The organism is Methylobacterium sp. Leaf104, from assembly GCF_001422885.1.
Classification (GTDB): domain Bacteria; phylum Pseudomonadota; class Alphaproteobacteria; order Rhizobiales; family Beijerinckiaceae; genus Methylobacterium.
On record NZ_LMMZ01000023.1, the window covers coordinates 225,211 to 282,881 of the forward strand.

General features: G+C 70.3%; 44 protein-coding genes (2 of these 44 only partly in view). 22 read left to right on the forward strand and 22 right to left on the reverse strand.

Annotation, left to right across the window (positions count from 1 at the left end; all coding sequences use genetic code 11):
- From ASF49_RS13620 to ASF49_RS13645, 6 genes are all read left to right on the forward strand, one after another.
- Positions 1–20, forward strand: partial view of an alpha/beta fold hydrolase gene (locus tag ASF49_RS13620; RefSeq protein WP_082511257.1) — the end only. It extends 769 nt beyond the left edge of the window; the window shows 20 of its 789 coding nt (coding positions 770–789); its start codon lies off the left edge, out of view; it ends in the stop codon at positions 18–20.
- A 191-nt stretch (positions 21–211) separates the two neighbouring features.
- On the forward strand, positions 212–1,054 hold the full coding sequence (locus ASF49_RS13625; RefSeq protein ID WP_056473617.1) for a DeoR/GlpR family DNA-binding transcription regulator: 843 nt from the start codon (positions 212–214) through the stop codon (positions 1,052–1,054).
- A gap of 104 nt (positions 1,055–1,158) precedes the next feature.
- A complete protein-coding gene (gene glpD / locus ASF49_RS13630) occupies positions 1,159–2,664 on the forward strand; it encodes a glycerol-3-phosphate dehydrogenase (protein WP_156653043.1) in 1,506 nt (501 codons plus the stop codon).
- A gap of 82 nt (positions 2,665–2,746) precedes the next feature.
- Entirely contained in the window at positions 2,747–4,252 is a 1,506-nt protein-coding gene (glpK, locus tag ASF49_RS13635; RefSeq protein ID WP_056473621.1) for a glycerol kinase GlpK, read from the forward strand.
- Between the two features lie 56 nt (positions 4,253–4,308).
- Positions 4,309–5,040 (forward strand): MIP/aquaporin family protein, encoded by a 732-nt coding sequence (locus ASF49_RS13640; protein WP_056473624.1) that lies wholly within the window; start codon positions 4,309–4,311, stop codon positions 5,038–5,040.
- Positions 5,041–5,160: 120 nt separating this feature from the next.
- Positions 5,161–6,060 carry an NmrA family NAD(P)-binding protein gene (locus ASF49_RS13645; protein ID WP_056473626.1) on the forward strand — a complete coding sequence of 300 codons (900 nt, stop codon included), beginning with the start codon at positions 5,161–5,163 and terminating at the stop codon, positions 6,058–6,060.
- 21 nt (positions 6,061–6,081) lie between these two features.
- Here ASF49_RS13645 and ASF49_RS13650 read toward each other — a convergent pair whose 3' ends face one another.
- From ASF49_RS13650 to ASF49_RS13660, 3 genes are read right to left on the reverse strand one after another with little or no spacing between them, the layout of a single operon-like run.
- Positions 6,082–7,860, reverse strand: a complete 1,779-nt coding sequence (locus tag ASF49_RS13650; RefSeq protein ID WP_431739887.1) for a response regulator — start codon at positions 7,858–7,860, stop codon at positions 6,082–6,084.
- Positions 7,842–8,306, reverse strand: a complete 465-nt coding sequence (locus tag ASF49_RS13655; protein ID WP_056473629.1) for a response regulator — start codon at positions 8,304–8,306, stop codon at positions 7,842–7,844. The genes ASF49_RS13650 and ASF49_RS13655 overlap by 19 nt, the downstream gene beginning before the upstream one ends.
- Before the next feature lie 4 nt (positions 8,307–8,310).
- A complete protein-coding gene (locus ASF49_RS13660; RefSeq protein WP_082511261.1) occupies positions 8,311–10,650 on the reverse strand; it encodes an ATP-binding protein in 2,340 nt (779 codons plus the stop codon).
- Positions 10,651–10,929: 279 nt separating this feature from the next.
- On the opposite strand from ASF49_RS13660, the gene ASF49_RS13665 reads away from it, so the two are divergent.
- Complete coding sequence (locus tag ASF49_RS13665; protein ID WP_431739886.1) at positions 10,930–12,138, forward strand: acyl-CoA dehydrogenase family protein; 1,209 nt, start codon at positions 10,930–10,932, stop codon at positions 12,136–12,138.
- Between the two features lie 16 nt (positions 12,139–12,154).
- Here the strand turns inward: ASF49_RS13665 and ASF49_RS13670 are convergent, their stop codons facing one another.
- The 5 genes from ASF49_RS13670 to ASF49_RS13690 form a co-directional block, all read right to left on the reverse strand.
- Complete coding sequence (locus ASF49_RS13670; protein WP_056473633.1) at positions 12,155–14,581, reverse strand: MASE4 domain-containing protein; 2,427 nt, start codon at positions 14,579–14,581, stop codon at positions 12,155–12,157.
- A 267-nt stretch (positions 14,582–14,848) separates the two neighbouring features.
- Positions 14,849–16,144 carry an MFS transporter gene (locus tag ASF49_RS13675; RefSeq protein WP_082511263.1) on the reverse strand — a complete coding sequence of 432 codons (1,296 nt, stop codon included), beginning with the start codon at positions 16,142–16,144 and terminating at the stop codon, positions 14,849–14,851.
- 108 nt (positions 16,145–16,252) lie between these two features.
- Complete coding sequence (locus ASF49_RS13680) at positions 16,253–17,131, reverse strand: SMP-30/gluconolactonase/LRE family protein (protein WP_056473636.1); 879 nt, start codon at positions 17,129–17,131, stop codon at positions 16,253–16,255.
- Between the two features lie 103 nt (positions 17,132–17,234).
- Positions 17,235–18,509 carry an MFS transporter gene (locus tag ASF49_RS13685; protein ID WP_082511265.1) on the reverse strand — a complete coding sequence of 425 codons (1,275 nt, stop codon included), beginning with the start codon at positions 18,507–18,509 and terminating at the stop codon, positions 17,235–17,237.
- Positions 18,510–18,639: 130 nt separating this feature from the next.
- Positions 18,640–19,797, reverse strand: coding sequence for a Gfo/Idh/MocA family protein (locus tag ASF49_RS13690; protein ID WP_056473637.1), 1,158 nt, complete (start codon positions 19,795–19,797; stop codon positions 18,640–18,642).
- Positions 19,798–19,934: 137 nt separating this feature from the next.
- Between ASF49_RS13690 and ASF49_RS13695 the strand changes: the two genes are divergently transcribed.
- Positions 19,935–20,987 (forward strand): LacI family DNA-binding transcriptional regulator, encoded by a 1,053-nt coding sequence (locus ASF49_RS13695; RefSeq protein WP_279292519.1) that lies wholly within the window; start codon positions 19,935–19,937, stop codon positions 20,985–20,987.
- A gap of 293 nt (positions 20,988–21,280) precedes the next feature.
- Here the strand turns inward: ASF49_RS13695 and ASF49_RS13700 are convergent, their stop codons facing one another.
- A complete protein-coding gene (locus ASF49_RS13700; RefSeq protein WP_056473641.1) occupies positions 21,281–25,027 on the reverse strand; it encodes a vitamin B12-dependent ribonucleotide reductase in 3,747 nt (1,248 codons plus the stop codon).
- A gap of 495 nt (positions 25,028–25,522) precedes the next feature.
- On the opposite strand from ASF49_RS13700, the gene ASF49_RS13705 reads away from it, so the two are divergent.
- Both ASF49_RS13705 and ASF49_RS13710 read left to right on the forward strand, forming a co-directional pair.
- A complete protein-coding gene (locus tag ASF49_RS13705; protein ID WP_082511312.1) occupies positions 25,523–25,939 on the forward strand; it encodes an NADH:ubiquinone oxidoreductase subunit NDUFA12 in 417 nt (138 codons plus the stop codon).
- 140 nt (positions 25,940–26,079) lie between these two features.
- Positions 26,080–26,724 carry a DUF2155 domain-containing protein gene (locus tag ASF49_RS13710; protein ID WP_200930049.1) on the forward strand — a complete coding sequence of 215 codons (645 nt, stop codon included), beginning with the start codon at positions 26,080–26,082 and terminating at the stop codon, positions 26,722–26,724.
- A gap of 19 nt (positions 26,725–26,743) precedes the next feature.
- Here ASF49_RS13710 and aat read toward each other — a convergent pair whose 3' ends face one another.
- The 6 genes from aat to ASF49_RS13740 form a co-directional block, all read right to left on the reverse strand.
- Complete coding sequence (aat, locus tag ASF49_RS13715; protein ID WP_056473647.1) at positions 26,744–27,412, reverse strand: leucyl/phenylalanyl-tRNA--protein transferase; 669 nt, start codon at positions 27,410–27,412, stop codon at positions 26,744–26,746.
- A gap of 139 nt (positions 27,413–27,551) precedes the next feature.
- Complete coding sequence (locus tag ASF49_RS13720) at positions 27,552–27,884, reverse strand: hypothetical protein (protein ID WP_056473651.1); 333 nt, start codon at positions 27,882–27,884, stop codon at positions 27,552–27,554.
- Positions 27,885–28,319: 435 nt separating this feature from the next.
- The gene (locus ASF49_RS13725; protein ID WP_056473652.1) at positions 28,320–28,628 is read right to left on the reverse strand and encodes a hypothetical protein; all 309 of its coding nucleotides are present in this window, start codon (positions 28,626–28,628) and stop codon (positions 28,320–28,322) included.
- A gap of 107 nt (positions 28,629–28,735) precedes the next feature.
- Positions 28,736–30,091, reverse strand: coding sequence for an acetyl-CoA carboxylase biotin carboxylase subunit (gene accC / locus ASF49_RS13730; RefSeq protein ID WP_056473657.1), 1,356 nt, complete (start codon positions 30,089–30,091; stop codon positions 28,736–28,738).
- Positions 30,092–30,105: 14 nt separating this feature from the next.
- Positions 30,106–30,585: an acetyl-CoA carboxylase biotin carboxyl carrier protein gene (accB, locus tag ASF49_RS13735; protein WP_056474388.1), complete on the reverse strand. Its 480-nt coding sequence runs from the start codon at positions 30,583–30,585 to the stop codon at positions 30,106–30,108.
- A gap of 129 nt (positions 30,586–30,714) precedes the next feature.
- Complete coding sequence (locus ASF49_RS13740; protein WP_056473659.1) at positions 30,715–31,518, reverse strand: DsbA family protein; 804 nt, start codon at positions 31,516–31,518, stop codon at positions 30,715–30,717.
- A 162-nt stretch (positions 31,519–31,680) separates the two neighbouring features.
- On the opposite strand from ASF49_RS13740, the gene ASF49_RS13745 reads away from it, so the two are divergent.
- Complete coding sequence (locus ASF49_RS13745; protein WP_056474390.1) at positions 31,681–32,859, forward strand: pyridoxal phosphate-dependent aminotransferase; 1,179 nt, start codon at positions 31,681–31,683, stop codon at positions 32,857–32,859.
- 60 nt (positions 32,860–32,919) lie between these two features.
- Here ASF49_RS13745 and ASF49_RS13750 read toward each other — a convergent pair whose 3' ends face one another.
- Complete coding sequence (locus tag ASF49_RS13750) at positions 32,920–35,970, reverse strand: ribonuclease E/G (RefSeq protein ID WP_056473662.1); 3,051 nt, start codon at positions 35,968–35,970, stop codon at positions 32,920–32,922.
- Between the two features lie 783 nt (positions 35,971–36,753).
- On the opposite strand from ASF49_RS13750, the gene ASF49_RS13755 reads away from it, so the two are divergent.
- Complete coding sequence (locus ASF49_RS13755; RefSeq protein ID WP_056474394.1) at positions 36,754–38,037, forward strand: N-acetylmuramoyl-L-alanine amidase; 1,284 nt, start codon at positions 36,754–36,756, stop codon at positions 38,035–38,037.
- Positions 38,038–38,272: 235 nt separating this feature from the next.
- The gene (locus ASF49_RS13760) at positions 38,273–40,705 is read left to right on the forward strand and encodes a penicillin-binding protein 1A (protein ID WP_056473664.1); all 2,433 of its coding nucleotides are present in this window, start codon (positions 38,273–38,275) and stop codon (positions 40,703–40,705) included.
- A 55-nt stretch (positions 40,706–40,760) separates the two neighbouring features.
- Here ASF49_RS13760 and ASF49_RS13765 read toward each other — a convergent pair whose 3' ends face one another.
- The 4 genes from ASF49_RS13765 to ASF49_RS13780 form a co-directional block, all read right to left on the reverse strand.
- Positions 40,761–41,741, reverse strand: coding sequence for an alginate O-acetyltransferase AlgX-related protein (locus ASF49_RS13765; RefSeq protein ID WP_056473667.1), 981 nt, complete (start codon positions 41,739–41,741; stop codon positions 40,761–40,763).
- A 62-nt stretch (positions 41,742–41,803) separates the two neighbouring features.
- Positions 41,804–43,930: a TonB-dependent receptor family protein gene (locus ASF49_RS13770; protein WP_056473668.1), complete on the reverse strand. Its 2,127-nt coding sequence runs from the start codon at positions 43,928–43,930 to the stop codon at positions 41,804–41,806.
- A 273-nt stretch (positions 43,931–44,203) separates the two neighbouring features.
- On the reverse strand, positions 44,204–45,193 hold the full coding sequence (locus ASF49_RS13775; RefSeq protein WP_056473671.1) for a DUF1775 domain-containing protein: 990 nt from the start codon (positions 45,191–45,193) through the stop codon (positions 44,204–44,206).
- Between the two features lie 43 nt (positions 45,194–45,236).
- Complete coding sequence (locus tag ASF49_RS13780) at positions 45,237–45,560, reverse strand: hypothetical protein (protein ID WP_243214451.1); 324 nt, start codon at positions 45,558–45,560, stop codon at positions 45,237–45,239.
- 332 nt (positions 45,561–45,892) lie between these two features.
- Between ASF49_RS13780 and ASF49_RS13785 the strand changes: the two genes are divergently transcribed.
- From ASF49_RS13785 to ASF49_RS13825, 9 genes are all read left to right on the forward strand, one after another.
- On the forward strand, positions 45,893–47,191 hold the full coding sequence (locus ASF49_RS13785) for a L,D-transpeptidase family protein (RefSeq protein ID WP_056473675.1): 1,299 nt from the start codon (positions 45,893–45,895) through the stop codon (positions 47,189–47,191).
- A 272-nt stretch (positions 47,192–47,463) separates the two neighbouring features.
- Complete coding sequence (glyA, locus tag ASF49_RS13790; protein WP_056473678.1) at positions 47,464–48,768, forward strand: serine hydroxymethyltransferase; 1,305 nt, start codon at positions 47,464–47,466, stop codon at positions 48,766–48,768.
- A 123-nt stretch (positions 48,769–48,891) separates the two neighbouring features.
- The gene (gene nrdR / locus ASF49_RS13795) at positions 48,892–49,473 is read left to right on the forward strand and encodes a transcriptional regulator NrdR (RefSeq protein WP_082511269.1); all 582 of its coding nucleotides are present in this window, start codon (positions 48,892–48,894) and stop codon (positions 49,471–49,473) included.
- A 26-nt stretch (positions 49,474–49,499) separates the two neighbouring features.
- Entirely contained in the window at positions 49,500–50,642 is a 1,143-nt protein-coding gene (gene ribD / locus ASF49_RS13800; RefSeq protein WP_243214450.1) for a bifunctional diaminohydroxyphosphoribosylaminopyrimidine deaminase/5-amino-6-(5-phosphoribosylamino)uracil reductase RibD, read from the forward strand.
- A gap of 1 nt (position 50,643) precedes the next feature.
- Positions 50,644–51,288, forward strand: a complete 645-nt coding sequence (locus ASF49_RS13805; RefSeq protein ID WP_056473684.1) for a riboflavin synthase — start codon at positions 50,644–50,646, stop codon at positions 51,286–51,288.
- Between the two features lie 208 nt (positions 51,289–51,496).
- Positions 51,497–52,003 (forward strand): 6,7-dimethyl-8-ribityllumazine synthase, encoded by a 507-nt coding sequence (gene ribH / locus ASF49_RS13810; RefSeq protein WP_056474398.1) that lies wholly within the window; start codon positions 51,497–51,499, stop codon positions 52,001–52,003.
- A 23-nt stretch (positions 52,004–52,026) separates the two neighbouring features.
- Positions 52,027–52,503 (forward strand): transcription antitermination factor NusB, encoded by a 477-nt coding sequence (gene nusB / locus ASF49_RS13815; protein ID WP_056474401.1) that lies wholly within the window; start codon positions 52,027–52,029, stop codon positions 52,501–52,503.
- A gap of 5 nt (positions 52,504–52,508) precedes the next feature.
- Positions 52,509–53,498 (forward strand): thiamine-phosphate kinase, encoded by a 990-nt coding sequence (gene thiL, locus ASF49_RS13820; RefSeq protein WP_056473686.1) that lies wholly within the window; start codon positions 52,509–52,511, stop codon positions 53,496–53,498.
- 355 nt (positions 53,499–53,853) lie between these two features.
- Positions 53,854–56,001, forward strand: coding sequence for a sodium-translocating pyrophosphatase (locus ASF49_RS13825; RefSeq protein ID WP_056473688.1), 2,148 nt, complete (start codon positions 53,854–53,856; stop codon positions 55,999–56,001).
- 481 nt (positions 56,002–56,482) lie between these two features.
- Here the strand turns inward: ASF49_RS13825 and ASF49_RS13830 are convergent, their stop codons facing one another.
- Together ASF49_RS13830 and wrbA are read right to left on the reverse strand one after the other, a co-directional pair.
- The gene (locus tag ASF49_RS13830; protein WP_082511271.1) at positions 56,483–57,415 is read right to left on the reverse strand and encodes a VOC family protein; all 933 of its coding nucleotides are present in this window, start codon (positions 57,413–57,415) and stop codon (positions 56,483–56,485) included.
- Between the two features lie 12 nt (positions 57,416–57,427).
- Positions 57,428–57,671, reverse strand: the 3' end of a protein-coding gene (wrbA, locus tag ASF49_RS13835; protein WP_056473694.1) for an NAD(P)H:quinone oxidoreductase. The gene runs 356 nt beyond the window's last position; the window shows 244 of its 600 coding nt (coding positions 357–600); the start codon falls outside the window, past its right edge; its stop codon occupies positions 57,428–57,430.

The following is a 57,671-nucleotide window of genomic DNA, read 5'->3' on the forward strand; positions in this document are numbered from 1 at the left end:
CCTGGCTCCGCGAACCGTGAGCGGTCCCGTGCTGCGCCGCCCAGTCCACGCGCCGGGTTCGGACCGGTTCGCGACAGGTGGGGATGGGTCTCGATGCCCGACCTTTCCGTATTTCATTTCCGAAAATAGCGCTGTACGCTCGAACATGATTTGAACGGTGCGGCGCGACAGGGCGAGGCGCCGATCGCGCAGGATTCCGGCAGGATCTGGCATGACGCGTCTGCCCGAACGGGGTGGCTTCGAGCGAAAGGCGACGGAGCGCGCCGAAGCCTCCGCGGTGGAGTCGCGCCGCCTCGCCATCGTCGCGGCGGTGCGCCAGCGCGGCTTCATGACGATCGAGGCGCTGGCGAGTCAGTTCGGCGTGACCGTCCAGACGATCCGGCGCGACCTCAACGAACTCAGTGCGGAAGGACGTCTGGAGCGCTACCGCGGCGGCGGCGGCCTTCCATCCAGCGTCGAGAACATCGACTATGCCGACCGGCGGGCCACCCTACTGCCCGAGAAGACGCAGATCGGGCGCCTGGCCGCGAGCCGCATCCCCTCGCATTGCTCAGTGTTCCTCAACATCGGCACGACCACGGAGGCGGTGGCGCGCGAACTCGTGCACCACGACGACCTCAGCATCATCACCAACAACCTCAACGTCGCCATCGGCCTGGCGGCGACGACCGCCTTCCGCATCGTGGTGGCGGGCGGCACCATGCGCAATCGCGACGGCGCCGTGCTGGGCCAGCTCACCTGCGACACCCTCAGCCAGTTCCGGGTCGACGTCGCGGTCATCGGGATCAGCGGGATCGACGCCGACGGCGCGCTGCTCGACTACGACTACGAGGAGGTGCGCGCGACCCAGACCATCCTCCAGCACGCCCGCCGAACCTTCCTGGTGGCCGACCATACCAAATTCACCCGCCGCCCGATGGTCGAGGTGGGGCGTCTCGAGCAGATCGACACGGTCTTCACCGATCGGATGCCGCCGCCAGAGATCGTCGCCCTGATGGAACGCCACGGCGTCAGCCTCGCGGTGACGGATCAGGACAATCCAAAACGAACCTGAAAATTTTCGCTTGCGAACATCTTAACATGAGGCAATATTCTGCCTGACCGGCCCTCGGCCGGAGCGGGAGGCGAATCATGACGACAGTATCGACCCTGCGGGCGGTGGACGCCCCCTACGATCTGCTCGTCATCGGCGGCGGCATCAACGGCACGGGCATCGCCCGCGACGCGGCCGGGCGCGGCCTGTCGGTGCTGCTCTGCGAACGCGGGGATCTGGCGGAGTTCACCTCGTCCTCCAGTACCAAGCTCATCCACGGCGGCCTGCGCTACCTGGAATACTACGAGTTCCGCCTCGTGCGCGAGGCCTTGGCCGAGCGGGAGCGCCTGCTGCGCCTGGCTCCGCACATCATCTGGCCACTGCGCTTCGTGCTGCCCCATGACGAGGGCCTACGGCCGGCCTGGATGCTTCGGATCGGCCTGTTCCTGTACGACCACCTGGCGCGTCTGCGCACGCTGCCCGGCTCGAAAATGGTTCGCTTGCGAACATCCCCGATGGGTGCCCCCCTGCAGGATCGTCTCAGCAGGGGCTTCGTCTATTCGGATTGCTGGGTCGAGGACAGCCGTCTCGTCGTCCTGAACGCCATGGACGCGCGGGCGCGCGGTGCCGAGATCCGAACGCGCACCGGCGTGGACACGGCACGCCGCATCGACGGGACCTGGACGGCGACGCTCCGCGACGGCACGACGGGTCGGACCGAGACCGTTCGGGCGAGGGCGGTCGTGAACGCGGCCGGCCCCTGGGTCAGCGAGACCCTGGGAACGACGCTCGGCGTCAACAGCCGCGCGGCCGTGCGCCTGATCAAGGGCAGCCACATCGTCGTCCGCAAGCTCTACGACGGCGACCAAGCCTACATCCTGCAGCAGCCCGACAAGCGCATCATCTTCGCGATCCCCTACGAGCACGATTTCACCCTGATCGGCACCACCGACGTGCCGTATGAGAACGCGCCCGGCCCGGTAACGATCTCCGAGGAGGAGACGCGCTACCTGTGCGACTGCATCAACCGCTCGTTCGCGAAGTCGATCGGGCCGAAGGACGTGGTCTGGAGCTACTCGGGCGTGCGACCGCTCTACGACGACGCGGCGGCCAATGCCTCGGCGGTCACGCGCGATTACGTACTCGACCTCGACGAGGCCGGCGGAGAGGCCCCGGCGCTCTCGGTCTTCGGCGGCAAGATCACGACCTACCGGCGTCTCGCCGAACACGCGATCGAGAAGATCGCGCCGCATTTCCCCGGGCTGAAGAAAGCCTGGACCGGCTATGCGGTCCTGCCGGGCGGTGCCATGCCGGATGCGGATTTCGAGACCTTCCTGGCGCAGTTCTCCCGGGACGCCCCCTTCCTCCCCGCAGAGACCGCGCGACGGCTCGCACGGGCCTACGGCACCGAGGCGCGGACCATCGTCGGCGGTGCCCGCCGCCTCGCGGATCTCGGTGAGGCCTTCGACGGCGGTCTGACGGCGGCCGAGGTCGATTATCTCGTTCGGGCCGAATGGGTGCGGACCGCCGAGGACATCCTGTGGCGCAGATCCAAGCTCGGCCTGCGCACGAGCCCGGAGAGCGCCGCGCGCCTCGCCGCCTACGTGACCCGCAAGGCCGACGCCGCCTGAATCCGACGACCCCGAGATAGGCCGGAGCCGGCGCGAAGACCGGCCCGGAGACCTTCGAACCTTCCAAGGGAGGAAGCCAGCCATGACCCAGTTCGTCGGCGCCATTGACCAGGGCACTACCAGCAGCCGCTTCATCGTCTTCGATCGCGAAGGGCACATCATCTCCTGCAAGCAGCGGGAGCACGCGCAGGTCTATCCGCGTCCCGGCCATGTCGAGCACGATCCGATGGAGATCTGGCGCAACACCCAGGCCGTCATGCAGGATGCCCTGGAGGCCGCCGGCCTGACGCCGAAGGACCTGCTCTCGATCGGCATCACCAACCAGCGCGAGACCACGCTGATATGGGACCGGCGCACCGGCACCCCGCTCCACAACGCCCTCGTCTGGCAGGACACCCGCAACGACCGCCTCGTCACCGAATTCGCGCGGGACGGTGGACGCGACCGCTTCCGGGCACTGACCGGCCTGCCGCTCGCGAGCTACTTCTCGGGTCTGAAGCTGCGCTGGCTCCTCGACCATGTGGAGGGTGCGCGGGAGAAGGCGGAAGCCGGCGACGTCCTGTTCGGCAACATCGATACCTGGCTGGTCTGGAACCTCACCGGCGGCCCGGACGGCGGGCTCCACCTCACCGACGTGACCAATGCGAGCCGCACGCAACTCATGTCCCTCGAGACCCTGGCCTGGGACGACGGCATGCTCGCCACGTTCGGCATCCCGCGCGCGATGCTGCCGGAGATCGTCTCGTCCTCCCAGGTCTACGGTGAGACCCGGGTGCCCTTCGCCGGCGTGCCGATCGCCGGGATCCTGGGAGACCAGCAGGCGGCCCTGTTCGGACAGACCTGCTTCCAGCCCGGCGAAGCGAAGAACACCTACGGCACCGGCTGCTTCGCGCTGATGAACACCGGCGAGGCGCCCGTGCCCTCGACCTGCGGCCTCGTGACGACGCTGGCCTACAAGCTCGACGGACAGCCGGCGGTCTACGCCCTCGAAGGCTCGATCGCCATCACGGGCGCCCTGGTTCAGTGGCTGCGGGACAACCTGCACATGATCCAGGACAGCGCCGAGGTCGAGCGCCTCGCCACGACGGTGGAGGACAATGGCGGCGTCTACTTCGTGCCCGCCTTCTCGGGCCTCTACGCGCCCCATTGGAACGAGGGCGCCCGCGGCCTGATCATCGGCCTCACCCGCTACGCCAATCGCGGCCACATCGCCCGGGCCTGCCTGGAAGCGACGGCCTTCCAGACCCACGAGGTGCTGGAAGCGATGGAGAAGGATTCCGGCATCCCCGTGCGCGAGCTGCGCTCGGATGGCGGCATGGTGGCCAACGTGACCCTGATGCAGTTCCAGGCCGATATCCTGGACGTGCCGGTGGTGCGCCCGAAGGTGACGGAGACCACGGCGCTCGGGGCCGCCTACGCCGCCGGCCTCGCGACCGGCTACTGGCAGAGCACGGACGACCTCGTGCGCAACTGGGGCGTCGACCGCCGCTGGGAGCCGAACATGGATGCGACCCAGCGCCAGCGCATCACCGCGGCCTGGGGCCGGGCGGTCACGCGCTCCTTCGACTGGGACATGCAGGACGACTGACGCCCGCGCGGGCATCGATCGATCCAGAAACGCGAAAAGACTGCGGAGGACATGCCATGACGTCGCCGTTCCTGGGCGAGCTTCTGGGCACGATGGTGCTGATCATCCTCGGAAACGGCGTCGTCGCCGGGACATTGTTGCGCGGATCGAAGGCGGAGGGGGCGGGCTGGATCGCGATCACCGCCGGCTGGGCCTTCGCCGTGCTGGCCGGGATCTTCGTCGCGACCGCGGCGGGCAGCCCCGACGCGCACATCAACCCTGCGGTGACGATCGCGGCGGCGATCACCTCCGGCAGCATGGCCAAGCTCGTCGTCTACGTGCCGGCGCAGATGATCGGCGCCTTCCTGGGGGCGACCGTGGTCTGGCTGCACTACCTGCCGCACTGGGCGGTCACCGAGGACGAGGGGGCGAAGCGAGCCTGCTTCTGCACCGATCCAGCGATCCGGCAGTCCGGCGCGAACTGGCTGAGCGAGATCGTCGGCACGTTCCTGCTGATCCTCATCGTCAGCGCGCTGCTGTCGCGGACCGTGGGGGCGGCCGGCACCATCCCCACCGGACTCGCGCCCTACCTCGTCGGCATGGTGGTCTGGAGCATCGGGCTGTCGCTGGGTGGCACCACGGGCTACGCGATCAATCCGGCCCGCGACCTCGGACCCCGCCTCGCCCACGCGGTCCTGCCCATCGCTGGCAAGGGCGATTCGGACTGGGGATACGCCGTGATCCCGGTCGCGGGTCCGGCCATCGGCGCGGTGCTGGCCGCGCTCGCCATCCTGGCAATCGGCTTCTGAGGGCCGCGCCCGATCGCGTGCCGAGGCCTGGACTTTTGGGCGTCGGCCCTACCTTAAGGGCAACGCGGCATCGCGGGCGTTCCCTGTCAGGGACGGGCGCGAGGAGCACCACGGCCGCCCATGGATCCGACCCGTCCCTCCGCTGAAACCATCGCGCTCTCCGGCATCGGAGGCGATCTCGGCGGCCGCATCGCGACGGCTCTGGTCGCGCAGGGCGCTGAGGTCAGGGCCCTGGTCCGTGCCGGCGCAGCGGATCGGAGCCACCCGCCCGGCGTGATCCCGGTCGCCGTCGACTACGCAGATCCGGGCGCGCTCGGGCGCGCATGCGAGGGAGCCGCCTGCGTGGTCTCGGCCCTGAACGGGTTGGAGCCGGTCATCCTGGAGGCACAGGGCCGGCTGCTCGACGCGGCGGTCGCGGCCGGCGTCCCGCGCTTCATTCCGTCGGATTTCTCCCTCGACTTCACGCGCACGCGCCTGGGCGACAACCGAAACCTGGACCTGCGGCGCAGCTTCATGGCCCGGGTCGACCGGACGCCGATCCGCGCCACCTCGATCCTCAACGGCGCCTTCGCCGACCTGCTCACCGGGCAGGCGCCGATCGTCTTGCGGACGCCGCGGCGCATCCTCTACTGGGGCGATGCCGACCAGCCCCTCGACTTCACCGCCAAGGACGACGTCGCGCGCTACACCGCGGCGGCGGCCCTCGATCCCGAGGCGCCGCGCATTCTGCGGATCGCCGGCGACTCCGTGACGCCGCGCGCCCTGGCGGCGATCATGACGGACCTGACCGGACGGCCCTACGGCCTGTGGCGCGCCGGTGGCCTCGGACGGCTCGGGCTGCTGATCCGGGTCGCACGGGCGGTGACGCCGGCGAGCGATGCCGTGTTTCCGGCCTGGCAGGGCATGCAGTACCTGCGCGACATGTCGAGCGGCCGGGGTCAACTCGCCCCCCTCGACAACGACCGCTACGGGCGCATGCCGTGGCGCGACGCCCGGGCGGTTCTCGGCTCCGCCCCCTGAGCGCGCATCGCGTTCCGCCGATCAGGCGGAATTGCGCTGCCCGACCACGAGACGAAGCCCACCTCGGTCGGCGGGCGCGCCGGCCAGGATCGCCGCAGCCTTGCGCTCCAGTTCGCCGCCCTGGAACGGCTTCTGGACGATGCGCTCTGCGCCGACCTCGCCCGCCTGCATCAGCGCGGCGGTGTCGGCGTAGCCGGTGACGAACATCACCGGCAGGTGCGGCCAGCGCCGCCGGATCTCGCAGGCCACCTCGGCGCCGTTCATGCCCGGCATGGCGAAATCCAGGACGATCAGGTCGACGCAGGCATCGCCCTCCAGGGCGGTGAGGGCAGCGAGGCCGGAGCCCGCCTCGCGGATGCGGTAGCCGGTCTCGGACAGGATCGTCGTGGTGATCTCGCGTACCGCGCTGTCGTCGTCCACCACGAGGACCACGGGCCGGTCTCCCGCGTGCCGGAGGGCGGCGCCGTCGATCACGGGCCGTGGAGCCTCACCGGAGGGGGAAGCGAGCTCCGCCCGCGGCAGGTAGATCCGCACGGAGGTGCCTTCGCCGACCCTGGTGTCGATGCGGACGCCGCCGCCCGACTGCTTCACGAAGCCGTAGACCTGGGCCAGCCCGAGACCGGAGCCCTTGTCGACGGCCTTGGTGGTGAAGAAGGGCTCGAACACCCGGGTCAGCACCTCGGGCGCGATGCCGCTGCCGGTATCGCTCACCGCCAGCATCACGTACTCGCCGGGCGCCGGCTCCTCCGGGCGGGCGGGCGCCTGGGCCAGGGCCACGTTGGCGGTCTCGATCGTGAGGCAGCCGCCCACCGCCATCGCATCGCGGGCATTGATCGCGAGATTCAGGATCACGAGCTCGATCTGGGTGGCGTCGACGAGGGCCGACCACAGGTCGGGCTGCAGCGTCATCTCGATGCGCACCGCGCCGCCGATCGAACTCTGGAGCAGGTCGCGCATGGAGGCGACGGTCTGATTCAGCTCCACCGGCGTCGGCTCGAGGCGCTGGCGGCGCGAGAAGGCGAGGAGCTGAGCCGTGAGGCGGGCGCCCCGGTCGGCGGCCCCGCGCATCATCTGGAGGCGGCGCTTCGAGCGCTCGTCCGGGACGGCGCGCTCCAGGAACTCGATGTTGCCGGAGATCACCGTCAGCAGGTTGTTGAAATCATGGGCGACGCCGCTGGTGAGCTGGCCCACGGCCTCCAGGCGTTGGGCCTGGCGCAGGGCCTCCTCGACGCGCTCGCGCTCGGCGATCTGGCGGTGCAGTTCCGCATTGGCGGCGGCCAGGTCGCTCGTTCGCGCCTCGACCCGCGCCTCGAGGGTCGCGTTGAGGTCACGCAGATCCTGGAGCGCACGCTCGCGTTCGGCATGGGCGCGCGTCTCGGCCAGCGCACGCATGATGGTCCGGGGCAGGCGATCGAGGCGCTGCTTGGTGACGTAGTCGGTGGCCCCCCGCTTCAGGGCCTCGACCGCGACGTCCTCGCCGAGGGTGCCCGAGACGAAGACGAACGGGATGCCCGGGCATTGGGCGCGGGCGATCGCCAGGGCGCTCAGGCCGTCGAAGGTCGGCAGCACGTAGTCGGCGAGGATGAGGTGATGCGCGCAGGAGGCGGCCGCGGCGGTGAAGTCCGGCGCAGTCATCACGCGGTCGATCGTATAGCGGTGCCCGAGGTCGTCGAGCACCGCGCCGAGGAGTTCCGTGTCGAGGTCGCTGTCTTCGAGGAGGAGGATCTTCAGCAGGGCGGAGCCGATTCCGTCCTGCAATCCCTGATCGGGCTCGGGCTGCGTCACGTGTTCGATGGCCAACCTCCTCCCCGGTGCGGCGGCGGCTCGTTGAGCACCGCCCAGAACACGCCGAGATCCTGGATCGCCTCGAAGAATTCCGTGAACCCAACGGGCTTGACCACGAAAGCGTTCACGCCGAGATCGTAGGAGCGCACGAGATCGGTCTCCTCCCGCGACGAGGTCAGCATCACCACGGGGATCGCCCGGGTGCGCAGGTTTCCCTTGACCTGAGCCAGCACCTCGAGGCCGTCCACCTTGGGCAGCTTGAGGTCGAGGAGCACGACCGCCGGATCGCGGGCGTCGCGGTCCTTGAAGAGGCCACGCCGATGCAGGAAATCCAGGGCCTCGGCGCCGTCGCGGCAGATCACGATCTCATTGGCGAGCTGGCTCTTCTCCAAGGCCGCGAGGGTGAGCTCGATGTCGTTCGGGTTGTCCTCGACGAGGAGGATGGGCTTCAGGTCCGGCATGGGTTCAGCGCGCGTCCCTCGGGTTTCGCGGCGACCGGGTCCGGGTCGCGGCATTCGGGTTGGGCACCGCCGTCGGGGTCGGCAGCGTGAAGTAGAAGGTCGCCCCGGCCCCGATCGCACCCTCGGCCCAGGTTCGGCCGCCATGGCGCTCGACGATGCGGCGGACATTCGCAAGGCCGATGCCGGTGCCCTCGAACTCCTCGACCCGGTGCAGGCGCTGAAACACGCCGAACAGCTTGTCGACATAGGCCATGTCGAAGCCGACCCCGTTGTCGCGCACGAAGAACACGGCCTGCTCGGCCCCATCGCCGTCCGGGGCCTGGCCGGGGCTGCGCCCGTCGAGACGGCCAACCTCGATCACCGCTTCCGCGCGGTCACGGCTGTACTTGACCGCGTTCGACAGCAGGTTCTCGATCACGAGCCGGAGCATCACCGGGTCGGCATTCACCTTTCCGAGCGACCCGATGGTCCAGCGGATCGTCCGCTCGGGCGGGACCTCGCGCATCACCGAGCGGCGGACCTCCTCCACCAGGGCGTTGAGGTCACCGGCGACGGGATTCAGGGCATTGCGGCCCATCTGCGAGAATCGCAGCAGGTTGTCGACGAGCGTGCCCGCCGAGAAGGCCGCCTCGACGATCGTGTTGATGTAGTGCCGGCCCTTGTCGGAGAGGCGGCTGCCTTCGCGTGAGCGCAGCAGCTCCGCGTAGCCGACGATATGCCGGAAGGGCGCGCGAAGGTCGTGGCTCACCGAGTAGGAGAACGCCTCCAGCTCCTTGTTGGAGCGTTGCAGCTCCTCGCTCAGAGAGGCGAGCTCCTCGGCCCGCCGCAGCACGATGCCGAGCACGGAGGCGCGCAAATCCTTCACCGACTCGATCTCGGCCCGCGACCACGGCAGGGAGCGGTTCTGCAGCGTCTCCTTCCAGATCTCGAAGGATTGCCGGGGGTGCAGCCGCTCGGGGCCGCCGGCCGGATCGGGGGTCGCCGCCTTGGTCGGGTCGCCCCCCCACTTCACCGTGCGGACCACCTCGGGTCGGAACCAGAGCACGTAGCTGGCATATTTCTGCGAGATCGAGATCGCCAGGAGGCCGCTCGCCTGCTCGGCGAAGGCGCGGGCCGGCGGATAGACTTCGCTGAGCGCGTCGGTGGCGACGAGGTCGGCGCCGCCGGGCCCGGAGGAGAGCCACTGGTAGATCCCCCGCACCTCCACGTCCCGAGGGGTCGTGCCGAGGAGCCGGCAGGTGTCGGAGGTGATCACCGCCGCGCCGGAAGCGCCGGCGAGGGCCAGGACGTCGTCGGAATGCTTCAGCAGGCCGTCGAGGAAGTTCTCCTCCTCCGCCATGAAGCCGAGGAGCCGGGCCTGGATCGCCCCGAGGCGCAGGCGCTGCTCCGCCTCGGCGCCGCGTTCCTTGGCGGCGAGCTGGAGTGCGAAGATCCGGGTGAGGAAGTCGCAGGCGTTGCGGGCCTGGAGCGGCACGCGGCGCGGCGCGGCGTTGTGGCAGGAGATCAGGCCCCACAGGGCGCCGTCGACGAGGATCGAGACCGACATCGACGCCATCGTGCCCATGTTGCGCATGTACTCGACATGGACCGGCGAGACGCTGCGCAGGATCGACTGGCTGAGGTCGAGGGGCTCCGCGTCCTCGCCCGGTTCCCGCAGGATCGGGACCGGCCGGTACCCGGCATCCGGGATGATCCGCAGGCGGTTCCGGCGGTAGAGCTCGCGGGCCTGGGCCGGAATGTCGGTCGCGGGGAAGCGGAGGTCGAGGTAGGAGGGCAGGGCGCCGTTGCCGTCCTCGGCAATGACGGTGCCGTGCCAGTCCCGGTCGAAGCGGTAGACCAGGGTCCGGTCGAAGCCGGTGATGTGGCGGATGTCGACGGCTACGAGGTGGCACAGCTCGGCGACGGAAGCGGCTTCGTGCAGGCCCTCCACGAAGCGGCTCAGGCGGGGATAGAGCGCGTCGAGGCTATGGTTGGAGGCGAAGACGCTCGCCACCGCCTCGAATTCCAGGATCGTGAGAGCGCCCGAGCGATGGATCGCGAGGTCGTAGGCGAGGGGACCCTCCGGTGTGCTCAGCGAGACCGTGCGCAGGTACTGCGCGCCGTCGCGCTCGGGCTCGGCCGAGTCGGCCGGGAAGAGGCCTTCGAGGTCCGGAAACGCCACGTCGCAGGGTCGGCCGAGACAGGCCTCGATGCCGCCCGGCACGTTCGCGCTGGCCTGCACGATCCGGCCGTCCGGGTCCCGGAGCGCGAGGAGGAAGCCGTGCGGCTGAAGCGTCCCGAGGCGATGGATCGGCTCCCGGTCGCAGACGGTCAGCACTTCGGCGGGCGCCGAGCCCGTGTCCAACCCCCGCGAGTCCGCCTCCAAAACGTCTCCTCCCCTGGCCGTCCCCGCTCCGCGCGTCACCGCGAGGTTGGTTACGCGGATCGGACGGAGGGCGCAACGCGACCCGGGGGGCGCAGTCCACAACAGACCGCGAGAACTCCCGTACCGCGCCGCGCGGGGCGCCGGCGCAATCTCCGGTCGACATCGCCGGCGTTCGCCCTAGCTTGCCGCACAGGCACGATCCGGTCCGGCGAGGCCGGACCGGCGACAAGGGGGGACGACATGGCCGGGCGCGAGCGCATGGAACCCATTCCGCCGGAGCTGCTGAGCCCCTGGCGCACGGAGGCGCGGGCGAAGCTCCAGGCCGAAGCGCGGGAGTTCGCCCGGGACGTCGTGATGCCGCTGGCGGACGAACTCGATCCGCAGAAGGCGGAGATGCCCCGGAGCCTCATCGACCAGATGGCCGCCAAGGGCTGGTTCGGCATCACCATCCCGGCCGAGCAGGGCGGCCTCGGCCTCGGCGTGTTCGAATATTGCCTCGTCTCGGAGGAGCTCGCCCGGGCCTGGCTCTCGGTGGGCAGCATCCTGGCGCGGGGTCAGGGTCTCGGCACCCAGACCCTCGACCCGGAGCGTCGGCAGGCTCTGCTGGAGAGGTCGGCGAAGGGGCAATGGATCGGCGGCATCGCCCTCTCGGAGCCGACCGCCGGCTCCGACCTCGCAGGCGTGCAGACCCGGGCGGAGCGCGAGGGCGACACCTGGGTGCTGACCGGGACCAAGCGCTGGGCGGGCTTCGCCAAGGCCGCCGACTTCGTCGAGGTCCTGGCCCGGACCCGCGATCCGGAACCCGGCGAGCCGCGCTCGGCCGGGCTCGAACCCTTCCTCGTGGTCAAGGAACCGGGCACCTTTCCGCCCGGCATGACCGGCCGGGTGATCGACAAGATCGGCTATCACGGCTTCCTCACCTTCGAGCTCGACCTCGACGGGGTGCGGGTGCCGGAGAGCGATCGCCTGACCGGCCTCTACGGCGACCAGGGCGCCGACGCGGATTCCGGCGGCTTCGCCTCGGTCCAGCGCGGGCTCAACATCGCGCGGGTCCACACGGCGGCCCGGGCGGTCGGGGTCGCCCGCGCGGCCCTCGAGGATTGCCAGGCCTACCTGCAGGAGCGCGAGCAGTTCGGCCACCCGATCGGCGACTTCCAGGCCCTGCGCTTCGCGCTCGCCGACATGGCGGCCGACGTCGCGCAGGCCCGCGCCTTCTGGAACCAGGTGGCGCACCTGCTCGATGCCGGCGAACCGGCCGAGAGCGAGTCGGCCATGGTCAAGCTCGTCGCCACCGAGATGGCGGTGCGGGTGACGAACCAGGCGATGCAGCTGCATGGCGGCAACGGCTACACCACCGAGCGGCGGGTGGAGCGCTACTGGCGCGACGCGCGCCTGACCACGATCTTCGAGGGGACGAGCGAGATCCAGCGCCGGATCATCAGCGACCGGATGCTGCCGAAGCCCTGACCTGCGGGAACGGGCGTCAGCGCCCGCCCATCACCAGCCGCAGCTTGTCGGCGAGATCCTCGCGCCGGTAGGGCTTGCTGAGGAGCGGCAGATCGACGGGCACGCCCTGCTCGCCGAGGGCGGAACCGGTATAGCCCGAGGCGAGCAGCACCCGCAGCCCGGTGCGCAGGGCGCGGGCGTGGGTCGCGAGTTCGACCCCGTTCATGCCCCCGGGCATGACCACGTCGGAGAACATGATGTCGATGCGCTCCGGTCCTTTCAGGCGCTCGAGCGCCTCGGCCGCGTGGGTGGCGGTCAAGGTGCGGTAGCCGAGCTCCGACAGGCTCTCGACGGCCATCTCCAGCACCGCCGCCTCGTCCTCGACGACGAGGACGACCTCGCCCTCCGCGGCCCGGCGCAAGGGGATAAGCGCGTCCGCCCGCGGCGCCTCGGCCACCGGCTGGGACGAGCGCGGCAGGTCGATGGTGATCGTGGTGCCCTGGGCCGGCACGCTCGCGACCCGGACCTGCCCCCCGCCCTGGCGGGCAAAGCCGTAGACCTGGCTCAGGCCGAGGCCGGTGCCCTTGCCGACATCCTTGGTGGTGAAGAACGGCTCGAACGCCCGGGCCGCGGTGGCCGCATCCATGCCGAGGCCGGTATCGCCGACGGAGACGCGGACGTAGTCGCCGGGCGTCAGGTCCGGCCAGGCCGCCCGGCGCTCGGGGGTGACGGCGAGGTTTTCGGTCCGGATCGTCAGGGTGCCGCCGCCCGGCATGGCGTCGCGGGCATTGACCGCGAGGTTGAGGATGGCGCTCTCGAACTGACCGGGGTCGAGGCGCACGGGATCGAGGGCCGCGTCGAGGTCGAGGACGAGGCCGACCGTCTCGCCGACGGCCCGCTGCAGCAGGCCCTGGAAGTCCTTGAGCAGATGGTTGGGATTCACCGTCTCGGGCCGCAGCACCTGCCGGCGCGAGAACGACAGCAGCTTCTCGGTGACCTCGGCTCCACGACGGGCCGCCGTCATCGCCGAGGTCGCCAGCCGCTCGACCCGCTGGGCGTTGTCGGGCCGGCGCACGATCATGTCGAGGTTGCCAACGATGACCGTGAGGAGGTTGTTGAAGTCATGGGCGACGCCGCCGGTCAGTTGGCCGATCGCCTCCATCTTCTGCGCCTGGCTCAGGCGCTGCTCGGCCTCGCGCCGGTCGGTGATATCGATCACCACGCCCGCCATGGTGGCGGGCGTGCCGTCCGCGTCGCGGCGGAGCCGCCCGCGGACGTCGATCCAGCGCTCGGCGCCGTCGCCCGCCCGGGTGATGCGGCACTGGAAGCAGAGGGTGGTCTCCGCCTGCGCCCGCGTCAGCGCGGCCTCGGCGGCGCAACGGTCCTCGGCGACGACGTGGGCGAGGAATTCGGCGAGGCCCCAACGCGGCAGCAGGCTGTCGTAGCCGAAGATCCGGTCGTGACGCGGGGTGCGCACCGACTCGCCCGTCTTCAGGTCGAGGGTCCAGTTGCCCATGTCGGCCGCCTCGAGGGCGACCGTGACGTTGTCGCGGGCGATCTCCAGCTCCGCGCGCTGGCGTTCGCTCTGGACCGCGGCGGCCTCGGCGGCGCCGTAGAGCACGTCGACCTCACGCAGGTAGACGGCCAGGACGACGATGCCGGCCGCGAGGGCTTCCAGCCGCCCGGCGAACCAGCCGACCGTGCCGCGTGCGGCGCCCGGCAGGGTGATGACATTGTCGAAGATCAGCAGGAGGAGCGAGACCGCGAGCCAGAGCTGCAGCACGCTGCGCAGGCGCGTGCGCCAGCACAGCGTGGCGAGGGCCGTCACCGTGAGGAGCACCACGGTCGGACCGACCCCGGAGGTGGTCAGCAGCCAGTAATTGTCTCCCTCCACGCTACGCGGCAGGTACGCGACATACGCGGTGACGAGCCAGGTCAACGCGACGACACCGACGGTGACTGCCAGAGCCGTCAGGATCCCGACGCGACCGACACGGGGATGCGGCACGAGACGGGGACGCCGGTCGCCTTCCATGATCGCGTAGGGCAGGGCGAAGAGCGGCGGTCCGATGTGCCACAAGGTCCAGAGCCAGGTGGTGGTGTCAGGCCCGGCGCCGACGAGGCGCCCCGGACCGAACATGCCGGGAAAGCTCAGGAGCTGTATCGCGACGATCTGGGTCGTGTAGAGGCTGCCGGCGGCCAGGACCAGGAGCGGAACCGAGCGCGTGCGCCGGTATTGCGCGAAGAACAGGTAGGTGGTGACGGCATAGACCGTGATCAGCGCGGCCTGATAACTCGGAACGAAGCCCGGCATCGCCCCGACCGGCTCGGCCACGATGGGCAGGAGCGCGAGCGTCAGCAGCCCGAAGGCCGCCGCGACGGCGACCGCGAATCGCCTCTGCGGCGCGGTGGTGCCGGCGTCCGCGAAAGTGGAAAGGCCTGGACCGCCAGCGAAATCCGGCACGATGGGGCTCCTGGCCGCGCGTCGTGGGCGGATCGCCCGGCCGACAGGACCGCCTCCGGTCTAGCATCATCCTTCCTGTCGCGACACGGTGCGCCCCAGTCCGGAGGACATGGCGGCCGCGGAAAGCCGCGTTCCGTTGCCCCGGCGTGACAGGAGATCCTCCGCGCGAAAGCGGTGGCGTCGGCATGATCGCTCCGCCCGGTACACCATCGTACCGACGACCCCGGCCGAAGGCGCATCGAACCGGCGGACCTGTCCCTAGCGCGATCAGCCCGGCCGGTCGGATCCGGCGGGTGTGGCGGCGCCCGGCGCACGTACGACGCGGGCGCAAACCAGGAACAGCGCCGCGACGCCGAGGGCGACGCTGGTCGGGGACACCGCCGCCGCGAGGCCGCCCGCGAGGGCCGAGCCGGCGACGTCGCCGAGGTTCATCGCCGCCATGTAGATCTGGAACTGCGTGGCGGAGGCGCGTCCCGCGCGGCTCGCCAGGAGCACGGTCGGCAGCAGGGCGACGTAGAGGAGGGCCGGCACGACGCTGGCCAGGCCGAGGATGACGGGACCGGTCGCGGCCTCGAGCCCGGCGCCGATCAACCCGGCCGCGGCCGCGAACGCCAGCGCGCAGGCGAGGAGGAGCGCGCGGAAGACCGGCCCCGGTCCGACGCGATCGACGGCGGTGCCGACGCCCGCCGCGCCGAGGGTTCCGGCGAGGAGCGCCAGCAGCGCCTGCAGCCGCGAGAGGGCGCCCGCATCCCAGCCATGGACCTGCACCAGCGCGACCCCGAAGGGCACCTGGAACAGCGCGAGGGCGAAGTCGACGGCGAAGCACAGCGCCAGCAGGATCGCCGCGTCCCGGCTCCGGAAGGCGGCGACGAGCCGGCGCACGAAGGAGACCGTCTCGTCCGTCCGCGACGCGCCAGCCGGGCGCCTTGGACCGCGCCACTCCAGCGCGAAGACCCGGTCGTCGGGCGCCTCGCGCACGAGGAGAGCCGTGAGCGCCGGCGGCGTGGTCAGGCAGACGAGGGCGACGGTCGCCGCGAAGAAACCGCCGGCGTCGAGGATCCAGGCGAAGATCGCGGTTCCGGCGGCGCTCCCGATGACGAAGCCTGCCCGCGTCCCGGCGCTGGTGCGGCCCAGCTCGCCGGGCGGGACGCTTCCCGCGATCATCCGGTCGGTGGCGGTGTCGGCGAGGGAGGCGGCCAGGCTGTGCAGCAGCAGCACGAGGCTGACGGCCGTCAGGCCTGGGCTGGCCCCGAGGAGGAGCAGGCCGGCGAGGCTCGCCTGCGCGCAGGCCAGGGCGAGGACGAGCCATCGGCGATACGGCCCCATGCGATAGGGCGTCTGGCGATCGATCAGCGGCCCCCAGAGCAGCGGCTGCAGCACCCAGGGCAGGCCGACGATCGCGAGGTGGCGGCCCACCTCGGTCGCGGAAGCACCGGCGGCGGCGAAGTGGTTGGCGAGCGCCGTGAGGGCGAAGCCGGCGACGATGCCCTGGTAGAGGTAGAGCAGCGTGAAGAAGATGAGCCGCCAGCGCGTATCCCGCAGGCTCGGCCGCCACGGGGTCATCGGCTCGATCCTCGTGTGCCCCTGACGCGTGTCGGTTCCCTTATCCGAAGCACCCGGCGCGCGTCACCCCGCCGGACCGGTACCTGCGAGGCGCCGGGACCGCTGGTCTCAGGCGGAGAGCCGGAAAGCGGGCTCCAGGAGGCCACGCACGCCCACGGGTACCAGCAGGGTGCGCCCGTGCTCCGGATCGGCTTCGCGCTCCTCCGGCGTCATGCCCTCATAGGCGCTGGTGACGAGGAGGTGGTCGAGGCCGGGGCCGGCGAAGGTCGGGCAGGACGGACGCGTCACCGGCAGGGGGATCGTCTTAAGCCGCGCGCCCTCCGGGCTGTAGGCGTCGAGGCAGGACGCCCCCCAGCGGGCGCACCAGATCCGGCCCTCGGCGTCGATCGCCGCCCCGTCGAGCCCTCCCGCGCCGCCGCGATGATCGTAGAGCGTCGCGGGCTCGCCCGCCGGCAGGCCCGTACGGGGATCGAGGGCGACGCGCTGAAGCAGCCCCGCCGCGGTGTCGGCGAAGTAGGCGGTCGCTCCGTCGGGCGAGAAGCAGATGGCGTTGGGGATCGTGAGGCCGCCGTAGAGGCGGGTCACGCGCGTCCCGGCCACGTGGTAGATCGTGCCACGCCCCGACTCGGCGTCGCGCCCCATGGTGCTGATCCAGAGGGCGCCGCAGGGATGGACCCGGCCGTCGTTGGACCGGGTGCCGGCCTCCTCGACCTCCAGCGGGCAGAAGAGGGTCAGCGCGCCGTCCTCGAGCGTGCGGAGATGGAGACCGTCCTCGGCCGCCAGGAGCTGGCGGCGCTCGTCGACGGCCGCGACCGCGCTCGCCATGACGGGCAACGCGTAGGACCGGGCGGTCCCCCCGGCGAGGGGCGCCGCGAACAGGCGCCGCTCCAGGATGTCGACCCACCAGGCGGTGTCGGTGCGCGGATCGTAGCAGGGACCCTCGCCGAGGTGACAGCGGGGCGCATCCAGGATCATGATGCCGACCATATCGGTTCCTCTGCGATGCGCTGCCCCGGGACGCCGAGGCGTCGGCCGCTTCGCCGCCGTGGTAACCCGGCGGCGCCTGGTCGGCCACACGGCACTTCCCCGCTCACGGCCCTGCCGGGGCCGCCCGGTCGCCACCGCGGGGTCCGGCGAGGACCGACGCGGCCCAGGTGGCCAAGCCCCCGAGAGCCAGGGCGACGCCGACCCAGCCGGTCGCGGGCAGGCCGAACCCGGCCGTGAGGGCGAGGCCGGCGAGCCACGGCCCGAGGGCATTGGCGACGTTGAAGGCGGAGTGGTTGAGGGCGGCGGCCAGGGTCTGTGCATCCTCGGCGACATCCATCAGGCGGGTCTGCAGGATGGTGGCGAGGCCGCCCCCGCAGCCGATCAGGAAGACGACCGGTCCGAGGGTCCAGAGGCTTCCGGTGGCGAACGGATACAGGGCGAGCGCGCAGGCGCTCCAGACCAGGGTAGCCCCGGCCGCCGGCATCAGTGCGCGGTCGGCGGCCCAGGCGCAGACGAGGTTGCCGACGGTGAGGCCGAGGCCGAACAGGGCGAGCACCGGCGGGATCGCGCCCGGCGACGCGTGCGTGACCTCCAGCATCGTCGAGGCGAGATAGGTGTAGACCGAGAACAGGCCGCCGAAGCCGATGGCGCCGGTGGCCAGCGTCAGCCAGACCTGGCCGCGCCGAAGGGCGCCGAGCTCCCGCAGGGCGCTGGCACCCCGTGCCGGCTCACCCAGCGGCGCCTGGATCCGCACCAGGATCGCGGTGCCCGAGGCGAGGAGGGCGACGAGACCGAAGCTCCAGCGCCAGCCGACGAGTTGGCCGATGCCGTTGGCCAGCGGCACGCCGACCACCGTCGCGACGGTCAGGCCCGCGATCACGCGCGAGACCGCCTGCGAGCGACGCTCGCGCGGCACGAGGGAGGCGGCGACCAGGGCCGCGACCCCGAAATAGGCCCCGTGCGGAAGGCCCGCGAGGAAGCGGAAGGCCAGCAGCCACGGGTAGCTCGGCGCCAGCGCCGAGAGTCCGTTGCCGAGGGCGAACAGCACCATCAGGGTGACGAGGAGGGTGCGCCGCGCGATCCGGGCCGCCAGCACCGCGATGACGGGTGCGCCCACCACCACCCCGAGGGCGTAGGCGCTGATGACGTGGCCCGCCGTGGCGGCATCGATCCCGAGATCGGGCGCGAAGGCCGGCAGCAGGCTCATCGCGGCAAATTCGGTGGTTCCGATGGCGAATCCCCCCGTGGCCAGCGCGACGAGGACGAGGGTCGGGTTCGGCCCGGGCGCCGGCGTGACCGGTGCGCCCTCCGCGGCGCCCCCGGCATCGAGCGGGGCGGTCCCGGGGAGATCGACCCTGGGGAACTCTACGAGGCTCATCGGCCGGCCCCGGCGAAGCGCAATGGATCGGGCTGGGCGCAGCCCTGCGACAGGCCCCGCTCGGGCCTCGGATAGGCGATCATGTCTCGTCGGATCCTTCGGGGGAGGCGGGTTCGAGGTCGGGCCGCGGTCAGTTCTTCGGCACCTTGCCCCTGCCCCTGCCCGGATTCGAGGTGTTCACGAGCTCGGGCGATGCCTGTGCCCGCAGGGTCTCGCGCTGGGCCTCGGTGTCGATCCGTCTGGTCCGCGTGAACGGCGCCAGTGTGATGGGTCCGCCGGTCTTCAGGGCCTCGACGATGCCCTCCAGAACCCGCACGTCCGCGTAGCCCTCCTCGCCGTCCGGCTCGGGATCCCGGCCGTTCAGGATACAGTCCGAGAAATACTTCAGTTCCCCACCGAAATGGTCGGTGTTCTTGAAGCTCTCATGCGTCTTGCTTTCGCCGAGGGTGACGGTGTGCTCCAGCGGCTTGCCGTACATGTAGCCCGGATTCACCTCGACGCTGCCCTTCGTGCCCACCACCGCATAGGTGTCGAGGGTGTTGCCGACGTAGGAGAGAGCGAACTGCGCGAGGCGGTTGCCGGGGAAGCGCAGCGTCACCGCGACCGTGTCGTCGAAGTCGCCGAGGCCCGCCTCCGGGTGGCGCACACCGACGGCCGAGACCACCTCGGTCGGCTCGTCGCCAAAGACGTAGCGGGCGGCGTTGACCGGATAAGGGCCCATGTCGAAGACCGGTCCGGCCTCGACGCTGCTCTTCGCGCGATGGTTCTCGGGCGAGACCATCTGGGTGAAGGTCGAGGTGAAGGTCAGCAGCTCGCCGAGTTTCCCTGAGCGGATCAGGTCGATGGTCGCGAGGGTCGCGGGCTCGAAGTGCAGCCGGTAAGCGACCATCAGCTTCGCCGCGGACGCATTCGCGGCGTCGAGGATCTCTCGGCATCGCGCGGTCGTGACCTCCAGGGGCTTCTCGACCAGCACGTGAATGCCCGCCTTCAGGGCGGGGATCGCGAACTCCGCGTGGCGCCAGTTCGGCGTGGCGAGGTAGATCGCGTCGATCGTGCCCGAGGCCAACAGGTCGCCGAACTGGTCGTAGGTGTAGGACTGGTCGACGCCGTACTGCTCGCCGACGCCGCGCGCCTTCTCGGGATCGCCGGTGACGAAGGCGACCACCTCGGAATTGCCGGTTTGCGCCACCCCCGGCAGCATGGCCTCCTGGGTGATGTCGCCGAGGGCCACGAAGGCGTAGCGGACCTTCCTGCCGGAGGTCAGGCCGAGGGCGGATGCGAGGCTCATGGGGTCTCCGGGCGTGCGGCGGGCGAGCGGATCGAGCCGGAAACGCCTCGCCGTGACCAGACCGCTGAAGGGATGCGTGTCCCGTCAACTGTGCCCCGCTGCGAATGTTGCATAGGGATGCAGTCCAGCGCACATGGATGCCCTGCGCCGCATGCAGGACGCGCCGGAGAACGCGACAGGTGACCAGGCAGCGTCCGCCCTCATCGATCGCCGTCGCCCGGCTGGCGGGGGTCTCACAATCGGCCGTGTCGCGGACGTTCACGCCGGGCGGCATCGTCTCACCGGCGACGCGCGCCAGGGTTCTGGCGGCCGCCGAGGCGCTGGGCTACCGGCCGAACCTCCTGTCGCGCTCCCTCACCACCGGACGCTCCGGGATCGTCGCCGTGGCGGTGGGTGGCCTCTCCAACCCCTTCCACGCCATGGCCCTGGAGAGCTTCGCGTCCGGCCTCCAGCGGATGGGACGGCAGGTCATGCTGGTCGTCGTCGCTGACGAATGGGCCCTCGGCTCGGCCGTGGAACTGTTGTCCGGGTATCAGGTCGATGCGGTGCTCAGCTCGCTCTCGGTGAACGCGGCCGACGTCGCGGACGCCCTGACGCGCTTCGCCGTGCCGATCGTGACGATGAACTCCTCGGTGACGACCCGCTTCGTCCGCACGGTGGCGGCCGACGATCACGGGGCGGGGATCGCGGTCGCGAAGCACCTGCACGCGCAGGGCGCACGCCGCTTCGGCTACATCGCGGGCCGAGCGGGCACGCTCGCCCAGGAGCGCCGCGAAGCCGGCTTCCGGCAGGGCCTGGCGGAATTGGGCATCACGCAATGCGCACGGGCGCAGGGCGACCACCACCATGGCGGCGGCTGCGCGGCGGTGCGCGCGATGTACGGCGCGGCCCGGAAAACGGGCTCGGCGACGGGACTGGACGGCCTGTTCTGTCTCAACGACCTGACGGCGATGGGCGCTATCGACACCCTCCGGGACGCGTTCGGCCTGCGCTGCCCGGAGGACGTACTGGTCGCCGGCTACGACAACGTCGCGGCCTCGGCTTGGCCGCCCTATCGCCTGACCACCGTCGATGTCGGGCTCGACCGGATCGCGGAGCAGGCCTTCGCCCTGATGGAGGCGGCGGAGGGCGAACCGTCCGAAGTGCTGGTGACGCCGCAACTGGTCCTGCGGGCGAGCACCCGGCGCTGACGGAGCGCGGCGTATCTCGACAACCAGCCGACGCTTATCCGGGATCGCTGGCCATCGCGAAGGTTCTGCGCCCGAGCCCGAGATCCGAACGGCGGCGCGCTCCGGGTCTCGAGAGCCGCTCCGTCACGAACCGGGACCCCTGCCTCCGGAGCACGCGGTTCGCCTTGGGGTGGGGGCTGCGGGACCTCGATCCCGCATCCTGTGGCCCGGGCGGCCAAACCTTTGGCCGCCCGGATCGTCTCAGATCGCTTCCGACCGCGTTGCCTCGGCCCACGGCATCGGGCGGATGCCTGCTACGAGCAGCCGGTCGTCGAGCCGCAGGTGTCGCACTTCAGGCAGGTGCCGTTGCGGACGAGCGTGAAGTTCGCGCATTCCGGACAGGCCTCGCCGACATAGCCCTTCATCTTCGCCTCGGCACGGCGGTCGGAGACCGTCCGCTCGGGCTTGATCGGATCGGGCTTGGCGAAGGGGAGGGCATTGACCAGTGCCTCGGCCTGACCGGCCTGCATCGGCTCGGCCTTCAGCGCCGTGGCACCGCGCAGGGCGTGGACCACCCCGCCGGCCGGGGCGGTCTGGCCGGAGGTCGCCGCACCGACCCCGACGGTGCCGCCGGCCGGGCCGCCCTGGATCAGGGTGAGGCGGTCGGCCGAGCCGCGGAGGAGACCGCGGGAGACGACGCTGGCCGCCGTGGTCTCGGACTTGCCGGGCTCCCGGGTGGTGTCGGTCTCGCCGCCGCCGATCACGGTGCCGCCGATCTCGGACGGGTTGACGTGGGCGAGGTCGGCACGGCCGAGGTAGGACACGGCCAGCTCGCGGAACACGTAGTCGAGGAGCGAGGTCGCGTTCTTGATCGCGTCGTTGCCCTGCACGAAGCCCGCCGGCTCGAAGCGGGTGAAGGTGAAGGCCTCGACGTATTCCTCCAGCGGCACGCCGTACTGGAGTCCCAGCGAGATCGCGATGGCGAAGTTGTTCATCAGGCTGCGGAAGGTGGCGCCCTCCTTGTGCATGTCGATGAAGATCTCGCCCAGGCGCCCGTCATCGTACTCGCCGGTGCGCAGGTAGACCTTGTGACCGCCGACGACGGCCTTCTGGGTGTAGCCCTTCCGGCGATGGGGCATCTTCTCGCGGGAGCGGATGCGTTCGACGCGCTCGATCACCCGCTCGACGATCTTCTCCGCGACCTGCGCGGCCTTGGCGGCGGCAGGCGCCGCGATCAGCGCCTCGACCATCTCCTCGGCATCGTCGTCCTCGTCGGCGATCAGGGCCGAGTTCAGGGGCTGCGACAGCTTCGAGCCGTCGCGGTAGAGGGCGTTGGCCTTAAGCGCCAGGGTCCAGGACAGCTTGTAGGCGTTCTTGCAATCCTCGACGGTGGCGTCGTTGGGCATGTTGATGGTCTTGGAAATCGCCCCCGAGATGAAGGGCTGCGCCGCCGCCATCATGCGGATGTGGCTCTCCACCGAGAGGTAGCGCTTGCCGATGCGGCCGCACGGGTTGGCGCAGTCGAACACCGCGTAGTGCTCCGGCTTGAGGAAAGGAGCTCCCTCAAGGGTCATGGCACCGCAGATATGGGTGTTGGCCGCCTCGATGTCCTTCTTCGAATAGCCGAGGAAGGGCAGGATCTCGAAGGTCGGGTCGGCGAGCTTCTCGGCCGGGACTTTGAGAACGTCCTTGAGGAAGTCGTCGCCCAGGGTCCAACGATTGAAGACGAACTTGATGTCGAAGGCCGACTTCAGGCCCGCCTCGATCACCGCGAGCTTGTCGTCGGTGAAACCCTTGGCGCGGAGCGACCCGGGATTGATCGCCGGGGCCTGGCCCATCGAGCCGTGGCCGACCGCGTAGGCCTCGATCTCGGCGATCTCGGATTCGCGGTAGCCGAGGGTGCGCAGGGCGTCCGGCACCGCGCGGTTGATGATCTTGAAGTAGCCGCCGCCGGCCAGCTTCTTGAACTTCACCAGGGCGAAGTCGGGCTCGATGCCGGTGGTGTCGCAATCCATCACGAGGCCGATCGTGCCGGTCGGCGCGATCACAGTGGCCTGCGCGTTGCGGTAGCCGTGCTCTTCGCCGAGCTGCAGGGCGCGGTCCCAGGCGAGCTTCGCCCGCTCGGCGATGTCGGCCTGGGGCACGTTGGCGAGGTCGAGCGGCACCGGAGCGATGGAGAGGAACTCGTAGCCCTCCGCCTCGCCGTAGGCGGCGCGGCGGTGGTTGCGGATCACCTTGAGCATGGCGTCCGCGTTCTCCTCATAGGCTGGGAAGGCCCCGAGTTCGCCGGCCATCTCGGCGGAGGTGGCATAGGCCACGCCGGTCATGATCGCGGTCAGCGCACCGGCCAGCGCCCGGCCCTTGTCCGAGTCGTAGGGCAGGCCCATGCTCATCAGGAGGCCGCCGATATTGGCGTAGCCGAGGCCCAGCGTGCGGTAGCGGTACGAGAGCTCGGCGATCTCCTTCGAGGGGAACTGCGCCATCATCACCGAGATCTCGAGCACGACCGTCCAGAGACGGTTGAGATGCTCGAAGGCGGCCACGTCGAAGTGGTTCGAGGCGCGGTCGTACATCGTCAGCAGGTTGGCCGAGGCCAGGTTGCAGGCGGTGTCGTCGAGGAACATGTACTCGGAACACGGGTTCGAGGCCCGGATCCGCCCGCCCGCCGGACAGGTGTGCCAGTCGTTCATCGTGGTGTTGAAGTGCAGGCCCGGATCCGCCGAGGCCCAGGCGGCCTCGCCGATCTTCTCCCAGAGTTCGCGCGCCGGCAGGGTCTTCGTGGTCTTGCCGGTGGTGCGGGCCTTCAGCTCCCAGGACGCATCGTTCTCGACGGCGCGCAGGAAGTCGTCGGTCAGGGAGACCGAGTTGTTCGAGTTCTGGCCGGCCACCGTGAGGTAGGCCTCGGAATCCCAGTCGGTGTCGTAGACGGGGAAGTCGATCTTGGTGAAGCCCTGGCGGGCGAACTGAATCACGCGCTTCGTGTAGGAATCCGGCACCGCATCCTTGCGGGCGGCCTTGACGGCCTTCTTCAAGACGGGGTTGCGCTCGGGGTCGAAGCAGGCGTCGCCCTCGGCCTCGCACTGGGTGCAGGCCTTCATCACGGCGGTGAGGTGCTTGGAGACGATCTTGGAGCCGGTGACGAGGGCGGCGACCTTCTGCTCCTCCTTCACCTTCCAGTCGATGTACTGCTCGATATCCGGGTGATCGATGTCGACGATGACCATCTTGGCCGCGCGCCGGGTGGTGCCGCCCGACTTGATCGCGCCGGCCGCCCGGTCGCCGATCTTGAGGAAGGACATCAGGCCGGAGGACTTGCCGCCGCCGCCGAGCTTCTCGTTCTCGCCGCGCAGCAGGGAGAAGTTCGATCCGGTGCCCGAGCCGTACTTGAACAGGCGCGCCTCGCGGACCCACAGGTCCATGATGCCGCCCTCGTTGACGAGGTCGTCCTGCACGCCCTGGATGAAGCAGGCATGCGGCTGCGGATGCTCGTAGGACGAGGCGGACTTCGTCAGCTCACCGGTGCGGTAATCGACGTAATAGTGGCCCTGCGCCGGGCCATCGATGCCGTAGGCCCAGTGCAGGCCGGTGTTGAACCATTGCGGCGAGTTCGGCGCCACCATCTGCCGGGCGAGCATGAAGCGCAGCTCGTCGAGGAACGCCGAGGCGTCCTCCTCGGAGGTGAAGTAGCCGCCCTTCCAGCCCCAGTAGGTCCAGCAGCCGGCGAGGCGGTCGAAGACCTGCGTCGAGGAGATCTCGGAGACGTAGCGCTCGGCCTCGGGCAGTTCGGCCAGCGCGGCGAGATCCGCCTCGGAGCGCCACAGGAACGACGGCACGTCGTTCTCCTCGACCTTCTTCAGGGCCGCGGGCACGCCGGCCTTGCGGAAGTACTTCTGCGCGAGCACGTCGCTGGCCACCTGGGACCAGCTTTCCGGTACCTCGATCCCGTCGAGGCGGAAGACCGTCGAACCGTCCGGGTTGCGGATCTCGCTCAGGGTCTTGCGAAAGGGGATCGTCGCGTAGGGGGATTGTCCGGCCGTGGTATGGCGCCGCTCGAACCGCATGGAACCTGTCTCCCGAGCCGCCTGGTAGAAGCGCGGCGCCGTGTCGAAGAATGCTGAAGGCACACGTCCGCGAACGCCGCGAAGCGCTGGAACGGGTATCGAAAATTCGGTGATCCGCCGGTGACGCGACAGCCTCGGCGATGATCCGAAGGTATGCCGGCCGGGGGTCTCACGTCAATAACTAGTGTGCCGGCTGCATGTTCCTGGCTAGATGTAGTGGGTCATGTCTTAATCCTGTGGATATCGCCGGGCGGTTCGTAAGTGCCCTTTCGGCATGGCGGATTCCGACGCGAAAAATTTTCTCCCCACAGGGTGCACCCGGCGCTGCACCGGTTGGGCCATGGTTAATGCCGGCGGTGTGGGATTTCCGCCGCATTCGCTGCCGGCCCGTCGCGTCGCGGAGCCGCCGCGCGACTGGACTTCGGGGATGCGCCTCACCATAGTCCGCGCCGATACTCGATGGCGGGGCGCGGGCGCCCCATTCAGGCGAACGCGATGGCTCTCAAGGACACGCTCCTGCGGATCTTCACCTGGTGGAACGGGCAGACGATGTCGCTCGCGCTCTACACAGCGCGCAGCGGACAGCGCGTCGGCACGGACGATCTCGGCAACGTCTATTACCGCGCTCAGGGACCGCTGATCGACCGCTCGGTGGGCACTGAGCGGCGCTGGGTGGTCTATAACGGCTATGCCGATGCCTCGAAGGTGCCGCCGGGCTGGCGCGCCTGGCTCTGCCACAACGGCGACGTGCCCCCGAGCGAGCAGGACTACGTCCCGCGCGCCTGGCAGAAGCCCCACGTGGAGAATCTCACCGGCACCAGCGGCGCCTACCGGCCGCGCGGCTCGCAGCTGAACGTCGGCCAGCGCCCCGCCGCCACCGGCGACTACGTGCCCTGGAGCCCGGGCAACTGAGGGCAGGGCTCCCGATCGGGGCCGGCCCTTTTTCCACCAATCTTCGCGCGCTTAAGAACACCTCGCGTCGTCGTGCCCGCCCGGGGCGCCAGCGAGGAGGGTCGCCCGTGAGCCACAGCACAGCAGGATCGTCTCGCTCCGTGATCAAGCGCCTCCTCCTCGCGTCGGTCGCGATCGGCCTGTGCAGCCTCCCGGCGGCCGCCGACAAGATCAAGAACCCGACCGCGGTGTTCTCGGGCCTCGACAAGATCACCGGCCGCATCGTCTCCTTCGAGGTCGCGGTGGACGAGACGGTCCAGTTCGGCGCGCTGCAACTGACGCCGCGGGTCTGCTACAGCCGCCCGCCGACCGAGAGCCCGAAGACCACCGGCTTCCTCGAGGTCGACGAGGTCACCCTCGACAACAAGTACCGCCGCATCTTCACCGGGTGGATGTTCGCCGCCAGCCCGGGCCTGCACGCGATCGAGCATCCGATCTACGACGTCTGGCTCGTCGATTGTAAGGGTGGTTCCGACGTCATCGCCGAGGCCCGCGAGCAGGAGGACATGCCCGCCATGGCCGCGAAGCCGGAGAAGACCCGGCGCCCGAAGAGCGGCCAGGACGCGACGCGCACCGCCCAGCAGGTCAACCCGAACGGCCAGGTGGATGTCGAGGCGCCCCGCGGCGTCCCGGTCCAGCCCAAGCAGAAGCCTTCGCGCAAGTTCTTCCCGTCGAACGAGGGACCCGCCCCGGCTCCGCCGCCGCAGCAGCAGCCGCAATCGCTGTTCGACGCGCTGTTCCGCTAGAACGGGCCCGCGTCGCACTCTAGCCATGGGCCAGCGCATCCAGGGCCTGCTGCCCGCGCACGGACCCGTCGCCCGGCCACACGTTCCAGTCCGCCGGCAGGACGATCGCCTCGGCCAGACGTCGCTTGTAGACGTGGCGCGGCAGTTCCTCGGCCCCGAACTGCATCAAATGGTCGGTCACGAACTGCGTGTCGGCGAGGCGGTAGCCGCCCGCGCGCAGGCGGGCCACGAGGTGCACCAGGGCCACCTTCGAGGCGTCGCGCACGGTGTGGAACATGCTCTCCCCGAAGAAGGCGGCCCCGAGGGAGACGCCGTAGAGGCCGCCGACCCGGTGTCCGTCGAGGAATACCTCCACCGTGTGGGCGTGCCCGGCATCGAACAGGGCTCCGTAGAGTTCGCGAATTCGGCCGTTGATCCATGTCCGCTCGGCATCGCCCCGCGGCGCGGCGCAGCCGGCGATGACCGCATCGAAATCCCGGTCGGTCCGAACCTCGAACACGTCCGAGCGCACCGTGCGGGCGAGCCGCTTGGCGACGTGGAAGCCATCGAGGGGCAGGACGCCCCGCGCCCGCGGCTCGACCCAGTAGATGGCCGGGTCGTCGGCATCCTCCGCCATGGGAAAGATGCCGGCCGCATACGCCTTCAGCAGGATCTCGGGCGTGATCTCGACGCGGTCGCCATCGTACATGGTCCGATTTTGAAGCGGCGCCGCACGGAAGGCCAGAGGCAGGCAGGTCGCATGGCCGTCCGAAGACACGAAAAAGGCCAGACGCGAAAAAGGGCGAGGCCTCGCGGCCCCGCCCTCGCATCCCGGATCCGGATACCGCTCAGAAGTTCGGGCCGCCCGAAGTGGTGCCGAGGTTCGGAACGATCCGGTTCGGCTGCTCGGCATTTCCGCCCTTCGCCGAGTCCTCGAAGATCGCCTCGCGGTTGGTGGTGTAGGGTGCCTCGACCACGGAGCCCGTCACGTCCATGTCGAGCCGGCCGTCGGCGTTGCGATAGCCGCCATAGACCGACGGGTTGTCGATCGGGCCACGGGTCGTGCCGCCGGCCTGCGGGAAGGCCCGCTCGGGCTGGCCGACATTGCCGGACGGCGACTGCGCGAGGGCGGCCGAGGCGATCAGGGACGCGGCAACGAAGGTGAGCGTGAAGGTGCGCATGGAAGTCTTTCGGACGTTCGATCGTTAGGAAAATTCGGTCGCTGGTGGAGAGAGGCTCGCTGGGCCGCGAAGCCGAAACCGTCTCCGCCCGACCGACGTGGTGGAAGAAGTCCTGACCGAACAAAGCGTTCCGGAAGGTCCTTTGCTGGCAATCGGTCGCAGCGTGACGCCCTGGAAGAGTCTGAGATCATTCCCATGCGCCCGGCGATCGCCCTCGAAAAGCTCAGTTTGGAACCGTGCGACCGAGGCTTGACCGCAAAAAGATACCGCTCAGCTCATGGTCGCAGTCATTCACGCGCAACTCGGTTGTGCGCAATCGCACATCCGGTACCCGGCATGGGTCGTTGATTCAGTGAGATCAAGAAAAAAGCCGGCCCGTTTCGGGGCCGGCTTCGTGGGGTCGTCGATCGTGGCAGGGCGGAACCGGCCTTGCGCTCAGCGGGCGGGGCCGCCGGAAGTGCTGCCGGTGTTCGGGACGCCGCGGTTTGTGTCGTTGGCGTTGCCGCCCTTGGCCGAGTCGATCGCGCCGGCGCCAGGGACCATGCCGCGCTCGCCGACCGGCGCCGTCGCGGCACCCGGGTTCGGGGCCATGTCGCGGGTCGAGGGATTGTCGATCGGACCGCGGGTGGTCCCGCCGGCCTGCGGCACGGCCCGCTCGGGCTGGCCGACATTGCCGGACGGCGACTGGGCAAGGGCGGGACCGGCGAGGAGAAGGCCGGCGAGGAGAGGGATCGTCAGGCGCACGGGAGAGTCGTTCCTTCGAATGCGGCTCGGCCGATGCGGAACACACCGCCGAGCCTGTGAGAACGCAGGGAAACGGGTGTGCGCCCGCCCTGTTCCTCCCCTGACGCTCAGGGCTCGTCGAGGCCGCCGTCGGCGAGGAATCCCTCGAGCCAGTGGATGTCGTAGTCCCCGTTCTGCACATCCGGGTTGCGCACGAGGGTGCGGAACAGCGGCAGCGTGGTGTCGACGCCGTCGACCACGAACTCGTCCAGCGCCCGGCGCAGGCGCATCAGGCATTCGTTGCGGGTGCGCCCGTGCACGATGAGCTTGCCGATCAGCGAATCGTAGTTCGGCGGGATCCTGTAGCCCTGGAACACCGCCGAATCGACCCGGACACCAAGGCCGCCGGGCGGATGGAAGTAGGTGATCAGGCCGGGCGACGGACGGAAGGTCGCCGGATGCTCGGCATTGATCCGGCACTCGATGGCGTGCCCCTCGACCCTGATCTCGTCCTGCGTCATCGACAGCGGCAGGCCGGCGGCGACGCGGATCTGCTCGTTCACGAGGTCGATCCCGGTGATCATCTCGGTGACCGGATGCTCGACCTGAATGCGGGTGTTCATCTCGATGAAGTAGAAGTTCCCGTCCTCGTAGAGGAACTCTACGGTTCCGGCGCCGAGATACTGCAGTTCCTGCATCGCGCGGGCGCAGATCCCACCGATCTCGGCCCGCATCTCGGCGTTGAGGGCCGGCGAACCGCCTTCCTCCCAGACTTTCTGGTGCCGGCGCTGGAGCGAGCAGTCGCGCTCGGCGAGGTGTACCGCGTTGCCGCGCCCGTCGCCGAGCACCTGCACCTCGATGTGGCGCGGCTTCTCCAGGTACTTCTCCAGGTAGACCGCATCGTCGCCGAAGGCCGCCTTGGCCTCGGTGCGGGCCATGCCCAGGGCCTGTTCCAGATCGGCCTCGCTGCGGGCCACCTTCATGCCGCGGCCGCCGCCGCCGGAGGCCGCCTTGACCAGGACCGGGTAGCCGATCTCGGCGGCGATCCGCTTGGCCTCCTCGGGATCCTCGACGCCGCCCTCGGAGCCGGGCACGCAGGGGATGCCCAGGCGCTTGGCGGTGCGCTTGGCCTCGATCTTGTCGCCCATGATGCGGATGTGCTCCGCCTTGGGACCGATGAAGCCGATGTTGTGGTGGGCCAGCACCTCGGCGAACCGGGCGTTCTCGGAGAGGAAGCCGTAGCCCGGATGGACCGCGTCGGCGCCGGTGATCTCGCAGGCGGCGATGATCGAGGGGATGTTGAGGTAGCTGTCGCGGGCCGCCGGCGGCCCGATGCAGACGCTCTCGTCGGCGAGGCGCACGTGCATGGCATCGGCATCGGCTGTGGAGTGGACCGCCACCGTGGCGATCCCGAGTTCCTTGGCCGCACGCAGGATGCGCAGGGCGATCTCGCCCCGGTTGGCAATCAGGATCTTGTCGAACATGGGTGCGGCCCTGCTCACTCGATGACGAGGAGGGGTTCGCCGAACTCGACGGGCTGGCCGTCCTCGACGAAGACGGCGGTGACGGTACCGGCGCGGGGCGCGAGGATCTCGTTGAAGGTCTTCATTGCCTCGATGAGCAGGAGCTTGTCGCCCGCCGCGACCGTCGAGCCGACATCGACGAACAGCTTCGCCTCCGGCGACGGCCGACGATAGGCGGTGCCCACCATCGGGGAGGGGACCGAGCCGGGATGTCCGGCGCCGGCCTTGCGGTCGAGGCCGCCGCCGGGACCGGGGACCGGGGCAGCGACGGCGGCCATCGCGGGAGCCGGAGCCGGCGCGGGAGCCGCCACCTGCACCTGGACCGCCTCGATGCGGCGGGCGACGCGGATGCGCAGATCCCCCTTCTCGACCTCGATCTCGCTGAGATCGGTCTCGTTGATGAGCTTGGCGAGCTCGCGGACGAGCTCCGGATCGAAGGGGTCGTTCTTGGACATCGGCTCCTTGGGCATCGGCTCGGTCGTCTTCAGGTCAGGCGCAGGGCGCGGCTCGTGTCGCTCGGAGATGTCGACGCCGCGCGGAACACGCAAGGCGGCGTCGGCTCGGATCTTCGTTGAAGGGTCGGCTCAGCAGCTGGCGTGGCCGCACTGGCGGACGTCGGTGATCGTCTTGCGGATCGGCTCGATGCCGACGGCGCCGGGGATGATCTCGTCGCCGATGATGAAGGCGGGCGTGCCCGACAGGCCGAGCTTGTCGCCGAGGCCGACATTCTCGGAGAGGGCGGCCTTCACCTCGGGACCCTGCGCGTCCTTCGTCAGGCGGGCGACGTCGAGGCCCATCTCCTTGCCCACGGCCAGCGCCCGCTCACCGTTCACCCGGCCCTTCGACTCGAGGAGCTTGGTGTGGAATTCGAAGATCTTGTCGCCCTTGAGCTGCTGCTTGGCGGCGAGGGCGATCTTGCTCGCCTCGAGGGATTCGGCGCCGAGCACGGGGAAATCCTTGAGCACCACGCGCAGCTTCGGGTCGCCCTTGATCAGGGCCTGGATGTCCGTGAGCGCCTTGCGGCAATAGCCGCAATTGTAGTCGAAGAACTCGACCAGCGTGACGTCGCCGTTCGGGTTGCCCGCGACGACGCCGTGGGGCGAGTTGACCAGCGCCTCGCGGGATTCCTTGAGGGCCGCCGACTGCGCCAGCTTCTGGGTCTCCTGCTGGCGGCGCTCGCCCTCGGCGATCGCCTCCTGCAGCACCTCGGGGTTCCTGACGAGGTAGTCCTTGATGATCCCCTCGATCGCCTGGCGCTGCGGATCCGAGAAGACGGCGGCCGGGGCGGTCTGGCCCGGCGTGGTCTGGGTCGGGGTGGTCTGCGCCACCGCGGCGCCGAGGGTGCCGGCGAGGATCGTCGCGGAGAGCAGGGAACGGAAGAGAGGCATACGTCCTCGCGGGGCGGGACCGGTCAGGCGTGGGCCGGCCATCAGGGATCGTCGTCGGTGCGACATGCGGTTAGCGGCCGGGTTAGGCGTTTTCGCGGCGGCCGGTCAATCACCGAATGGTGGGTTTGGCCCCGGCCCGGCGCAGCGGCTATGACGGAGCCGATGAACCAGCCGCCGATCCTCTCCCCGAACCTGCCCTCCGAGCGTGCGGCCCGCGTCGCCCCGTTCCTCGCCATGGACGTGATGTCCGCCGCCGCCGCCCGCGAGGCGCGCGGGGAGGGCGTCGTCCACATGGAGGTCGGACAGCCCTCCGCGCCGGCACCGCGCGCCGTGATCGCATCGGCGCAGGCGGCCCTCGCGACCGGCGCCCTGCCTTACACCCAGGCCCTCGGGCTTCCGGCCCTGCGCGAGCGCATCGCCCGCCACTATGCCGACACCTACGGGGTCACGGTCTCACCGAGCCGGATCGTCGTGACCACCGGCTCCTCGGCGGGGTTCGTGCTCGCTTTCCTCGGCCTGTTCGACGCCGGTGCCCGCATCGCGATCCCACAGCCGGGCTACCCGGCCTATCGGAGCCTGCTCAACGCCCTCGACCTCGTGCCCGCCCCCCTGATGCTGCAGGACGCCGACCGCTTCGCCCCGACCGGCGCCGCCCTCCGGGCCCTGCACGAGCGGGAGGGCCTGTCCGGCATCCTGGTGATGAGCCCGGCCAACCCGTCCGGCACCGTGATCGAGCCGGCGCGCCTCGCCGACCTCTGCGCCACGGCCCGTGCCCTCAACCTGCGATTCATCTCGGACGAGATCTATCACGGGCTCGCCTACGGCGTGCCGACCGAGACGGCCCTGCGCTGCGACGACGATGCGATCGTCATCAACTCGTTCTCGAAGACCTGGTGCATGACGGGCTGGCGCATCGGCTGGATGGTGGTGCCGGACTGGCTGGTCCGGCCCGTCGAGCGGCTCGCGCAGAACCTCTACATCTCGGCGCCCTACCTCTCGCAGGTCGCCGCCCTCGCGGCCTTCGACGCGGTGGAGGAGGTCGAGGCCGTGCGGGCCGGCTACGCCGCCAACCGCGCCCTGCTCCTCGATGCCTTCCCGGCCCTCGGCCTCGGGCGGACGCACCCGGCCGACGGGGCCTTCTACCTCTACGCCGACGTCTCCAACCTCACCGACGACTCCGTCGCCTTCTGCCGGCGCATGCTCGACGAGGCGGGCGTCGCGGCGACACCGGGACTCGATTTCGACGGCCGGGACGGTGGCCACCACGTCCGGTTCTCGTTCGCCGGCTCGACGGCCGATTGCGTCGACGCAGTCCGGCGCCTCAAGGGCTGGCTGCGCTGAAAACGCGAAACGGGGCAGGCGCGACGCCCACCCCGCTTCCCGTCGATCCCTCAGGGACGATCACTCACCCGTCAGGGCCGCCTTGGTCCGGGACCACCAGCCGGCACGCTTCGGACGATCCGGATCGGACGGCGGCGTCAGCACCACCGCGACCGGCTCGGGCTTCGGCGCCGGCTCGGCAGCCTGCGGCGACTCGGCCCGGGGCTCGGCCTCGGTCCGGGGCTCGGGATCCACGGGCAGTTCCATCGCCACCGGCGCGGTGCTCTCGGGGGCGGTGGGCGCCACGGCCTCGGACACCGCCTCGGCGCTCACCGGCTCCTCGCCGCCGAGGAAGGCAGACGGCGCGTCGGCCGCCCCCTCGTCGCCCTCGACCGAAGCGACCGGCCGGTCGCCGTGAGCGTCGTCACCGAAGGTCTGCTGGCCCGGCTCCTGACGCGCGGCCTCCGGATTGGCAGACTCGCCGTCGCGGCCACGACCGTCGCGGTCGCGACCCCGGCCGCCACGGCGGCCCCGGCGGCGGCGGCGACCGCTGCCGTCGTCCTCGCCGGAGGCCGGCATCTCGCCCGAGGCGACGGTCTCGTCGCCCTCCGCCTGCGCAGCGACGTCCTCGGACTCCTCGCCCTCACCGTCCTCGTCGTTCTCGGAGGCCGACCCTTCGCCGCCGGCCTGCTCACCGGTCTCGTGGCGACCGCCGCGACGCCGACGCCGACGACGGCGACCGCCGCGGCCCTCGCCGCCATCGGCCGCCTTCTCGTGGGACTCGTCGGCGGGCGCGCCGGCCTCGACCTCCTCGGATTCGGCCTCGACGGCTTCCTCCTCGATCTCCGGATCGAAATCCTCCTCCGGCTCCAGGGCGGAATTGATCGCCACGGCGCGGACGCCGGTCACCGGACCCTCGGCGCGCACCGCCGGTTCGCCGCGGTCGAGCTGGAAGGCTGAGGTGGCAGCCAGGCGCTCGTCGGCCGCGATGGTCAGGGAGACCCCGAAGCGCACCTCCAGCTCGCGCAGATGCGCGCGCTTCTGGTTGAGGATGTAGAGCGCGACCTCGGTGCGGGTGCGCAGGACGAGGTTGTGGGTCGTGCTCTTGAGGAGCGATTCCTCGATGGCGCGCAGGATCTGCAGGGCCACCGAAGCGGTCGCCCGGACGTAGCCGGACCCGCCGCAATGGATGCAGGGCAGGGACGAGCTCTCCAGCATGCCGGTGCGGATGCGCTGGCGGCTCATCTCGAGCAGGCCGAAGGGGGAGATCCGCCCGACCTGGATGCGCGCGCGGTCGTTCTTCAGGCAGTCGTTGAGCTTCTTCTCGACGGCGCGATTGTTGCGCTTCTCTTCCATGTCGATGAAGTCGATCACGACCAGGCCGGCGAGATCGCGCAGGCGCAGCTGGCGGGCGACCTCCTCGGCCGCCTCCAGGTTGGTTCGGAGCGCCGTGTCCTCGATGTCGTGCTCGCGGGTCGAGCGACCCGAGTTCACGTCGATGGAGACAAGGGCCTCCGTCGGGTTGATGACGAGGTAGCCGCCCGACTTCAGGGTGACGTGGGTGGAGAACATCGCGTCGAGCTGCTGCTCGACCCCGTAGCGCGCGAAGATCGGCGTCGAATCGCGATAGGGCTGCACGACCTTGGACTGACCAGGCATCAGCATGCGCATGAAGTCGCGCGCCTCGCGATAGGCCTCGTCGCCCGCCACCAGGATGTCGTCGATGTCCTTGTTGTAGAGGTCGCGGATGGCGCGCTTGATCAGCGAGCCCTCTTCGTAGACCAGGGCCGGGGCCGAGGAGGACAGCGTCAGCTCGCGCACGCTCTCCCACAGGCGCATCAGGTACTCGAAGTCGCGCTTGATCTCGGGCTTGGTGCGCGAGGCGCCGGCCGTGCGCAGGATCACGCCCATCCCCTCGGGCACCTCCAGGTCCTGGGCGACCTCCTTGAGGCGCTTGCGATCGGCGGCCGACGTGATCTTGCGGGAGATGCCGCCGCCACGGCCGGTGTTCGGCATCAGCACCGAGTAGCGTCCGGCCAGGGACAGGTAGGTGGTCAGCGCGGCCCCCTTGGTGCCGCGCTCCTCCTTGACGACCTGTACCAGGATGATCTGGCGGCGCTTGATCACTTCCTGGATCTTGTAGTGCCGACGATAGGTGCGCGGGCGCTCCGGGATCTCGGCCAGGGCGTCGCCGCCGACCTGCGCGATCTTCTGCGGACGCTCGCCGTCCTCGCCCTCGCTCTCCTCCTCGTCGTCGTCCTCGTCGTCCTCGTCCGAATCGTCGTCGTCATCCTCGGACTCGTCATCCGACTCGTCCTCGTCGGAATCTTCGTCGCTCTCGTCCGAATCGTCCGCGTCCGACTCGTCCTCGGCGGTGGATTCTGCGACGGGAGCTGCGCCGACCTCGGAGGCAACGGCGTCACCCATGGGCGCAGCTTCGAGCGCGAGCTCGGCGGCCGGCTCCACGGGCGCCTCGGCGGTGGCGCCGGCGGGGGCCGCCTCGTCGGACGACGGCGCGTCCGACCTGGACGCCTCGGATGCCTCCGAGGGCTCGCCGCCGGACAGGGCGACCTGCGGCAGGTCGGCGGATTCGTCGCTGCCGGGCAGGACCGACGGCGGCGCGTTGCCGAGGCCGCCTTCGAGCAGCGCGTCGGCGACGCCGATCGCCGGATCGTTCGAGGAATCCGGATTGTCGAAGGTCCCGACGGCCGACAGGTCGACGACGTCCTCGGACGTTACCGTCTCGGACGTACGCGCCTTCTTTGCCGAGGTGCCGTCGCGACGGCCGCGCGAGCGGCGGCGGGGCTTGCGCTCCTCGCGCTCACGGTGCTCCTCGGCCTCGCGGGCCTCGTCCTCGAGCAGGGCCTGACGGTCCGCGAGGGGGATCTGGTAATAGTCCGGGTGGATCTCGCTGAAGGCGAGGAATCCGTGGCGGTTGCCGCCGTACTCGATGAAGGCGGCCTGGAGCGAAGGCTCCACGCGGGTCACCTTAGCGAGATAGATGTTGCCGCGAAGCTGGCGCCGGTTGGCCGCCTCGAAATCGAATTCCTCGACCCTAGAACCGTGGACCGTGACAACCCGGGTCTCCTCCGGGTGCATCGCGTCGATGAGCATCTTGTTGTTGTTGGCCATGACGAACTTTCGACATGGCGGTCGACGTCGTTCTCCTCGAACCGCGCGGTCCCGATGGGGCGCCGTCTGGTCCGGGCTCGTCGGCCAGGAGGATCGGCGCCCGTGACGACCCGGGGAAGGGGGTCGCGGAAGCTGTGGGGAAGGGATTGCCGCCAACCGCCGTTGGGCGCCGGATCTCGGCGCGCGTGGGGTTGATCCTGGCCAGGGCCGACGAGAAGGCGGCGCCACGCGAAACGCGCAGGCGTTGAACACGAGCAACGGCAACCGATGCTGTGTGTCCGCTCATTCTCTCCCTGACCTCGCGAAGACTGTATGGGCCCGTCCGAGGACAGGCCGGCATGTGCAGAACGGTGCGGCGGCCGAAAAAGGCCACCGAATGAACCGACTCCCACCCGGCCTTGATATGCCGCCATGTCTGACGCGGGGAACCGACTGCGAAGGCGATCCGGCGCGAGGCCGGGCCGCGCCCGCGGGCCGCGGAGCAAACCGCACGGCACCGGGAAGGGGACCGCATCATTACAGAGCGTCGCGACGTTTTGGCAAGGTCCTTAATCTTGGACAGGCATCGCGGCGGCGCGCACGCACCGGGCCGGCGCGGCGATCCACGCGCCGCTCCGGCGATCTGTCGCCGCCGGGACACTACGCACCCGGAAGTGAAGCGGGGCCTTTGAGGAACGGTTAACCATCCCATCGGTATCCCGTAGAGGCAGGCTCACGCCACAGCCCGCTCGCGAGCACGCCCCGATGGGTGCGCCCGTCCTCACGGGGATGATTGCCGGAACGATGCCGAGACGCGCCCGCCTTCTCCGCTCCGTCCTCCTCGCCCTGGCCTGCGCCGGCGCGCTCTCGGCTGTCGGTTCCCGCAGCCTCGCCCAGGACACCGACAAGCTGCGCGGTGCGGGCTCTCAGGCGGCGGTCGCCATCGCGGCCGATCTCGCGACCAGCAACACCACCACCAAGCTCACCCTGACACTCTCGAAGGCGATCGACGCCAAGGCCTTCGTGATGGAACGGCCCGACCGGGCGGTGATCGATCTCGCAGAAGTGAACTTCCAGCTCGGGCCCGAGACCGGACGCAAGCGCGACGGCGTCGTCGCGTCGTTCCGCTACGGACTGTTCGCGCCGGGCCGCTCGCGCATCGTCGTCGACCTCGCCCAGCCCGCCACCGTGGGGCGGATCGAGACGGTCACGCGTCCGCGCGACGGCGCCGTGCTGCTCAGCATCGAGTTCCAGCGCTCCGACCGCGAGGGCTTCCGCCGCGCCGCCGTGGCGAGCGATCCGGCCCCGGCCCAGCGCAAGGTCGCGGCCGCGCCGGAAGCGACGGATGCCCGCCCGCTGATCATGGTCGATGCCGGTCACGGCGGCACCGATCCCGGCGCCATCGCGGCCACCGGCGTGTTCGAGAAGGACATCGTGTTCGGCTTCGCCCAGGCCCTCGTGACCCGGCTCGAAGCGAACGGCCGCTACCGGGTGCGGATGACGCGGGACCGCGACGTGTTCGTGCCGCTCTCGGAACGCGTGCGCCTCGCCCGCGAGGCCAAGGCGGACCTGTTCGTCTCGATCCATGCCGACTCGATCTCGTCGGCCCCGCAGGTGCGCGGCGCCACCATCTACACGGGCTCCGAAAAGGCCACCGACGCCGAATCGGCCAGGCTCGCCGAGCGCGAGAACCGCGCCGACGCGGCCGCCGGCACCGAATCGAACGAAGGCCCGGGCCACGTCGCGGACATCCTCCAGGAGCTCACCCTGCGCGAGACCCGAACCTTCTCGTCCAGCTTCGCCAGGGGGCTGATGAGCCATCTCAACCCGGTGATGGAGATGAGCGCCAAGCCGCACCGGGAGGCCGGCTTCCAGGTGCTGCGCTCGCCCGACGTGCCCTCGGTCCTGGTGGAGCTCGGCTATCTGTCGAGCAAGCACGACCTCGACCTGCTGCAATCGGACGGCTGGCGCGCCGAGGTGACCGGCGGCATGGCCAAGGCGATCGACGCGTTCTTCGGCAACCGGACCTCGCTGACCCGGCCGCAGCCGCCCCGCCGATCGGCGGCAATCGCCCCAGTTTCACCATAGAATGCGTGTGAAACCGGGGCTCACAGCGCTCCGGTCGAACCGCTGCCGATCGTCTCGGCGGACTTGATCGCGGCGCTCTCGAGTGAACGCCGCCGACATCGTGGGCTCGACCGCATTTCTCGCGGCGGGACTCTTGCATTTCGGGATGGGACACGGTCGGAGGAGGCACGCGCCGTCGTGGCGTGTGTCCTCGCGGCCGGCCGGCGGCGATGGATCATCGACGGACGGGACCCGGATGCGCTTCATCCTTCGTTTCTTCGGCTTCCTGTTCAGCGTCGGCGCGATGGTCTTCGTGATCGCCGCCGCCGCGGCCGCGTTCTTCTACTGGAAGTTCAGCCAGGACCTGCCGGACCACGCCGCGCTCGCCAATTACGAGCCGCCGGTGATGAGCCGCGTCCACGCCGCGGACGGCTCTCTGCTGGCCGAGTACGCCAGCGAGCGCCGGCTCTACCTACCGATCCAGGCCATGCCGAAGATCGTGGTCGCGGCCTTCCTCTCGGCCGAGGACAAGAACTTCTACAAGCACGGCGGCGTCGACCCGGAGGGTCTCGTGCGCGCCGCGCTGACGAACTTCAAGAGCGGCAAGAAGCAGGGCGCCTCGACCATCACCCAGCAGGTGGCCAAGAACTTCCTCCTGTCTCCCGAGCAGACCTTCGAGCGCAAGGCCAAGGAGGCGCTGATCGCCTTCCGGATCGAGGCGGCCTACTCGAAGGACAAGATCCTCGAGCTCTACCTCAACGAGATCTTCCTTGGCACCATCGTGCCCGGCCGCAACCTGCACGGCGTCGCGGCGGCCGCGCTCGACTATTTCGGCAAGTCGGTCCACGAGCTGACGATCAACGAGGCGGCCTACCTCGCCGCCCTGCCGAAGGGGCCGAACAACTACCACCCCTACCGGCAGACCCAGAAGGCGCTCGACCGGCGCAACGAGATCATCGGTCTGATGGCCCAGAACGGGTACATCACCAAGGAGGAGGCCGAGGCCGCCCGCAAGATGCCCCTCGGCGTGAATCCCCGCGTCGCCTTCGCCAACGCAGCGAACGCCAATTACTTCACCGAGGAGGTCCGGCGCGAGATCGCCGAGCGCTACGGCGAGAAGAAGCTCTACGAGGGCGGCCTCTCGGTGCGTGCGACCCTCGACCCGAAGATGCAGTCCTGGGCGCGCAAGGCCCTGGTGGACGGCCTGATCCGCTACGACCAGTCCCATGGCTGGCGCGGCGCCCAGGCCAAGGTCGACCTCGTCGGCCGCGACTGGGGCCTGGCCGTCGCCGAAGTGCCCGGCCTCGGCGACGTCGCCCCGTGGCGCCTCGCCGTCGTGCTGAACACCACTGGCGGCTCCGCGCAGATCGGCCTGCAGCCGCGTCGCGAGGCCTCCGGCCAGGTGTCGAAGGACCGCGAGACCGGCACGATCACCGCCGAGGGCACCCGCTGGACCGGGCGCTCGCCCGCTGCGGCGCTGAATCCCGGCGACGTCGTCTACGTCGAGGCGACGGATACCAGCCGCAACCAGTACCGCCTGCGCCAGCGGCCCGAGGTCTCGGGCGCCATCGTGGCGATGGATCCCTATACCGGCCGCGTGCACGCGATGGTCGGGGGCTTCTCCTATGACGAGAGCCAGTTCAACCGCGCCACCCAGGCGATGCGCCAGCCGGGTTCCTCGTTCAAGCCGATCGTCTACTCGGCGGCCCTCGACAACGGCTACACCCCGTCGTCGATCGTTCAGGACTCGCCGATCACCATCGAGGCCGGTCCCGGCCAGGAGGCCTGGACGCCCTCGAACTACGACGGCAAGTCCGGCGGTCCGCACACCCTGCGCTACGGCATCGAGCACTCGAAGAACCTGATGACGGTGCGCCTCGCCAAGGACGTCGGCATGCCGCTCATCGCCGAATATGCCCGCCGCTTCGGCGTCTACGACGACATGCTCCCGGTGCTGCCGATGTCGCTGGGCGCCGGCGAGACCACGGTCATGCGCATGGTCACCGCCTACTCGATGCTCGCCAATGGCGGCCGGCGCATCCGCCCGACCCTCATCGACCGCATCCAGGACCGTGTCGGCGAGACCATCTACAAGCACGACAATCGCAAGTGCCTCGGCTGCGACGCGGACAAGTGGTCCGGCCAGGACGAGCCCAAGCTCGTCGACGAATCCGAGCAGGTCCTCGACCCGCTGACCGCCTACCAGATGGTCTCGATCATGGAGGGCGTGGTCCAGCGCGGCACCGCCACCATCCTGAAGCAGATCGGCAAGCCCCTGGCCGGCAAGACCGGGACGACGAACGACGCCAAGGACGCCTGGTTCGTCGGCTTCTCGCCCGACCTCGCGGTCGGCGTCTATCTCGGCTTCGACAAGCCGCGCTCCCTGGGCGACCGGGCCACCGGCGGCGGCCTCGCCGCCCCCATCGCCCTCGACTTCCTGAAGCAGGCGCTCAAGGACAAGCCGCCGACGCCGTTCCGCGTGCCCCCGGGCATCAAGCTGATCCGCGTCTCCGCCTCCTCCGGCATGCGCGCCGGTTCGGGCGAGGGCGGCGGCACCATCCTCGAGGCCTTCAAGCCCGGCACCGCCCCGCCCGATGCCTATGTCGCCGCACCGGCGCAGCAATCGAGCGGTCCGGCCGCGGTTCCGCCCGACGCCGACCGCGCCGCCCAGGCCGGCGGCCTCTACTAGGCCCACATCCCCGTCGACCCCGCGCCCCGGAGCCTGCTCCGGGGCGTTCGTCGTTTCAGACCGGCTTCCGCGCGAGCGCGAGGTCGGCGAGCTTCGCGATATCGAAGCCCCTCTGCGGCAGCTCGATCATGAAGCGCTCGGCGATCTCCGCGACCACGAAATCCGGCCTCACCCGCGCGACGTAGCCCCAGTCGATGCTGGTGGACCACAGGACGTGGACCTCGCGGAACGTGTCGGCCAGGAGCGGCGTCAGGCTCCCCGTATGGTGGGTGGACGCATGATGGCCGTAGGAATCGGCGAACAGCACCAGCCGGCGCGGGTCGGCCTCGGCCGAATCGTTCCGGTAGACGACGTGGGCGCCGATATGCGCCTCCTGGCCCCGGCCCTGCGCCTCGAAGGCCGCGACCAGGCTGTTGGCGTAGATGCGCCGCGCCGCCGTCTCGAACCGGCAGGCCTCAGCCATCTCGGTGCGGACGGGGTCGAATTTCAGGCCGAGATCGCCCGCGTAGGGCACGGCGCCGCCGATGCGGCGCCGGGCGATGTCCTGGCGCGGGACGAGGCCGAGATGGCGACAGATCTCGCCATAGGCGAGGAGGTACCCGGCGAAGGTCCAGTGGCTGTCCGTCCGGCAATAGAGCGGCGTCTCGGCGGCGCGGGCCCGGAACGGCCGCACGAGGTCGATCCAGTGGCGCCGAGCCGGTGAGAGGCGGAGCCAGCGCTCCAGGCGTAGCACCGGCGCGCGCCCAGGGTCGAAGGCCAGTCCGTCGCAGGCCTCCGGATAGATCGTGAGCTTCTCCGGCGCCACCACGTGGGCGTAGCGGGTGCCGAGCCCGGCGCAGCGCCGCGCCCGCGCCTCTAGGATGCGGCGCCAGCGCCAGAGGGTGGCGCGCGGCAGCCCCGGCTCGCCATACTGCGCCAGGACGGAATTGGTGCCCCCGGTCAGGAAGAGCCAGCCGTCGCGGCCGACATGCACATCCGGGTGTCGGTCCGGCGCGCGGACGCCGGACGCGGGTGCGATGGGGGAACCCTCGGTCATCGCGCGGTTCTAGCGGGCGCACGGGAAAGGCGCACCCTCATCCGGCTGGCTGCGCCACTCGATCAGAACCCGGCGCGGATGCCGCCGAAGATGCTGCGCCCGACGCCCGGATAGAACGCCACCGGTCCGCCCGCGACCGTACGCGCATCGGTCACGACGGAGATGTCCGAGACGTAGCGGGCGTCGGTCAGGTTACGCGCATCGACGAACACCGAGACGCCGTTCTGGAAGTCGTATCCGGCGGCGATGTTGAGGAGGGCGTAGCCCGGCACCTTCAGGCTGTTGGCGTGGTCGGCGAAGGCCCCCTGCGGAACCCAGTCGACGGAGGGGCTGACGTGGAAGCCGTCGCGGTTGCGGTAGGTCAGCACCGTGCGCAGCACGTCGCGCGGGATGCCGGCGATCTGGTTGTCGCGGAAGACCGGGTCGGCGATGAAGCGGAAGTCGTTGTGGTTCCAGACCTGCGAGACCACGAGACCGTCGCCGGCACCGATCAGGTCCCGGGCGAGGTCGAGGGAGACCGCCGCCTCCACGCCCTGGTGGCGGGTGCGGGGCGCGTTGAAGGTCGCGGCCGGGATGTTGAGGCCGGGATTGATCGAGAAGTTGATCAGCTCGTCGCGGATCTCCGAGCGGTAGAGGGTCACGTCCCAGGACAGCCGGTCGATCCGGCCGCGGGTGCCGGCCTCGTAGGTCACGGCGCGCTGCGCCCGCAGGGGCACGAAGGTGCTGTTGAGCGAATTCATCTGCACGAGGTCGGAGAAGTCCGGAACGTCGCGCGATCCGGTGATGTCACCGAAGACCTGGATGTCGGGCAGCGGCTGCCAGAGGAGGCCCACCTTCGGGTTGATCCCCGCATAGGTCTCGTTGGCCGAGGACGGGAATGCGTTGGCGCCCGAGAAGCCGCCCTTGTTGCTGTAGGTCCGGTTGGACGAGAACGCCTTGGCGCCGGCCATCAGCGCCACGTCCGGCAGGAACCAGAACCGGTTCTCGCCATAGGCCTCGTAGTTCGAGGCGCTCTGCACCGAGCGCAGGGTCTGGGCCCCGCGCTGGCCGCCATTGTTGACGAACTGCAGCGCCGAGTTCTGGCCGGCGAAGGCCCGCAGGCCGAGGATCAGGTCGTTGCGATAGCCGGCGATGTCGAAGGTCCCGGCCCAGTGCGGGGCGATCCCGTAGGTCCAGCCGTCCTGGTCGATGACCTGGAAGATCGGGTGGTAGAGCGACTTGTGGATCGCCCAGGTGTCGATATCGAGCTTGCCGACATCGAGCAGGAACGAGGTGCGGTTGGCGATCCGCTCGGTCTCGACCTTGCGCGACTGGTTGCCGGCGATCGCCGACGGGTTGGCCAGGGTCGGATTGTTGAGGGCGTTGAAGAGGCTCAGCGTGCCGGGGAGCTTCTGGTCCGTCAGGTAGACACCGGCGTAGAAGCGCGTCTCGACGCCCGGAGCGAGCTGATAGCCGAGGTTGGCGTTGAAGTTCTGCGTCCGCTGGGTCTCGTGGTCCCGGTAGCTGTCGGAGTTCGTGATGGTGCCGTTGACCAGGAAATCGACCGGGCCGGCGATCCGCGAGACCTGGAAGTTCTCGCGGATGGTGTTGAAGGCGCCGCCGTCGATGCGCAGGATGTTGGGCGCGAACGCGGTCTGGGCCGTGGGCGTGACGACGTTGATGGCACCGCCGAGGGTCGTCGCCCCGAAGGTGAGGGCATTTCCGCCCTTGTAGACCTCGATCGAGCGCAGCCCGAGGGGGTCGACCTGGTAGAAGTCTCCGCTGCCGTCGGCGAGGTTCAGCGGGATTCCATCCTGAAGCAGTTCGAGGCCGCGCAGGTGGAAGCCGCGCGAGATGCCGGAGCCGCGCACCGAGAGGCGCAATTCCTGGCCGTAGCGCTCCTGCACGTAGACGCCGGGCACGTCCTTGAGCGTGTCGCGCAGGGTGTTGGCGTAGCGATTCTGGAAGTCCTTGGCATCGACGAAGGCGACCGACCCGACGGTGGCGTTCACCGCGGCGCGCTGGGCCGCGACGCTCGGCACCGTCAGGGAGCCGGCCGAGGCGCCCTCGATGCTGAGTTCGGACAGCGTCGCGGCGGCCGTGTCCTCTGCACGGGACGGTGTGGCGGCGACGAGCAGGGGCAGGAGGGAAGCGCCGCCCAGAAGGGCGACGGCGCGGGCGGTGGGGCGACTGGACTGGGGCGCGGACATCGGACGGGCTCCGGATCAGGGGCCCGCGCTTCGCGACGACGCGACGGGGCCGGGCATGATCCCGGTGGGAAGGAAGGGGAGGTGAAAGCCGCGCGGAGGCTCGCGCGACGGATCGTTCGATCGGACGAACCCGAGAGCCTGCGGATCACGGCCCGAGCCGACCCTGCGCGGAGGCGAGGGCGCAGGATCAGGTCGGTCCTGGACGGGTCGGTCTTGGGTGGGTCGGTCTTTGGCGCGGTCAGGCCTGGGCGCCGAGCGCGAGGGCGGGCAGCGTCAGTGTTCGTGGTGACCCGGTGCCGACGGAGCGGCCGCGGGCGCGCCCGGCTTCATCGCGCCGATGGGCGCCACGCTGAAGCTGACCGGCACGGTGCCGGCGCGCTCGAAGCGCAGCGTGCCCTGGATCGTCTCGCCGGCCTTCGGGCCGCTCGCGAGATCCTCGAACATGAGGTGCAGGCCACCGGGCTTCAGTTCCACCGTCTCGCCCGGCTTGATGACGAGGCCGCCCTCGATCGGCGCCATCTTCATCACGCCGCCCTCCATGCTCATGGAGTGGATCGAGGTGCGTCCCGCCAGGGGGATCGCGGCGCCGACGAGGCGGTCGGGCTGCGTGCCGGTGTTGGTCACGCGGACGTAGCCACCCGCCACCTTGGCGCCGCCGGGGGTCGCGCGCATCCAGGGCGACTCGATGCTGAGGTCGCCGGCCTTCACGCTCGAGGCCTCGGCCCGGGCCGGACCCGATGCGGCGGCCACGATCCGGACGCCGGGGGCAGGGGATTTCAGCGCGTGCGCATCCTGCCCGGCCGCCGGGATCTCACGCCAGCGATACTGGCCGGTGGCGCAATCCTGCTCGACGGGGAAGTAGACCGTGCTGCCGGGCGCGAAGGCGTCGCTGACGCGGGCGAGGAAGGTGAACTCGTCGACCTGATCGTCGGGCAGGCTGCCGCCGGTCCAGGTGATGGTCTTCACGCCCTCACGGATGTCGCCGTGATAGTACGGATAGGCGCGGGCATAGGCGCCCTTCTCGGTCGTCACGGTCCAGCCGGGCTTCGGCATCGGCTTGGCGCCGATGACGCCCTCCGGGATGGTGACGCTGACGCGGTTGGTGGCCTGGCCGTCGCAGCCATGGGTGATCTGCACGACGCCGCGGTAGCCGGCGTTCGGGCTCGCCTCCTTGCGCTCCAGGGTGGCATGCGCGAGGGCGGCGGTGGCGGACAGGGTGAGGGCGAGGCCCGCGAAGAGCTCGGCCCGGGGAATGCGGTTCATCGGATTGGTCCGTGTCTGATGGGATCGGGAAGCGGCGATCGGATCAGACGGCGGGCGGACCTCGGGGATGGGGAATCGTGCCCGGTGGCCCGCGGGCGGAAACGGACGCTGCGCGGGACCAGGTGACCCGGCTCGTCGCGCGGGCCGGCCAGACGATGGTGCGGGCCGAGACATCCGGCAGCGCCGCATGCAGCATCGGCCCGGCGACGGTGCAGCAGGGCTGGTGATGGGCGTGGGTCGAATCAGGTAGGCCCGGGCCGCCATCGTCGTTCAGCCCAAGGCACAGGATGCCGTGCGACGCGGAGACGGGCAGGGGCACGAGGCCGCTCAGGGCGGCGTGGAGGACGAACGCATAGAGCGCGATCACCGCGGTGATCGCGCGTAGCGGGGCCCACCCTCCGTGGCCAGCCTGGTTCGCCGGAAGCGTCATCGTCGTTCGGCTTACGCCATCGGCCATCGTTTCGCCATGCCGATCGCACGGCAGAACACAGTGCTGTGGCACACGGGCCGCAGTCGAGAGGATGTGTCCGGGGATCTCGGGGATAAGCCGGGCCGTGCCACAATGTGGCCGGGTCCCCATGAGTTCTTAACCCTACCCCGACACGGTCGTGACAGGGGGTGTTCCAAGACCTCGGCGCGCGACGCCGGGACCGACGACACCGCATGTCGCTTCGTAAATCAGATCAGAGTTCACGTCCGATGCTGAATCAGGCTTTCCACACCCGCGCCCTCGGCTTTGCACTGCTCGCATCGGCGGCCGTCATCGGCCAGTCGGCGACGGCGCGCGAGGCCGGCGGCTTCGCCCAGGCCGAGTGGGCGCAGGACTACGCCTCGCCAGCCACCATGCAGGTGCAGCGCTCCTCGACGCCGATCCTGTCGCCGCAGACCGTGGCCGCCACCGAGCAGATGATCGAGCGCTACCGGGACATCGTCAATCGCGGCGGCTGGAAGCCGGTCTCGGGCGCCGACCGCCTGCGCGTCGGCGCCAAGGGTCCGGCCGTGGCCGCCCTGCGCCAGCGCCTAATCATCACGGGCGACCTCGACCCGGCCTCCGGCGGCTCGGGCGTCTACGATTCCTACGTCTCGGCCGGCGTGAAGCGCTTCCAGGCCCGGCACGGCCTAAGCCAGACCGGCGCCATGAGCCAGACCACGCAGGCGGCCATGAACGTGCCGGCCGACGTGCGCCTGCACCAGCTCGAGATCAACGTGGTGCGCCTGCGCTCCTACGCCGGCAACCTCGGCAACCGCTTCGTCATCACCAACATCCCCGCCGCCCTGGTCCAGACGGTGGAGAACGGCCAGGTCGTGACCCTGCACGCCGCCGGCGTCGGCAAGATCGACCGCCAGTCGCCGATCATGAACACCAAGGCGACGCAGATCAACTTCAACCCCTTCTGGACGGTCCCGGCTTCCATCGTGAAGAAGGACCTCATCCCCAAGATGCAGAAGGACCCGACCTACCTCACCGAGAACAAGATCCGCATCTTCGCGGGTGACAACGAGATCTCGCCGGCCTCGGTGAACTGGAACTCGGACGAGGGCACGCGCTACCGCTACCGCCAGGATTCGGGCGCCGACTTTAACTCGATGGGCATCGTGCGCATCAACATTCCGAACCCCTACGGCGTGTTCATGCACGACACGAACTCGAAGGGCGTCTACGGCGACGACTTCCGCTTCATCTCCTCGGGCTGCGTCCGCGTGCAGAACGTGCGCGAGTACATCACCTGGCTGCTCAAGGACACGCCCGGCTGGGGCCGCGAGCAGGTCGAGCAGGCCATCGAGAGCGGCAAGCGCGTCGACGCCACCCTGTCGAGCCCGGTGCCGGTCTACTGGACCTACATCACCGCCTGGTCGACCCCGGACGGCCTCGTCCAGTTCCGGGACGACATCTACAAGCGCGACGGCGTGAACGTGCCCTCGACCCTCTCCGCACCGACCCCGGTCGCCAGCGCCGAGCCGGTTCAGAGCTTCGAGCCGGGCGACGAGGAGAACTGAGCCCTTCCGTCCGCGGCGAACCGTCCGAATTACGAGGCCCGCGCTGTACAGCGCGGGCCTTTTGCATTGTGGATGCGACGCCACGACACGGCCTGTCGCTGGTTCGACTCTCCGCGCTGCGCTCTGTGCTGAATTTTTTTGATGAGGCGCAAAAAAATGCCTGTGCTTGGCCTTGGAACCCGTCGCGTGTAGTAATCCAGCCTTCGAACGCCCGCCCGCCCTACGCCAGCGGATTACGGGTGCGTCCGCCCGTTCAACAATCGAGGCTTTCCATGAGCGCCGGTACTGCTGCCGACAAGCACTTCTCCAACACCTTCTTCGCCGCTCCCCTCGCGGACGCGGATCCGGAGATCGCGCAGGCGGTGGCCCAGGAACTCGGCCGCCAGCAGCACGAGATCGAGCTGATCGCCTCCGAGAACATCGTCTCGCGCGCCGTTCTCGAAGCACAGGGCTCGGTGCTGACGAACAAGTACGCCGAGGGCTATCCGGGCCGCCGCTACTATGGCGGCTGCCAGTTCGTCGACATCGCAGAGAATCTGGCCATCGATCGCGCCAAGCGCCTGTTCAACTGCGGCTTCGCCAACGTGCAGCCGAATTCCGGCTCCCAGGCGAACCAGGGCGTGTTCATGGCGCTCATGCAGCCGGGCGACACCTTCATGGGCCTCGACCTCGCGGCTGGCGGCCACCTGACCCACGGCGCCCCGCCGAACGTCTCGGGCAAGTGGTTCAAGCCGGTCTCCTACACCGTGCGCCGCGACGACCAGCGCATCGACATGGAGCAGGTCGAAGCCCTCGCCCACGAGCACAAGCCCAAGGTGATCATCGCCGGCGGCTCGGGCTATCCGCGCCACTGGGACTTCGCCAAGTTCCGTGAGATCGCCGATGCCGTCGGCGCGTACTTCTTCGTCGACGCGGCGCACTTCGCGGGCCTGATCGCCGCGGGCGTCCACCCGTCGCCGTTCCCGCACGCCCACGTCGTCACCACGACCACTCACAAGACCCTGCGCGGCCCGCGCGGCGGCATGATCCTGACGAACGACGAGGCCCTGGCCAAGAAGTTCAACTCGGCGATCTTCCCCGGCCTCCAGGGCGGCCCGCTCATGCACGTCATCGCCGGCAAGGCCGTGGCCTTCGGCGAGGCCCTGAAGCCCGAGTTCAAGATCTACGCCAAGCAGGTGATCGAGAACGCCAAGGCGCTGGCCGACACCCTGATGTCGAGCGGCTACAACATCACCTCGGGCGGCACCGACAACCACCTCATGCTGGTCGACCTCACCAGCAAGGGCCTGACCGGCAAGGCGGCGGAAGCGGCGCTGAGCCGCGCCGACATCACCTGCAACAAGAACGGCGTGCCGTTCGACACGCAGAAGCCCACCATCACCTCGGGCATCCGCCTCGGAACCCCGGCCGGCACCTCGCGCGGCTTCGGCGTGGCCGAGTTCAAGCAGATCGGCGGTTTCATCGTCGAGGTGCTCGATGGCCTCGTGGCCAAGGGCGAAGAGGGCGATGCCGCCATCGAGGCGAACGTGAAGCAGCGGGTGCACGCCCTCACCGACCGGTTCCCCATCTACGGCTGAGGCGCAACGCCCCGACCGGGGCGCTTGAACCGGCGCCCCTCACCATGCCATGCAACGGCCGCGGACCATCGGGTCCGCGGCCGTTGTCTTTTCCAACGGTCCCCTTCCCCAGGTGTCCGTCCGATGCGGTGTCCCTATTGCGGCGGTCCCGACACCCAGGTGAAGGATTCGCGTCCCAGCGACGACGCGGCGGCGATCCGCCGGCGCCGCGTCTGCCCGGATTGCGGGGGCCGCTTCACCACCTTCGAACGGGTGCAGCTGCGCGAGCTCACGGTGCTCAAGCGCTCGGGCAAGCGCGTCCCGTTCGACCGCGACAAGCTCCAGCGCTCCATCGGCGTGGCCCTGCGCAAGCGCCCCGTGGACCCGGAACGGATCGAGCGCCTCGTCAGCGGAATCACCCGACAGCTGGAGAGCGGCGGCGAGGCCGAGATCGGCAGCGAGGCCATCGGCGAACTGGTGATGGAGGGCCTGAAGGGTCTCGACGACGTCGCCTATGTCCGCTTCGCCTCGGTCTACAAGAACTTCCGCGAGGCCAGCGACTTCAAGGCGCTGCTCGGGACGCTCTCGGACCCGGCCGCGCTCCCGTCCGAAGCGACCTCCGACGCGCTCATCGTCGAGGACGAGACCGACGACCCGGCCGCCGCGGACCACGCGGCGAAGGTCACGCCCCTTCGCCCGAAGCGACAGCCGAAGTCCCGGCCGTGACGCGCGTCGGCTTACGGAGCGCCGGCATGGAAAGCACGGGCATGGGGAGCGCGTCGATGGGCGAGACCGACCGGCGCTACATGCGCCTCGCGCTCGCCCTCGGGCATCGCAACCTCGGCCGGACCTGGCCGAACCCCTCCGTCGGCGCGATCGTGGTGGCGGGCCCGCCCGGTGCGGAGCGGATCGTCGGGCAGGGCGTCACCGCCCCCGGCGGGCGGCCGCATGCCGAACCCCTCGCCCTCGCCATGGCGGGCGAGGCAGCGCGCGACGCCACGCTCTACGTCAGCCTGGAGCCGTGCTCCCATCACGGCCGCACGCCTCCGTGCACCGATGCCATCGTCGCCGCCGGCATCGCCCGCGTCGTCACCGCCCTGGAAGACCCCGATCCGCGGGTGGCCGGGCGCGGCCACGGCCTCCTGGCCGCCGCCGGCCTCGCGGTGACCACCGGCCTCCTGGCGCCGGAGGCCGCACGGGACCATCGCGGCCACGTCACCCGGGTGACGCAGGGGCGCCCGAGCCTGCACCTCAAGCTCGCCCAGACCCAGGATGGCTTCGCCGGAGCCCCCACCGAGCGCCTGCGGATCACCGGCCCCATCGCCGACGGCGCCGTGCATCTCTGGCGGGCACACGCGGATGCGATCCTGGTCGGCATCGGCACCGCCCGCGCCGACGATCCTTCGCTCACGGTCCGGCTGCCCGGCCTGGCCGACCGCTCGCCCCTGCGGGTCGTGCTCGATTCGAGCCTGCGCCTGCTGCCCTCCGCCACCCTGGTGCGCAGCGCCCGCGACGTCCCGACCCTCGTGCTCACCACCCGTCGGGCGCCGGTCCATGCCAGGCGCATGCTGGCCTCCTTCGGCGTCGAGGTGATCGCCGTCGATGCCGACGGCGCCGGACAGGTCGACCTGCGCGCCGCGCTGGGGGCGCTGGCCGAGCGTGGCGTGACGCGGCTCTGCTGCGAGGGCGGCCCGCACCTCGCCGACGCCCTGGCGGACGCCGACCTCGTCGACGTCTTCACGCTCATCACCGGCCCGGGCACCCTCGGCGATACGGGCGGCCTTCCGGCCATCGGCCCGGTCCTGCGCGACCGGCTCGCGGGCGGCCACCTCCGGATCGTCGAGACCCGGATCCTCGGCCCCGACCGGGCCGTCACCCACGAGCGGAGTGCCTGAGATGTTCACCGGTCTCGTCACGGATGTCGGGGAAGTCGTGTCGGTCGCGGGCGACGACCGCCTGCGCCGCATCCGCATCCGCTCCCACTACGATCCCGCCACCATCGCGCTGGGCGCCTCCATCGCCTGCTCCGGTCCCTGCCTGACGGCGGTGGCGGTGGAGCCGGCGGAGGGCGGCTGCATCTTCGCCGTGGACGCGGCGGCCGAGACGCTGGCCCGCACCCATGTGGGGTCGTGGCGCGAAGGGCGGCGCCTGAACCTGGAGCGCTCCCTGAAGATCGGCGACGAGCTCGGCGGCCACCTCGTCACCGGCCACGTCGACGGCCTAGCCGAGCTCGTGGCCCGCGATCCCGTCACGGGCGGCGACGGCGATCCGCAATGGGCGCCCTCCGACCGCTTCACCCTGCGGGCGCCGCCTCAGCTGGCGCGCTTCATCGCCGAGAAGGGCTCCGTCTGCCTCGACGGGACCTCGCTCACCGTCAACACGGTGGAGGGGGACCTGTTCTCGGTGCTGCTCATCCCGCACACCCTGGCGGTGACCACCTGGGGCGAACGCCGGGCCGGGGACCGGCTCAACCTCGAGGTCGACCTCATCGCCCGCTATGCCGCGCGCCTGTCCGAGAGCCGCGCCGCGGTCGAGCGCTGAACGACGGCCCGCCCGCGAATGCAGGTTCGATCGGCGGGCACCGCGCTTGTCGCCACGGCGCCTTCGGTCTATCGCTCGCGCCTGAGGGCGCAGGGCACGTCCGGCCGGTCGAGTCTTGCGCGCCGACGGAAACCCCGTGGGTCCCGGCAAGCGCGCCCGGTCCCGGCCGCTGCGCCATCCGCCGACCGTGTCCCGTGAAGGCCCCTCGATGGTATCGCTCGCCTACGCTTCCCGCACCGCTCCCGAGAACGTCAGGGGCGCGCGCGTCCTGGTGGTCGAGGCCCGCTACTACGAGGATCTCGCCGACGAGCTCCTGGCCGGCGCGGAGGGCGCCCTCGCGGCGGCCGAGGCGGTGGCCACGGTGGTGACCGTGCCGGGTGCCCTGGAGATCCCCGCCGCGATCGCGATCCTGGTCGAGGCCGCCGCCCGCGCCGGCCAGCCTTACGATGCTGTCGTGGCGCTCGGCTGCGTCATCCGCGGCGAGACCGGGCATTACGACATCGTGGCGGGCGAGAGCGCACGGGCACTGATGGACCTGTCCGTCACCCTGCGGCTGCCGCTGGGCAACGGCATCCTGACGGTGGAGACCGAGGCCCAGGCCCAGGCGCGCGCCCGGGTCGCCGAATTGAACAAGGGCGGCGGTGCCGCCGAGGCCGCGCTCGCGGTGCTGTCGCTGAAGCGCGACGCGTCGGCGGCGTCGGTCGGAGAGGATTGAGCATCATGGCCAACGAACCCGGGATGAAGACCGCAGAGCGCAGCGGCGCACGCCTCTCCGTGGTGCAGGCGCTCTACGACATGGAGATCTCGGGCAAGGGCGTGATCGAGGCGCTCGCCGAGTTCGAGACCTTCTGGATCGGCCGTGAGGTCGACGGCATCGAACATCCGGCCGCCGAGATCGCCTTCTTCCGCGACCTCCTGCGCGGGGTCGTCGACGAGCAGCGCGCGATCGATCCGGTCCTCGACGGGGCGCTGGCGGCCGGATGGCCCCTCAAGCGCATCGAGGCGGTGCTGCGCGCCATCCTGCGGGCCGGCGCCTACGAGCTGATGTCCCGTCGCGACGTGCCGGCGCGGGTCGTGATCTCCGAATACGTCGACGTGGCCCACAGCTTCTACGGCGGCGACGAGCCCGGCATGGTCAACGGCGTCCTCGACAAGGTCGCCCGCGACGTGCGCGGCAACGAGTTCGCGGGCCTGCCGGCCTCCGGCCGGGCCTGAGACCCGTGGCCCGGCCCGACGAGGACGGGCTGATCGCGCGCTACTTCGCGCCCCTCGCCGGACCGGGGGCGGATGGCCTGCGCGACGACGCCGCGACCCTGACGCCGAGCCCCGGCTGCGACCTCGTCCTGACCGCCGACGCCATCGTGGCCGGCGTGCACTACTTTCCCGACGATCCGCCGGGCTCGATCGCCCGAAAGGCCCTCGGCGTGAACGTCTCGGACCTCGCCGCCAAGGGCGCGCGCCCGCGCGGCATCCTGCTCACCCTGGCCCTGCCCGACGACTGGACCGAGGCGTGGCTCGCCGGATTCGCGGCCGGCCTCGGCGACGGCCTCGCGGATTTCGGCCTCGACCTTCTGGGCGGCGACACGGTGCGGGCCGCCGGACCGGCGCTGATCGGCGTGACCGCCATCGGCGAGGTGCCCGCGGGCGGCCTGGTCCGGCGCGGAGCCGCGCGGGCCGGAGACCGGATCTGCGTCAGCGGCACGATCGGGGACGCGGCGCTGGGGCTGCGCCTGCGCGGTCCCCGGCCGCCGGACTGGGGCCGGGCACTCGCCGCGGCGGACCGCGACGCGCTCGTCGACCGCTACTGGCATCCCCGCCCGCGCATCGCCCTGGCCCCGGTCCTGCGCCGCCACGCCCGGGCCGCCATGGACGTCTCGGACGGCCTCGCCGGCGATCTCACCAAGATGCTGAAGGGGGAGGGGCGCTCCGCCGAGATCGACCTGGCCCGCGTCCCGCTTTCCCCTGCCGCCGCGCGGGCTCTGTCGCTGGACCCCGCCCTCATGACACCGATCGTCACCGGCGGCGATGATTACGAGATCCTCTGCACCATGGCGCCCGAGAACCTGGACGCCTGCCTGGCCGAGGCAGCCGCGGCCGGCACGCCCCTGACCTGCATCGGCAGCGTCACGACCGGCTCGACGCCACCGGTCTTCCGCGAGGCGGACGGGTCCGCGCGCGCCCTCGGTCCCGGGTCCTTCAGCCACTTCTGAGACGGGCCGACGCCTCGCGCCTGTGCCTGCGAGGGGACCTTCACCGCAGTTTCCGGCCTGTCCAGGCCGCCGGCGGCAGCCCCATACCCTTGCGAAAACTTGCGCCAAGCTCGGCCGATGCTGCGTCGCACAACTATTCGTCGCGCAAAAAGCTAAGCAGCATTTGCAAGCGGGGGTGAAGTTTGGCACTCAGAGCAGGCATTCCTTGGGAGGAGATGCACAACCACGAAAAGTTCGGCGCGCGGCGCGAGACGCCTGCGCGAACGATCCGCGTCGCACTGACGGAAAGCACGGCCACAAAGTCCAACAACGCCACGACAGACCCGCACGGGCATCGCCAATCAAGGACGGTCGAATGACAGCTTTGTTGCTTATCATCCTGGGCGGGCTGTGCGCCGTCGCCTATGGCATCATCACGATCAACGACGTCATGAAGCGCGACGCCGGCACCCAGCGCATGCAGGAGATCGCGGGGGCGATCGCCGAGGGCGCGCAGGCCTATCTCCGGCGCCAATACGCCACCATCGCCATCGTCGGGGTCGTGCTGTTCGTGGCGCTCGCCTACTTCCTCGGGCTGAAGGTCGGCATCGGCTTCCTGATCGGCGCCGTGCTGTCGGGAGCGGCCGGCTTCATCGGGATGAACGTCTCGGTGCGCGCCAACGTACGCACCGCCCAGGCGGCCTCGACGTCGCTCGGCGACGGGCTCGACGTGGCCTTCAAGTCGGGCGCCGTCACCGGCATGTTCGTGGCGGGCCTCGCGCTCCTCGGGGTGGCGCTCTACTACGGCTATCTCACCCGCGTCGCCGGCCTGTCGCCGGCCAGCCGCGACGTGATCGACGCCCTGGTGGCGCTGGGCTTCGGCGCCTCGCTGATCTCGATCTTCGCCCGTCTCGGCGGCGGCATCTTCACCAAGGGCGCCGATGTCGGCGGCGACCTCGTCGGCAAGGTCGAGGCCGGAATTCCGGAGGATGACCCGCGCAACCCCGCCACCATCGCGGACAACGTCGGCGACAACGTCGGCGATTGCGCCGGCATGGCGGCCGACCTGTTCGAGACCTACGCGGTGACCGTGGTCGCCACCATGGTGCTCGCCGCGATCTTCTTCTCCGGCCAGACCGAGGTCGGCGGCCGCAACGTCCTCGAGGCGATGCTGCTCTATCCGCTGGCCATCGGCTCGGCCTGCATCCTCACCTCGATCGCCGGCACCTACGCGGTGCGGCTCGGGGCCAACCAGTCGATCATGGGCGCGCTCTACAAGGGGCTGGTCACCGCCGGCGCCCTCTCGATCGTGGCCATCGCGGGCGTGAACTACGCGCTGTTCGGCGGCTTCGGCACGGCCTTCACCACCAATGCGGGCGTGACCTTCACCTCCGGCGGCCTCCTCGGCTGCGCGGTCATCGGCCTCGTCATCACCGCGCTGATCGTGGTCATCACCGAGTACTACACCGGCACCAACTTCCGGCCGGTGAAATCCATCGCCGACGCCTCCGTGACCGGCCACGGCACCAACGTGATCCAGGGCCTGGCGATCTCGCTCGAATCCACCGCGCTGCCGGCACTGGTCATCGTCGCGGGCATCATCAGCACCTACTCGCTGGCCGGGCTGTTCGGCATCGCCATCGCGGTCACCGCGATGCTGGCGCTCGCCGGCTTCATCGTGGCCCTCGACGCCTTCGGGCCGGTCACCGACAATGCCGGCGGCATCGCCGAGATGGCCGGCCTGCCGCCGGACGTGCGCAAGTCGACCGACGCCCTCGACGCCGTGGGCAACACCACCAAGGCGGTGACCAAGGGCTACGCCATCGGTTCGGCCGGCCTCGGTGCCCTGGTGCTGTTCGCCGCCTACACCTCCGACCTGAACTACTTCATCGCCCATGCGAGCCCGACCCAGTACCGCTTCTTCCAGGGCGTCACCGTCGATTTCTCGCTCTCCAACCCCTACGTCGTGGTCGGCCTGCTCCTCGGCGGCCTGATCCCGTTCCTGTTCGGCGGCATGGCGATGACCGCGGTCGGTCGGGCGGCCGGCGCGGTCGTCGAGGAAGTCCGCCGCCAGTTCCGCGAGAAGCCCGGCATCATGCAGGGGACCGACCGGCCGGATTACGGCCGCGCCGTCGACATGCTGACCCGGGCGGCGATCAAGGAAATGATCATCCCGTCCCTGCTGCCGGTGCTGTCGCCGATCGTGCTGTTCTTCGTGATCCAGCCGATCGGCGGCAAGAGCCAGGCTTTCGCCACCGTGGGGGCGATGCTCCTCGGCGTCATCCTCACCGGACTCTACGTCGCGATCTCGATGACCTCGGGCGGCGGCGCCTGGGACAACGCCAAGAAGTACATCGAGGACGGGCACCACGGCGGGAAGGGCTCCGAGGCTCACAAGGCCGCGGTGACCGGCGACACCGTCGGCGACCCCTACAAGGACACCGCCGGCCCGGCCGTGAACCCGGCGATCAAGATCACCAACATCATCGCCCTGCTGCTGCTGGCGGTGCTGGCCCACAGCTGAACGACAGCCGATCCCAGGGTCCGCTCTCGAACACCAGAGTTCCGTAGCGGATCAATCGAGAGCGAAGCAGGATGGTCCGGTGAGCGGGCCATCCTGTCCGAACTATGCCGAACGCACGGCCTCCCGAGCCGAGGGTTGCTCGTCCAGCGTGCCGGCTTCGGACGAAGACCTGGCAAAAAGCAAACGCTCCGCGAGCAACTGGACCCGGCCGCCGACAACCCGACCGGTTCGGCGAAAATCCGCCGCGAGGGTGCGGGTCCCTCGCCGCTGTCCCAAGGGCCGGGTGCAAGGCATTCCGGGGCTGACAGGCCTGGCCTCCGCCGGGCAGGGCGAGAGGGGTGTCGCGCGGATCGCACGCAGAGCCGAGCTTCCGCTCGCGGCCCCTGGACCGCCGGTCTCAGGATGTGCGGAAGGGAGAGTGTCTCGTCGACGGCAGGCCGGCGCGTAACGGACCTGTCGGGGCGTTCGATCCCCGGGCGCCTCAACGCGTGTCGCCGGGCCGCCCCTCGCTCCCCTGCGCCACCAAGCGAAGGCGGGTGCCCCAGGGATCCTGAAGCACGAGGGCACCGTCGGTCGCGTCCGGCGTCAGACCGTCCTCCCGGCAGCGCTCCCGGACCGCCGCCAGCGTCGGGGCATCGGCCAGCAACTCGACCTCGACGAGGCCGGCCATCTCGGCGGGCCGAGCCCGCGCGCCTCGGCTGTGCCAGACGTTGGTCGCGAGTTGGTGGTGGTACCCGCCCGCGCCGAGGAAGGTCGCCCCCGGAAGGCGGATCATCACGTCGAACCCGAGCAGCCCCCCATAGAAGCGATCCGCCGGTTCGATCTCGCCCACCTGCAGGTGGACGTGCCCGACCCGGCCGCCCGGCGGCATGCCGGTCCAGCGTCCCGATGCGGCCCGCATGAGCGCGGCAGGGTCGAGGCGGTCCCTCTGCATGACGATCGAGTTATCGTCCCGCGTCCACACCGAACTCGGGCGGTCGGCATAGACCTCGATGCCGTTGCCCTCCGGGTCGTCGAGGTAGACGGCTTCGCTGACGAAGTGGTCGGACGCCCCCGACAGGCGGATGCCAAGCTCCGCCGCATGCGCGAGCCACGCGCCGAGGTGCGCACGGCTCGGCAGCAGGAAGGCCGTGTGGTGGAGCCCCGCCTCGCGCGGGCTCCAGGGATGGGCGGCCGCGTCGTGCCGGAGTTCGAGCAGCACCGTAGACCCCACGCCGAGGCGCACGACGCCTGCTTCCCGCGAGACGGTCGCGAGGCCGATGACGTCGCGGTAGAAGCTGGCGAGGCCGTCGAGGTCCCGGACGACGAGGGTGACGCTCCCGATGCGGTAGGGCGCCGTGTCGAGCAGCGAGGCGGAGGCCGGAGCGGCTCCCTCGGCGGAAGCCCGCGTCGGCGTGACGATGCCCTGGGCCATGCCGGGACCTCCTCAGGCGCGGAGTTTCGCTGCGGTCTCGGCGATGCGCTTGCCCTGGTGGCGGGCGCCGGCCAGCTCGACCGGGCTGGGTTGGCGGCTGCCGTCGCCCGCGATCGTGGTCGCGCCGTAGGGCGAGCCGCCGCGGACCTCGTCGGCACCCATCTGGCCCTGGAATCCGTAATCCAGGCCCACGATGGTCAAGCCGTGATGCAGCAGGTTGGTGATGATCGAGAACAGGGTCGTCTCCTGCCCGCCA

Bases quoted from the DNA above. Each gene is read 5' to 3' on its own strand.
- ASF49_RS13700 (WP_056473641.1), bottom strand. From the start codon at position 25,027: ATGCGGTTCGAGCGGCGCCATACCACGGCCGGACAATCCCCCTACGCG.
- aat (WP_056473647.1), bottom strand. From the start codon at position 27,412: ATGTACGATGGCGACCGCGTCGAGATCACGCCCGAGATCCTGCTGAAG.
- ASF49_RS13625 (WP_056473617.1), top strand. From the start codon at position 212: ATGACGCGTCTGCCCGAACGGGGTGGCTTCGAGCGAAAGGCGACGGAG.
- ASF49_RS13740 (WP_056473659.1), bottom strand. From the start codon at position 31,518: ATGCCTCTCTTCCGTTCCCTGCTCTCCGCGACGATCCTCGCCGGCACC.
- ASF49_RS13645 (WP_056473626.1), top strand. From the start codon at position 5,161: ATGGATCCGACCCGTCCCTCCGCTGAAACCATCGCGCTCTCCGGCATC.
- ASF49_RS13640 (WP_056473624.1), top strand. From the start codon at position 4,309: ATGACGTCGCCGTTCCTGGGCGAGCTTCTGGGCACGATGGTGCTGATC.
- ribH (WP_056474398.1), top strand. From the start codon at position 51,497: ATGGTATCGCTCGCCTACGCTTCCCGCACCGCTCCCGAGAACGTCAGG.
- ASF49_RS13665 (WP_431739886.1), top strand. From the start codon at position 10,930: ATGGAACCCATTCCGCCGGAGCTGCTGAGCCCCTGGCGCACGGAGGCG.
- accC (WP_056473657.1), bottom strand. From the start codon at position 30,091: ATGTTCGACAAGATCCTGATTGCCAACCGGGGCGAGATCGCCCTGCGC.
- ASF49_RS13825 (WP_056473688.1), top strand. From the start codon at position 53,854: ATGACAGCTTTGTTGCTTATCATCCTGGGCGGGCTGTGCGCCGTCGCC.
- accB (WP_056474388.1), bottom strand. From the start codon at position 30,585: ATGTCCAAGAACGACCCCTTCGATCCGGAGCTCGTCCGCGAGCTCGCC.
- glyA (WP_056473678.1), top strand. From the start codon at position 47,464: ATGAGCGCCGGTACTGCTGCCGACAAGCACTTCTCCAACACCTTCTTC.
- ASF49_RS13785 (WP_056473675.1), top strand. From the start codon at position 45,893: ATGCTGAATCAGGCTTTCCACACCCGCGCCCTCGGCTTTGCACTGCTC.
- ASF49_RS13720 (WP_056473651.1), bottom strand. From the start codon at position 27,884: ATGCGCACCTTCACGCTCACCTTCGTTGCCGCGTCCCTGATCGCCTCG.
- ASF49_RS13760 (WP_056473664.1), top strand. From the start codon at position 38,273: ATGCGCTTCATCCTTCGTTTCTTCGGCTTCCTGTTCAGCGTCGGCGCG.
- ASF49_RS13775 (WP_056473671.1), bottom strand. From the start codon at position 45,193: ATGAACCGCATTCCCCGGGCCGAGCTCTTCGCGGGCCTCGCCCTCACC.
- ASF49_RS13745 (WP_056474390.1), top strand. From the start codon at position 31,681: ATGAACCAGCCGCCGATCCTCTCCCCGAACCTGCCCTCCGAGCGTGCG.
- ASF49_RS13690 (WP_056473637.1), bottom strand. From the start codon at position 19,797: ATGAGCCTCGCATCCGCCCTCGGCCTGACCTCCGGCAGGAAGGTCCGC.
- ASF49_RS13680 (WP_056473636.1), bottom strand. From the start codon at position 17,131: ATGGTCGGCATCATGATCCTGGATGCGCCCCGCTGTCACCTCGGCGAG.
- ASF49_RS13830 (WP_082511271.1), bottom strand. From the start codon at position 57,415: ATGGCCCAGGGCATCGTCACGCCGACGCGGGCTTCCGCCGAGGGAGCC.
- ASF49_RS13770 (WP_056473668.1), bottom strand. From the start codon at position 43,930: ATGTCCGCGCCCCAGTCCAGTCGCCCCACCGCCCGCGCCGTCGCCCTT.
- ASF49_RS13685 (WP_082511265.1), bottom strand. From the start codon at position 18,509: ATGAGCCTCGTAGAGTTCCCCAGGGTCGATCTCCCCGGGACCGCCCCG.
- ASF49_RS13805 (WP_056473684.1), top strand. From the start codon at position 50,644: ATGTTCACCGGTCTCGTCACGGATGTCGGGGAAGTCGTGTCGGTCGCG.
- ASF49_RS13655 (WP_056473629.1), bottom strand. From the start codon at position 8,306: ATGCCGGACCTGAAGCCCATCCTCCTCGTCGAGGACAACCCGAACGAC.
- ASF49_RS13705 (WP_082511312.1), top strand. From the start codon at position 25,523: ATGGCTCTCAAGGACACGCTCCTGCGGATCTTCACCTGGTGGAACGGG.
- ASF49_RS13695 (WP_279292519.1), top strand. From the start codon at position 19,935: ATGCCCTGCGCCGCATGCAGGACGCGCCGGAGAACGCGACAGGTGACC.
- ribD (WP_243214450.1), top strand. From the start codon at position 49,500: ATGGAAAGCACGGGCATGGGGAGCGCGTCGATGGGCGAGACCGACCGG.
- ASF49_RS13750 (WP_056473662.1), bottom strand. From the start codon at position 35,970: ATGGCCAACAACAACAAGATGCTCATCGACGCGATGCACCCGGAGGAG.
- glpK (WP_056473621.1), top strand. From the start codon at position 2,747: ATGACCCAGTTCGTCGGCGCCATTGACCAGGGCACTACCAGCAGCCGC.
- nusB (WP_056474401.1), top strand. From the start codon at position 52,027: ATGAAGACCGCAGAGCGCAGCGGCGCACGCCTCTCCGTGGTGCAGGCG.
- ASF49_RS13675 (WP_082511263.1), bottom strand. From the start codon at position 16,144: ATGACCCCGTGGCGGCCGAGCCTGCGGGATACGCGCTGGCGGCTCATC.
- ASF49_RS13765 (WP_056473667.1), bottom strand. From the start codon at position 41,741: ATGACCGAGGGTTCCCCCATCGCACCCGCGTCCGGCGTCCGCGCGCCG.
- ASF49_RS13755 (WP_056474394.1), top strand. From the start codon at position 36,754: ATGCCGAGACGCGCCCGCCTTCTCCGCTCCGTCCTCCTCGCCCTGGCC.
- nrdR (WP_082511269.1), top strand. From the start codon at position 48,892: ATGCGGTGTCCCTATTGCGGCGGTCCCGACACCCAGGTGAAGGATTCG.